This window comes from Methanosarcina thermophila TM-1 (assembly GCF_000969885.1).
Lineage (GTDB): Archaea > Halobacteriota > Methanosarcinia > Methanosarcinales > Methanosarcinaceae > Methanosarcina > Methanosarcina thermophila.
Window position 1 is genome coordinate 3,056,588 of the sequence record NZ_CP009501.1, and the last position, 57,671, is coordinate 3,114,258.

Annotated in this window: 49 protein-coding genes and 3 tRNA genes (2 of these 52 running past the window's edge); 18 read left to right on the forward strand and 34 right to left on the reverse strand. The window is 41.2% G+C overall.

Annotated features, from left to right (window positions below; all coding sequences use genetic code 11):
* From MSTHT_RS13305 to MSTHT_RS13325, 5 genes are all read right to left on the reverse strand, one after another.
* On the reverse strand, positions 1–17 hold the 5' end (the start) of the coding sequence (locus tag MSTHT_RS13305; protein WP_048168198.1) for a nucleotidyltransferase family protein. The gene continues 1,162 nt to the left of window position 1, outside the view; 17 of the gene's 1,179 nt are visible here — the first part of the coding sequence; its start codon is at positions 15–17; the stop codon falls past the left edge of the window.
* A gap of 135 nt (positions 18–152) precedes the next feature.
* On the reverse strand, positions 153–569 hold the full coding sequence (locus MSTHT_RS13310; RefSeq protein WP_048168199.1) for an OB-fold nucleic acid binding domain-containing protein: 417 nt from the start codon (positions 567–569) through the stop codon (positions 153–155).
* 30 nt (positions 570–599) lie between these two features.
* Positions 600–1,070 carry an FKBP-type peptidyl-prolyl cis-trans isomerase gene (locus tag MSTHT_RS13315; RefSeq protein WP_048168200.1) on the reverse strand — a complete coding sequence of 157 codons (471 nt, stop codon included), beginning with the start codon at positions 1,068–1,070 and terminating at the stop codon, positions 600–602.
* Positions 1,071–1,194: 124 nt separating this feature from the next.
* A complete protein-coding gene (locus tag MSTHT_RS13320; protein WP_048168610.1) occupies positions 1,195–1,674 on the reverse strand; it encodes an FKBP-type peptidyl-prolyl cis-trans isomerase in 480 nt (159 codons plus the stop codon).
* Between the two features lie 119 nt (positions 1,675–1,793).
* The gene (locus MSTHT_RS13325) at positions 1,794–2,453 is read right to left on the reverse strand and encodes an SdpI family protein (RefSeq protein ID WP_048168201.1); all 660 of its coding nucleotides are present in this window, start codon (positions 2,451–2,453) and stop codon (positions 1,794–1,796) included.
* A gap of 387 nt (positions 2,454–2,840) precedes the next feature.
* Between MSTHT_RS13325 and MSTHT_RS13330 the strand changes: the two genes are divergently transcribed.
* Positions 2,841–3,365, forward strand: a complete 525-nt coding sequence (locus tag MSTHT_RS13330; protein ID WP_048168202.1) for a hypothetical protein — start codon at positions 2,841–2,843, stop codon at positions 3,363–3,365.
* A 313-nt stretch (positions 3,366–3,678) separates the two neighbouring features.
* Here MSTHT_RS13330 and MSTHT_RS13335 read toward each other — a convergent pair whose 3' ends face one another.
* Together MSTHT_RS13335 and MSTHT_RS13340 are read right to left on the reverse strand one after the other, a co-directional pair.
* Entirely contained in the window at positions 3,679–5,043 is a 1,365-nt protein-coding gene (locus MSTHT_RS13335) for an NAD-dependent succinate-semialdehyde dehydrogenase (protein ID WP_048168203.1), read from the reverse strand.
* Between the two features lie 323 nt (positions 5,044–5,366).
* Positions 5,367–5,438, reverse strand: a tRNA-Ala gene (locus MSTHT_RS13340).
* A gap of 223 nt (positions 5,439–5,661) precedes the next feature.
* Between MSTHT_RS13340 and MSTHT_RS13345 the strand changes: the two genes are divergently transcribed.
* A tRNA-Ile gene (locus MSTHT_RS13345) sits at positions 5,662–5,738 on the forward strand.
* Between the two features lie 61 nt (positions 5,739–5,799).
* Positions 5,800–5,876 (forward strand) — tRNA-Ile (locus tag MSTHT_RS13350).
* A gap of 945 nt (positions 5,877–6,821) precedes the next feature.
* On the opposite strand, the gene MSTHT_RS13360 is transcribed toward MSTHT_RS13350, so the two are convergent.
* Complete coding sequence (locus tag MSTHT_RS13360; RefSeq protein WP_048168205.1) at positions 6,822–7,223, reverse strand: transcriptional regulator; 402 nt, start codon at positions 7,221–7,223, stop codon at positions 6,822–6,824.
* Between the two features lie 512 nt (positions 7,224–7,735).
* Between MSTHT_RS13360 and hdrA the strand changes: the two genes are divergently transcribed.
* From hdrA to hdrB, 3 genes are read left to right on the forward strand one after another with little or no spacing between them, the layout of a single operon-like run.
* Positions 7,736–10,147, forward strand: coding sequence for a ferredoxin:CoB-CoM heterodisulfide reductase subunit HdrA (gene hdrA, locus MSTHT_RS13365; protein WP_048168206.1), 2,412 nt, complete (start codon positions 7,736–7,738; stop codon positions 10,145–10,147).
* Positions 10,144–10,854, forward strand: a complete 711-nt coding sequence (hdrC, locus tag MSTHT_RS13370; RefSeq protein ID WP_048168207.1) for a ferredoxin:CoB-CoM heterodisulfide reductase subunit HdrC — start codon at positions 10,144–10,146, stop codon at positions 10,852–10,854. Before hdrA ends, hdrC begins: the two co-directional genes overlap by 4 nt.
* Positions 10,808–11,752, forward strand: a complete 945-nt coding sequence (hdrB, locus tag MSTHT_RS13375) for a ferredoxin:CoB-CoM heterodisulfide reductase subunit HdrB (protein ID WP_048168208.1) — start codon at positions 10,808–10,810, stop codon at positions 11,750–11,752. The genes hdrC and hdrB overlap by 47 nt, the downstream gene beginning before the upstream one ends.
* 216 nt (positions 11,753–11,968) lie before the next feature.
* Here hdrB and MSTHT_RS13380 read toward each other — a convergent pair whose 3' ends face one another.
* A complete protein-coding gene (locus tag MSTHT_RS13380; protein ID WP_052721898.1) occupies positions 11,969–13,543 on the reverse strand; it encodes a hypothetical protein in 1,575 nt (524 codons plus the stop codon).
* Positions 13,544–13,966: 423 nt separating this feature from the next.
* On the opposite strand from MSTHT_RS13380, the gene hacA reads away from it, so the two are divergent.
* Positions 13,967–15,199, forward strand: a complete 1,233-nt coding sequence (hacA, locus tag MSTHT_RS13385) for a homoaconitase large subunit (protein ID WP_374756223.1) — start codon at positions 13,967–13,969, stop codon at positions 15,197–15,199.
* Positions 15,200–15,493: 294 nt separating this feature from the next.
* Here hacA and MSTHT_RS14855 read toward each other — a convergent pair whose 3' ends face one another.
* The 14 genes from MSTHT_RS14855 to cobA all read right to left on the reverse strand — a co-directional run bounded on the left by MSTHT_RS14855 (position 15,494) and on the right by cobA (position 32,500).
* On the reverse strand, positions 15,494–15,673 hold the full coding sequence (locus tag MSTHT_RS14855; protein WP_181952237.1) for a hypothetical protein: 180 nt from the start codon (positions 15,671–15,673) through the stop codon (positions 15,494–15,496).
* Positions 15,674–15,858: 185 nt separating this feature from the next.
* The gene (locus tag MSTHT_RS15260; protein WP_231588111.1) at positions 15,859–16,005 is read right to left on the reverse strand and encodes a hypothetical protein; all 147 of its coding nucleotides are present in this window, start codon (positions 16,003–16,005) and stop codon (positions 15,859–15,861) included.
* 76 nt (positions 16,006–16,081) lie between these two features.
* Positions 16,082–16,456 carry a hypothetical protein gene (locus MSTHT_RS15265; protein ID WP_052721899.1) on the reverse strand — a complete coding sequence of 125 codons (375 nt, stop codon included), beginning with the start codon at positions 16,454–16,456 and terminating at the stop codon, positions 16,082–16,084.
* 524 nt (positions 16,457–16,980) lie between these two features.
* A complete protein-coding gene (locus MSTHT_RS13395) occupies positions 16,981–17,832 on the reverse strand; it encodes a 2-oxoacid:ferredoxin oxidoreductase subunit beta (protein ID WP_048168210.1) in 852 nt (283 codons plus the stop codon).
* The gene (locus MSTHT_RS13400) at positions 17,819–19,558 is read right to left on the reverse strand and encodes a 2-oxoacid:acceptor oxidoreductase subunit alpha (protein ID WP_048168211.1); all 1,740 of its coding nucleotides are present in this window, start codon (positions 19,556–19,558) and stop codon (positions 17,819–17,821) included. The genes MSTHT_RS13395 and MSTHT_RS13400 overlap by 14 nt, the downstream gene beginning before the upstream one ends.
* 712 nt (positions 19,559–20,270) lie before the next feature.
* Positions 20,271–21,527 carry a hydroxymethylglutaryl-CoA reductase (NADPH) gene (gene hmgA, locus MSTHT_RS13405; RefSeq protein ID WP_048168212.1) on the reverse strand — a complete coding sequence of 419 codons (1,257 nt, stop codon included), beginning with the start codon at positions 21,525–21,527 and terminating at the stop codon, positions 20,271–20,273.
* A gap of 884 nt (positions 21,528–22,411) precedes the next feature.
* Complete coding sequence (locus MSTHT_RS13410; RefSeq protein WP_048168213.1) at positions 22,412–22,780, reverse strand: DsrE family protein; 369 nt, start codon at positions 22,778–22,780, stop codon at positions 22,412–22,414.
* A gap of 811 nt (positions 22,781–23,591) precedes the next feature.
* Entirely contained in the window at positions 23,592–26,201 is a 2,610-nt protein-coding gene (locus tag MSTHT_RS13415) for a valine--tRNA ligase (protein WP_048168214.1), read from the reverse strand.
* A gap of 614 nt (positions 26,202–26,815) precedes the next feature.
* Entirely contained in the window at positions 26,816–27,526 is a 711-nt protein-coding gene (locus tag MSTHT_RS13420) for an HAD family hydrolase (RefSeq protein WP_048168215.1), read from the reverse strand.
* Positions 27,527–27,612: 86 nt separating this feature from the next.
* The gene (locus MSTHT_RS13425; protein ID WP_048168216.1) at positions 27,613–28,560 is read right to left on the reverse strand and encodes a phosphotransferase; all 948 of its coding nucleotides are present in this window, start codon (positions 28,558–28,560) and stop codon (positions 27,613–27,615) included.
* A 189-nt stretch (positions 28,561–28,749) separates the two neighbouring features.
* On the reverse strand, positions 28,750–29,409 hold the full coding sequence (locus MSTHT_RS13430; RefSeq protein ID WP_048168612.1) for a molybdopterin-dependent oxidoreductase: 660 nt from the start codon (positions 29,407–29,409) through the stop codon (positions 28,750–28,752).
* A gap of 283 nt (positions 29,410–29,692) precedes the next feature.
* Positions 29,693–30,892 carry a 12,18-didecarboxysiroheme deacetylase gene (gene ahbC / locus MSTHT_RS13435; RefSeq protein WP_048168217.1) on the reverse strand — a complete coding sequence of 400 codons (1,200 nt, stop codon included), beginning with the start codon at positions 30,890–30,892 and terminating at the stop codon, positions 29,693–29,695.
* A 1-nt stretch (position 30,893) separates the two neighbouring features.
* Positions 30,894–31,712: a uroporphyrinogen-III synthase gene (locus MSTHT_RS13440; protein WP_048168218.1), complete on the reverse strand. Its 819-nt coding sequence runs from the start codon at positions 31,710–31,712 to the stop codon at positions 30,894–30,896.
* Positions 31,713–31,732: 20 nt separating this feature from the next.
* Entirely contained in the window at positions 31,733–32,500 is a 768-nt protein-coding gene (cobA, locus tag MSTHT_RS13445; RefSeq protein WP_048168219.1) for a uroporphyrinogen-III C-methyltransferase, read from the reverse strand.
* A gap of 537 nt (positions 32,501–33,037) precedes the next feature.
* On the opposite strand from cobA, the gene MSTHT_RS13450 reads away from it, so the two are divergent.
* Both MSTHT_RS13450 and rnz read left to right on the forward strand, forming a co-directional pair.
* Positions 33,038–34,915, forward strand: coding sequence for an alpha-amylase family glycosyl hydrolase (locus MSTHT_RS13450; protein WP_048168220.1), 1,878 nt, complete (start codon positions 33,038–33,040; stop codon positions 34,913–34,915).
* A gap of 225 nt (positions 34,916–35,140) precedes the next feature.
* On the forward strand, positions 35,141–36,058 hold the full coding sequence (gene rnz / locus MSTHT_RS13455; protein WP_048168221.1) for a ribonuclease Z: 918 nt from the start codon (positions 35,141–35,143) through the stop codon (positions 36,056–36,058).
* A 115-nt stretch (positions 36,059–36,173) separates the two neighbouring features.
* On the opposite strand, the gene MSTHT_RS13460 is transcribed toward rnz, so the two are convergent.
* Together MSTHT_RS13460 and MSTHT_RS13465 are read right to left on the reverse strand one after the other, a co-directional pair.
* The gene (locus MSTHT_RS13460; protein WP_048168222.1) at positions 36,174–36,434 is read right to left on the reverse strand and encodes a hypothetical protein; all 261 of its coding nucleotides are present in this window, start codon (positions 36,432–36,434) and stop codon (positions 36,174–36,176) included.
* Between the two features lie 196 nt (positions 36,435–36,630).
* Positions 36,631–37,749, reverse strand: coding sequence for an AAA family ATPase (locus MSTHT_RS13465; RefSeq protein WP_048168223.1), 1,119 nt, complete (start codon positions 37,747–37,749; stop codon positions 36,631–36,633).
* A 636-nt stretch (positions 37,750–38,385) separates the two neighbouring features.
* Here MSTHT_RS13465 and MSTHT_RS13470 point away from each other — a divergent pair.
* Together MSTHT_RS13470 and MSTHT_RS13475 are read left to right on the forward strand one after the other, a co-directional pair.
* On the forward strand, positions 38,386–38,574 hold the full coding sequence (locus tag MSTHT_RS13470; RefSeq protein WP_148704365.1) for a hypothetical protein: 189 nt from the start codon (positions 38,386–38,388) through the stop codon (positions 38,572–38,574).
* A 331-nt stretch (positions 38,575–38,905) separates the two neighbouring features.
* Positions 38,906–39,391 (forward strand): hypothetical protein, encoded by a 486-nt coding sequence (locus MSTHT_RS13475; RefSeq protein ID WP_231588112.1) that lies wholly within the window; start codon positions 38,906–38,908, stop codon positions 39,389–39,391.
* A gap of 183 nt (positions 39,392–39,574) precedes the next feature.
* Here MSTHT_RS13475 and glmU (MSTHT_RS13480) read toward each other — a convergent pair whose 3' ends face one another.
* The 4 genes from glmU (MSTHT_RS13480) to glmU (MSTHT_RS13495) form a co-directional block, all read right to left on the reverse strand.
* Entirely contained in the window at positions 39,575–40,768 is a 1,194-nt protein-coding gene (gene glmU / locus MSTHT_RS13480) for a bifunctional sugar-1-phosphate nucleotidylyltransferase/acetyltransferase (RefSeq protein ID WP_048168226.1), read from the reverse strand.
* Positions 40,765–42,069, reverse strand: coding sequence for a phosphoglucosamine mutase (gene glmM, locus MSTHT_RS13485; RefSeq protein ID WP_048168227.1), 1,305 nt, complete (start codon positions 42,067–42,069; stop codon positions 40,765–40,767). The genes glmU (MSTHT_RS13480) and glmM overlap by 4 nt, the downstream gene beginning before the upstream one ends.
* 89 nt (positions 42,070–42,158) lie before the next feature.
* Positions 42,159–44,012 carry a glutamine--fructose-6-phosphate transaminase (isomerizing) gene (gene glmS, locus MSTHT_RS13490; RefSeq protein WP_048168228.1) on the reverse strand — a complete coding sequence of 618 codons (1,854 nt, stop codon included), beginning with the start codon at positions 44,010–44,012 and terminating at the stop codon, positions 42,159–42,161.
* Positions 44,013–44,030: 18 nt separating this feature from the next.
* Positions 44,031–45,248: a bifunctional sugar-1-phosphate nucleotidylyltransferase/acetyltransferase gene (gene glmU, locus MSTHT_RS13495; RefSeq protein ID WP_048168229.1), complete on the reverse strand. Its 1,218-nt coding sequence runs from the start codon at positions 45,246–45,248 to the stop codon at positions 44,031–44,033.
* An 819-nt stretch (positions 45,249–46,067) separates the two neighbouring features.
* On the opposite strand from glmU (MSTHT_RS13495), the gene MSTHT_RS15400 reads away from it, so the two are divergent.
* The 4 genes from MSTHT_RS15400 (at position 46,068) to MSTHT_RS13510 (ending at position 49,043) form a co-directional block, all read left to right on the forward strand.
* Positions 46,068–46,202, forward strand: coding sequence for a hypothetical protein (locus MSTHT_RS15400; RefSeq protein WP_259274578.1), 135 nt, complete (start codon positions 46,068–46,070; stop codon positions 46,200–46,202).
* A 412-nt stretch (positions 46,203–46,614) separates the two neighbouring features.
* Positions 46,615–47,898, forward strand: a complete 1,284-nt coding sequence (locus MSTHT_RS13500; protein ID WP_048168230.1) for a replication protein A — start codon at positions 46,615–46,617, stop codon at positions 47,896–47,898.
* Positions 47,899–48,465 (forward strand): RPA family protein, encoded by a 567-nt coding sequence (locus MSTHT_RS13505; RefSeq protein ID WP_048168231.1) that lies wholly within the window; start codon positions 47,899–47,901, stop codon positions 48,463–48,465. It begins immediately after the preceding gene.
* A 356-nt stretch (positions 48,466–48,821) separates the two neighbouring features.
* A complete protein-coding gene (locus MSTHT_RS13510; protein ID WP_048168232.1) occupies positions 48,822–49,043 on the forward strand; it encodes a hypothetical protein in 222 nt (73 codons plus the stop codon).
* 146 nt (positions 49,044–49,189) lie between these two features.
* Here the strand turns inward: MSTHT_RS13510 and MSTHT_RS13515 are convergent, their stop codons facing one another.
* Positions 49,190–49,750, reverse strand: coding sequence for a metallophosphoesterase (locus tag MSTHT_RS13515; RefSeq protein WP_048168233.1), 561 nt, complete (start codon positions 49,748–49,750; stop codon positions 49,190–49,192).
* A gap of 534 nt (positions 49,751–50,284) precedes the next feature.
* Between MSTHT_RS13515 and MSTHT_RS13520 the strand changes: the two genes are divergently transcribed.
* A complete protein-coding gene (locus MSTHT_RS13520) occupies positions 50,285–50,539 on the forward strand; it encodes a hypothetical protein (protein WP_048168234.1) in 255 nt (84 codons plus the stop codon).
* Between the two features lie 129 nt (positions 50,540–50,668).
* Here the strand turns inward: MSTHT_RS13520 and MSTHT_RS13525 are convergent, their stop codons facing one another.
* From MSTHT_RS13525 to MSTHT_RS13535, 3 genes are all read right to left on the reverse strand, one after another.
* The gene (locus MSTHT_RS13525; protein ID WP_181952238.1) at positions 50,669–51,457 is read right to left on the reverse strand and encodes a DUF7839 domain-containing protein; all 789 of its coding nucleotides are present in this window, start codon (positions 51,455–51,457) and stop codon (positions 50,669–50,671) included.
* Complete coding sequence (locus tag MSTHT_RS13530; protein ID WP_048168236.1) at positions 51,457–51,978, reverse strand: ArsR family transcriptional regulator; 522 nt, start codon at positions 51,976–51,978, stop codon at positions 51,457–51,459. The genes MSTHT_RS13525 and MSTHT_RS13530 overlap by 1 nt, the downstream gene beginning before the upstream one ends.
* Positions 51,979–52,041: 63 nt before the next feature.
* Complete coding sequence (locus MSTHT_RS13535) at positions 52,042–53,079, reverse strand: deoxyhypusine synthase (RefSeq protein WP_048168237.1); 1,038 nt, start codon at positions 53,077–53,079, stop codon at positions 52,042–52,044.
* A 957-nt stretch (positions 53,080–54,036) separates the two neighbouring features.
* On the opposite strand from MSTHT_RS13535, the gene MSTHT_RS13545 reads away from it, so the two are divergent.
* Together MSTHT_RS13545 and MSTHT_RS13550 are read left to right on the forward strand one after the other, a co-directional pair.
* Positions 54,037–54,699 (forward strand): hypothetical protein, encoded by a 663-nt coding sequence (locus MSTHT_RS13545; protein ID WP_231588113.1) that lies wholly within the window; start codon positions 54,037–54,039, stop codon positions 54,697–54,699.
* An 80-nt stretch (positions 54,700–54,779) separates the two neighbouring features.
* Complete coding sequence (locus tag MSTHT_RS13550; protein ID WP_048168239.1) at positions 54,780–55,625, forward strand: carbon-nitrogen family hydrolase; 846 nt, start codon at positions 54,780–54,782, stop codon at positions 55,623–55,625.
* Positions 55,626–55,925: 300 nt separating this feature from the next.
* Here the strand turns inward: MSTHT_RS13550 and leuS are convergent, their stop codons facing one another.
* A protein-coding gene (leuS, locus tag MSTHT_RS13555) for a leucine--tRNA ligase (protein ID WP_048168614.1) crosses the window boundary here: on the reverse strand, positions 55,926–57,671 show its 3' portion. Its footprint extends 1,158 nt past the window's final position; the window shows 1,746 of its 2,904 coding nt (coding positions 1,159–2,904); its start codon lies off the right edge, out of view; the stop codon is at positions 55,926–55,928.

A 57,671-nucleotide genomic window follows, 5' to 3' on the forward strand; every position in this document is an offset into this window, starting at 1 on the left:
ATGATACACGCTTTCATATTTTTCCCATATGTTCCTGTATGAATATATTATTTACAATAGACTGTTATCTTTATCTGAAAAGTTATTGATAATGATTACTCAAGATAATACTATTTAAAGAAAAAGGTAATCACATCGAAGAAGGGTGGTAATCATTTCGTAGAATAATCATCACTCAAAAGAATATCTTCTTTTCTTTCCACCGTGATTTCTCTTTTCCCTTTATATTCTGAGACTGTACCCGTTAAACCTATAAAATCTCCTTCCTGGATTGACATATTTAGGGCGTCTGCACCTGCGGTCTTCGGGATAAAAACGCTCAGGACTTCGGAGTCGCAGTCTACCTGTAAAAGCAGGTGTCCGCCTGTATAAGTAAAACGTTTGCTCAGAACTTCGGCTTCAAGGAATACCTTGTCTCCTACACCAGATTCCCTGCTGTACTGCTTGATTTCTTTCCCTGATTCCTGTCCAGACGCTGTAATTTCCGGTCCGAAGCAGAGATAAGCTGTCATAAGAGAAGTCAGTGTCATAAATAAAAGCAGTACCATAACTTTTTCTTCTTTTTCCATACTTTATCCCTGCATCTCCGGGCTCTGGAATTATTTTACAATCGAGACAAGTTTTATCTTAAGGATCAGGGTTTTGCCTGCAAGTTCATGGTTAAAATCCAGGGTGGCAGCAGTTTCCGTGGAGTTGAGCACTCTGACTTCTCTGCCGCCAGGTGTTGTGATTTTCTCTCCCGGCTTAGGAGGGGTCTGGAGTTCAAGCCTTACCAGAGGTATCGTCTGGACAAGATAATCCTTATATTCTCCATAGGCATCTTCAGGCGGGATTATAAGGGTTTTTTCTTCCCCCTCTTTCATTCCAAGTACACCCTGATCGATACCTTTTATTACCTGGCGTGCATCCACCCGGAAAAACAAAGGTCTATAATCCTTTTTTTCGTCATATATGCCTGCTTCGAGGGCTTTTTCCTTAGAAGTGGTATCGAATACCGTTCCATCTTCGAGTTTTCCAGTGTAGTCAATAAGAATATAGTCTCCTTTTTTTACAGTGCGAGAATTTTCCATTTTCCCTTTCTCCTATGCATTCTCCTTCCGGTATTCTGCCGTTTCAAAATCTGCCAGGATACCGAAAGGATGCACATTTTGAAAAAATGTTACAATTCTCAATTTGACTTTCAGGAACTTAAATTTATTCTATTGAGACGAGTTTTATATCAAAAATCAGGGTTTTGCCTGCAAGCGGGTGGTTGAAATCTACAACAAAGCTGTTATTGCTGACTTCTGTGACTGTGCCAGTCAGACCACTGTCCGTAGCCAGCCGCATTCCGATCTCAGGAGTAAAATCCACAGTATCAACAGACAACTCTCTTGCAAACTCCTCTCTGTATTCCCCATATGCTTCTTCAGGCGGGATTGTAATAGTCTTTTCTTCTCCCTTTTTCATCCCGATAACCCCCTCATCAAACCCCTTTATCATCTGGCCTGCGCCGACCGTGAATGTGAGGGGTTTATACTCTCTCATCTGGTTGTATATCCCTGCATCTATAGCTGCTTCCTTTATGGAAGTATCGAAAATTGTGCCATCTTCAAGTCTTCCAACATAATCAACCGAGATGGTGTCCCCCTTCTCAATTGTTTTGCTGGTCTCTTTTGGTATATCTTCAGCCATAAGAATCAATAAAACAAACGAAAACATACTAGATAAACGTGCTGATAAAATAAAAGTCAAAAATTGATTAAAAAAGAATTCCAGGAGTGGTAAACACAATAATCCTGAAGTTCTCTTTCTCAGGTTTTAATCGGAGATCTCGTCTCTTTCAGTTCTTTTTGATATTCAAGGTATGAATAAACAGCCGTGAACCCCGCATTAAAGAGTGCAGGCACGAGAATGAAAAAGAATGCAAGCTCATGGAAAAAAATTCCCAGCACAGCAACTGCTCCTGCAATCCTGAACAGCTTTCCTCCAATCCGGTTAGTCTTCCTCCAGACCCTGTCGCTGCTGAGAGTCCAGGGAGTCCTTATGCCGATGAACCAGTTTCTCTCCGCATTTTCCATAAGGATTCCTATGTAGTAAAACAGAAGCCCTATTCCAATGGGAATTACTTCATTCGGGCTAATCTGGATGCCTGTATTCCAGAGCAGCATCTGTAGATGGACGGCAAGCATAAAGAGAACCAAAATAATTATAAATTCGTCATAATACTTTCTGAATTTAGTTATATTCTCTCTCATCGGATCGATTCTGGGAATTGCCAGGAACAATACTGCAAGCCCTGTGATCAATAAAGGCATGAAGAAAACTCCCCAGAATCTTGACATATATCCATCGACCTCTCCCTTGAAGTTCCAGTGGGTTGCCATCGGGTCAGACACATGCGGATAAAAATAAATTGAAACTATATAAGAAAGGAGGATAAGTCCTGAGACTATAGCTGTGGCTTTACGCATAGAAGCTATTAAGATTTTTAAATTATTTAAAAAATTGGGAACTTGAGTATGCTGCAGACATCTGGAAATACGCTGTCGGAAATATAAATGAATGTTATTGAATATTTGAGAACCTAAAATATTTTGAGGTTTTACTGTTGCGTAAGAGATCTTAAATCCGGTAGCATAAAATTTCACAGTTGTCTGTCATTTAAAAATTTATGCTTAATTGTTCTTTAAATCGCTTTAGATTTCTGAATTATAAAAATTTATACGAATTTACTTTTGCTGTACTATAATAAGAGATGTCTATTTTCTGACTACTTTTTGTTTTTATTCCCCATAAACGAAGAGTTAAAATACTACGACATATACAGTATAAACAAAATTACTATGTGGCGGGAAGTTATGGCAACAAGTCGGGAGAGGCAGAAGGCAAATCTGGCAAGAATGAAAAGAATAATGGAAGAAATTGAAAGTACAACAGATGATTATGATCTGATTGTGGAATTACAGGAACTTTTAAGAAAACCTTATCCTCTGTCTTTGAAATGGCATATGATTGTTTTTAAAAGCGAGATTGAGAGAAGTTTGTGGTATCTCGAAGACATAAGAAAAGAAGAAATTAAATTAGAAAAAAGAAAGAGGAGGCGGGGGAAAGAGATAGATGAAAAATCAAACCGGTTTAACTGTAAATTTTCTGAGAAATTGAGTTCTATTGGGCTTGATTCCCAGATGGTATACGATGCGAAATCAAATAAGTATAAATTGTCAAAATCCGTGGTTTCCAGAACCTCGCGAGCAAACGTTTTTGCAATCCCAAAGTCCATGATAGGAGAATATAAACTCCAGTGGAGCGACGAAGTGAAACAAATCTGGGGAGAAGATACTATCGGGAAAAGGGAACTGCTTGAAAGGGGCATTTGCAATTGAGTTTACAGTAGTTTTATGTTTTGTATATATTGGATTTACTTCTGAAAAAACCTAAATAGTCTTCTACTTCCTTCTTTTATTACTCTTTCAAATAAAAAATTAATATATTGATCAAAACACGTAAAAATTTACACATATTAAAATACACATATTAAAATAAAATATCTATATTAAAATAAAAGTCTGTTTTATATTAAGAATCACTGAAAAATATTTCGCTGGTTAGCAGTTACCATTTAGCTTGCAGCATTCTGTTTTTGTTTTTATTTCTTTTCTTTGCTAATGGATAAAATGAAGCTGTCGGAAAATGGCGTCACTTATTGACCACCATAGCCTTTATATTAGTGAACTGTTTGAGCCCATAATGAGAGAGTTCTCTACCAACACCAGATTTTTTAATCCCGCCAAAAGGAAGCCTTGGATCAGATCTCACCATTCCGTTAACTGCTGCAAATCCAGCTTTTATTCTTCTTGCCAGTTTTTCAGCTCTATCGAGGTCTCTTGACCATACTTGAGCTCCAAGCCCTAATTCGGTGGAGTTTGCAACTTTTACTGCTTCCTCCTCATCCTTCACAGTAATTATCGGTGCAATAGGTCCGAAGACCTCCACATTGCACACATCCATATCAGGACTGGCTGCATGTATAATGGTTGGTTTAAAGAAAAAGCCTTTTTCACAATCTTCTCCACAAATAAAGGGTTTTGCTCCTTTTTTTACCGCATCCTCAATAAACGCTTCGAGTTCTTCAAGAAGTTCCCTCTTTGCAACAGGACCGATGTCAGTCTCTTCATCCATGGGGTCTCCAACTTTCAATTTATTTACTTCCTGTTCAAATGCCTTCGTAAAATCGTCAGCGATACTTTCCAGTACAATAAACCTCTTGGCAGCATTACAGCCCTGTCCTGTATTACGAAATCTAGACTTTGCAGCAACCTGAGCAGTTTTTTCAATATCAGCATCCTCAAGTACTATAAATGGGTCTGAACCTCCAAGTTCCATCACAATTGGCTTGATGAACCTTCCAGCCAGTTCTCCAATTCTAGAACCAGTATTTATACCGCCAGTAAGTGAAATCCCATCTACCATATCCTCTTTAATAATATCCATTGCAGTTTTGGAGTCGATCAACAGGGTCTTAAAGACATACTCAGGAAATCCAGCCTTTAAGAAAACTTTTTCGACCTCTATAGCAGATCTTGGCACGTTTGAAGCATGTTTAAGCACACAGACATTCCCTGCGCACATTGCGGAGATTGCAAATTTGAATACCTGCCAGAACGGAAAATTCCAGGGCATTATTCCGAAAATCACTCCCAGAGGCTCAAAAGTTACATAACTCTTTTCAACCCCTGTATCAACGAGTTCGTCTTTCAAAAATTCTACAGCATTTTCAGCATAATAATCACAGACCTGGGCACATTTCTGAACTTCGGCTCTCGACTGCTTTATTGGCTTCCCCATTTCCTTTGTAATAATCTCGGCATAAAAATCAAAATTTTTCCTGAGCACTTCTGCAGCCTTTGCAAGATACTTTGTCCTCTCTTCAACAGACAGGGAACTCCACTCTAGGAAAGATTCCCGTGATTTTTTAATATGGGCTTCACATTCCTCAAATGAAAATGTATCATATTCCCAATTTACTTCTTCAGTATATGGATTGATTGATTTTAGTACCACAGCATACCCCCGCAAATATTAGATTCTGGTTAAAATTTAACAGACGAAATTTTGTAAATTTTATATCTCTCAAGGCTTTACTCCCAAGAAGCCATGAGATATATAAAATCTATTGTATAAAAAATATATATGGTGCGCGCGCACTGAGCAAAAAAGACATTTTGAGGGGAAACTTCTGATACGCTCTATTTGCAAAGTATGAATAGATCCAGAAGGCAATTTTGGAAAGAGTAGAAAAGGGTATGAAAAAGTAGAATAGAGTAGAAAAGAGTAGAAAAAGGTAGAAAAGAGTAGTATTGATCAGGAGTATTAAAAATATTAAGTGGACCGGTCGGGATTTGAACCCGAGGCCTCTACCATGCCAAGGTAGCGATCTTCCCCTGATCTACCGGCCCATGTAAGACTTGCTTAATCAGCAACCCTCATACACTCGGTATCTTATATAAACCTGTCGCTAATTAAGCTCGGCGTATTGTAAATAAACTTTTGGAGTTTAGAAATTTAAAATCTCCAAGCAAAAGCTATAAGTAGTAAATTGAGTATTAGAAGTGTTGTCGGATTGGGATGCTTTCCCGAAAAAGCTTTCAACTTCGATAATTCTAAAAAACCTGCCATTTGGGGCCCGTAGCTTAGCCTGGCGGAGCGCACGGCTGATAACCGTGAGGTCCTGCGTTCGAATCGCAGCGGGCCCACCAAATTCAATATCCTTTTTCAGGAAAATTTCAGGTTTTTACAATAGTATTCGTTCTCCATTTGGGGCCCGTAGCTTAGCCTGGCGGAGCGCACGGCTGATAACCGTGAGGTCCTGCGTTCGAATCGCAGCGGGCCCACCAGATTTTTTGAATATCCATCTTTTTTTGAATCTTTATCCATCTTTTTATTCGTTTTTGGCATCTTTATCCTGTTTCTAAAAAGAGCCTCAGATTGAGTATAAATGAGTTTAAAGACGCCGCAAGCAACAATAAAATTCCAAAGGTTTGTTTAATAAATCTGGAGTGCAACAGAAAAGTTTGATCAGGGAAAAGTTTGATCAGGGAAAAGTTTGATCAGGGAAAAGTTTGATCCAGGGAAAGTTTGAGTGGGTAATTCCCTTGAAGAATTTCAGACAATGTGTTTCAGGCGCTCAATTTTTCTGAGCACGACTTTTAATATTCACTTATTCTAAAAGGGTCGAATGATGCTGTTTATTCGTTTCGGCAAAACTCGATATTTTTTATTTTCTGAAACTATATATTTTAAGAGTTTTGTAATGTTCCTTATCCACTAAGGGTTCTCTACACTCTCAGCTTTGAGACTCTAACATCAAAAAAGAAAGCTTATGCTTTCAGGAAGGCTTGAGGTAGTTTAAATGCTTTTTACTTCACTAATTTTCCTAAATTTATTATACTGTAAAAAAGAAGTTATAGCATACTCTTTAAGAAAAAGCTCATCAAGTTTTCAAGATGCCCTCTTTATCTCTATTAAGATGTTTCTTCCCGGTATACTTTGTATTCTTAATCCTCTATTCGAGAAATTTTACCCCCTCTATCCTTCTCGAGTTCATACCTGGATGAAAAAATTAATACCATATGGAGGGAAAAAAGATTTTATAAGAAAGGATAATGAGCAATATAGTTCTAGGTGAGTGCGGGAGGTCTATAAACGGTTTAATACCTACGTAGGCTATAAGAGGTCGTTTCCGGGTTATAAAACCCAGACTCAAATATCATAATTAGTTTTTGAAGGTTTACAGAAAACATCTGTTAAAACATCTATTATATCTCAATTTTCAGTTGATCTCAGGAAAGACTCTTAAGGCGCTCTATATTCTGAAGTACTGCCTTACTTTCAGCCATTATGTTTTCTTCTATTGCGTTGATAATCGTTTCCATCTGGACCGTTAGTTTATACAACTTGATAGGTCTGCCTTTGCCCTGGTTCTTCTTTTCTTCCCGCATATCTACCCAGTCATTTTCACGAAGATAGCGCATTGCAATGCTAACTTCTGGCTGCCTCAAACCTGATACCATCTCGATACACTGGGAAGAAATCTCCTCCCCTTTGGAAAGGCATGCGAGGGTTAGAGCTACTGGTCTGCTGACATTAAGCTTTCTTAAAAGCTCTACCATCTCATATTCAACCTCTCCCATCTTAAATTCATTGTCCTCTGATGTAAACTCATTATCTGCCACAATTATCATCTACCATTTATACCGGAAGAGAAGCTTGTAAGCGCTTCAAATACCTTTCTTGTCCGGTATTATCAGTAATAGAAACATATTATTTTAGATATGTTATTTTTACTATCTTTTATTGCCCTTATTAAATATATTTCTATTTATATGAGTTTCGGATCTGCGGAGTATCTAATAAAATCTGTTTTTCTCATTTGATTTAAATAATAATACTTTCTCCTTATATATAATTATATGCGTATAAAAACTTCCTGACAATAATACATTCTATTCTTTTATGCACAGAAAGTCCCAATTTACAGAATTGTAATATTTTATAGTAAGTGTCAACTTCGTAACATTCTTATTTTGCTGAGTGAATGAATTATATAATTAATTTAATAAATGGAAGGTCAAAGACCGTTTTTTCTCAGAATTTATCCCATTTTTGCAGACAAAACTCATGTTTTCACCTTATTGTGACATTGATATGGTTATTCTGGCAAATCTTAAATACCGATTCCTAAAAGTTTAGTGTAATGAACCCTTGTCTGGATAAAACTGCTGTATTTATCTGCCATTGCAGTGGGAATATTTCCGAACATATCGAAATTGATTCTATTAAGAAGACCCTTAAGGCAGAAGGGATTCCGGTCTTCGATTACGAGTATCTCTGTTCGAGAGAAGGACAGACCCTTATCAAAAATAAAATTTCTGAAGGGAAACTTGACCGGGTAGTAATTGGTTCGTGTACTCCTTCAAAACACGGTACACTGTTTAAAAAGTGCATTCAGGAGGCAGGTTTGAATCGTGCAATGCTCGAGATTGCAAACCTCAGGGAGCACTGTGCCTGGGTACATCCAGATAAAGCCGAGGCCACTGAAAAAGCTCTCTCACTTATTCGCGGGAAACTCAAACGCCTGGAAAAACTTGAGCCTCTTGAAGAAATAAAAGTAGATATCGTCCCGCAGGCTCTTGTCATCGGCGGAGGGATTGCAGGGATAACCGCAGCACTGAACCTCGCAGACAATGGAATTTCCACCTACCTTGTTGAGAAAGATTCCAGTATCGGTGGGAATATGGCAAAAATAGGCAAGGTCTTTTCTCCTGACAAGCTTGCAGAAGAGTGCGCAATGTGCTCCTTAAGCCCGTTGATGAATGAGGTAGTGGCTAATCCAAAAATAACTCTCCTGACCTTGACTGAAGTAGAACACTTACATGGAAGTGCTGGCAACTTTACAGTCAGGTTAAGGAAAAAACCCAGATATGTTCATGACAACTGTACGGGATGTGGACGGTGCAGTCGGGTGTGTCCTGTTCTGGTTGAAAATGAGTTCAACTGCGGGCATATGGACAAAAAAGCAATTTCCCTGCGTTTCTCACAATCCGTCCCAAAGACTTACTGCATAGACCCGGATCACTGTCTGCAGTTAAGTGGCAAAACGTGTGGAAAATGTGAGGAAGCCTGCAAATCCGGAGCAATTGACTTTTCGCAAAAGGAGGAGATTATTGAGCTCAATGTTGGTGCAATTATTGTTGCTACAGGATTTGAAGAGTATGACGCATCCCAGAAACCCCAGTACGGATATGGGATATTCAAAAACGTAATTACCCAGATGGAACTTGCCAGAATGCTTGGGATCAATGGTCCTACAAAAGGGGCACTGCTCAGACCTTCGGATTTCAGCTTTTACCCTGATACTGTCAGCTCAACAGGTATCTGTGGGAACGAAAGTTCATCTGAGAATTCTTCTGATGAGAATTCAGGAACTCCGAAAAGAATAGTTATGATCCAGTGCGTGGGCTCACGGGACGAAAAAGAAGGTGGCAACCGCTACTGCTCCAAATACTGCTGCATGGCAGCTCTGAAGCACTCCAACCTTATAATGAAAAAATACCCGGGTACTGAGATCACAATTTGCTATATTGATTTGAGGGCGCTTGGCTTTTACGAGAACTACTATAGGGCAGTTCAGGACATGGGTGTCAGATTTGTAAGGGGAAGACCAGCTGAAATTGTGGAAAAGCAGGATAAGAGCCTTGTAGTTAAACTTGAAGATACCTTATCCCAGCAAATAAAAGAACTCCCTGCCGACCTCGTTGTACTATCTGCAGCTATGGTTCCTTCTAAAAGAACCAGAAAAATTGCCAGTGTACTGAATATCAGCCAGGATGAAAGCGGTTTTATCAAGGAAAGGCATTCAAAACTGAGACCTGTAGACAGCTCACTTGATGGGATTTTTGTCTGCGGCACTGCTCAGAGCCCCAAGGATATTACAGATACGATTTCCCAGGCAGGGCTTGCGGCGGCAAGGGGAAGGGCATTTATTGCAGACAGTCCAAAAACTTTGATCAATGAAATTCCGATTATCAACCCGCTTCTATGTACTCAGTGTAAGGAATGCCTCAGATGCCCGTTCGAGGCTTTCTACATAAATGAGAGTGGAAAGGTTACTGTAGACCCGCTTTCCTGTACGGGATGCGGTTACTGTACAGGGCTCTGTCCGAGTGGAGCTATCCAGATTGCAGGTTTTACAAAAAGCCAGCTAAAAGCCGAAATTGAGGGTGTAATAAGTCAAGGAGACCTGCTAGGCTTTGTAAACAGCGGGATTGCATCCTTGACCTGTGACAATATCGGAAATAGTGCCCTGAACTATCCTTCAAATGTCAAGTTAATTAAGGTACCAACAAACCTTGTAGTTGACAAAGAACTGTTGCTTCATGCTTTCAAATGCGGGGCATCGGCTGTCCTGTTTATTGAGGATCCTCCAGACAGCCCGAGAGCCGAGATTATATATCCTTTAACTGTCCGCCATTTCGAGAAAATGAAAGAAGAAATTGGAGATTCAGGAAAGCGGATCTATTTCAAGAAAGCTTATGTTCCAGATACAAAGGGGTTAGCAGGCACTTTTACCAGCCTTGCCAGGGAAGGGGAGGAGATGATACAATGATTCAATATGTAAACGAGTATGATACACCGGAATGTAATACTCTTGCAGAAACCGCAAAGAAGAGCATCCGGACACCTGCCTCTCTGGGGCTTGACCGCTGTATACAATGCGGAGCCTGCACGGCTTCCTGTCCTGCAGCTCGCTTTACCGACTACAGTCCGCGTCAGATTGTGAAAAAGGTGCTGGAAAATGATCGGAGTGTGCTTGAGTCCGAAATGATCTGGTCCTGCTTCTATTGCTATTCCTGCAACCTGCGCTGTCCCAGAAATAACAGCCCTGTAACAATTGTGCAGGTGCTGAGGCAGATAGCTGTTAACAATGGTATAGGAGTTGAAAAGCTTGTTTATTTCCTTGAGATAGGAGAATATCTTGCAGAAAATGGAGCCAGCAAAGTACCAGGAGCCGGAATTAAGAATATGGAAAGAGACCTTGGGGAGCGCTGGATAAGGATTAAGAAAAATCTTGAATCAACCCGCGTTGAACTTGGGCTCAGTTCCAGGGATGTAAGGAATACCCATGGAGAAGTTCAGGCTATTCTTGAAGCTACAGGCTATTTTGAAAGGGAAAAATGGGTCAAAGCAAAAATACAGGAAAAAGGTTCGCATCAGCTCCTGAAGAATAAATGTATCAAAAATGAAAATAAAAGCGGAGACTTCGGCTTTGAAAGCGATAGAGAGTATCCCGGACAGCCAGCTTTTACTATTTAAAAGCTGCATGGTCGGGCAGGAGTATCCAGGAGTGGAGACCTCAACCCGTTATGTGTTTGACAGGATTGGAGTAGATTACTGTATTAACGATGAGCAGTCCTGCTGCACAGGAATAGGACATTATACTGACATCTTTGAGGGACTGACAACAATAGCTATTGCAGCCCGAAACTTCGCAGTCGCAAGAAGATGCGGCTATCCCAATATAACTTGCCTCTGTTCAACCTGTTATGCCATAAACAAGGAGGCGTGTGAAGTTCTTAATACCAACACCGAAGTGCGGGAAAGAATTAACGCTATCTTCAGGGAACAGGGTCTTGAAAATCTTGTTTACGAAAAAGACGACATGAACCCGAGGACTAACTTCTACCATGCAGTAGAGATTCTCTTAAGCAAAGTCAACGAGATCAAGAAGCAGAAGAAATTCGATTTCTCAGGGACCAAAGCTGCAGCCCACCATGCTTGCCACTATTATAAAGTTAAGTATCTCGATGTCCTCGGAAATCCTGAAAATCCCCAGTTAATAGATACCATAGCTGCAGTCTGTGGAGCCGATCCTGTGCGCTGGTACGAAGACCGCACTCTTACTTGCGGGATGGGCTTTTCCCAACTCCACCTCAACAAAGACACCTCGCTTCAGGTGACAAAGACAAAACTCGATAGCCTACAGAAAGCAGGTGTGGAACTTATGATCCACATGTGCCCGAACTGCCATATCCAGTATGACCGCTACCAGCCTGTTATTGAGGAAGAGTTTGACGTAAAGTATGATATGGTTCACATGAATATTGCCCAGTTCGTAGCACTTTCTATGGGTGCTGACCCCTACAAAGTGTGCGGCTTCCAGACTCATTCCGTGCCTCTTGAGGAATTCCTGGAAATACACGGGATAATCTGAAAAATCCAGGTTTTGATGTTAAATCTATATTACTTTCTTACTTTTTTAGGGTCTTCTGGATTTAAATAAAAATAAAAAATAAAAGTTCCGTTTTTCTAGTTAGCCAATTTTACAATTTTTAAGTGCTTCTCCCTGGGATTTTCCTTCTATCTAAGGTTTTACCCTTTCTCATGGCCTCGCTCTGTCTCCAAAGTTCTGCCTTAATCCGAATTTCCTTTAACTTTCAATAGACTCTATAGCTTTTTGAGCTTTTTCTATTAATATGGTAGCTTGATTGCTGTTCAGCTCGCAGCGTCTGCTCATTTCATTAATTAACTCGATTAGCTTTTCGAGTTTACAGACAGCTTTTTCTTCTTCTCCATTTACTATGTGGCAGGATATTTCTTCTACTCTATTATTGAGAGAGCTAGTATTGTTGTCTGTAATTTTCAGGCTGTTTATGCATCTCTGGAGTTCATGAACTTCAGTTCCCTCATTTTTTTCTTCACATGTTTTATTTTCATATGTTTCATTTTCCTTTCCGTCAGTCTCATTTTTCTCTCCACTTAACTTAATCAGCCAGGCATCGGTCCTCGACCTGTCAAAATAGTATGTTTCTCCTGCCAATATGTATCCTTTATCACTGGTTTCCTGAACTGAAGTAACCCGTTCCTGAGTATTTTCATCGTTATCAGTCGGGCTCTCAATTGTCATATTCCATTCTTCATTCCCATTGGAGTCGGTTTTAATCAGCAAGGCAGCGGAGGGTTCAAAATAACCACGTTCTGAAAGCACGCCATCACATATTATTTCACCACCTAATACATATCCCCCATCACTTGTTGACTTGACAGAAAGCACCTGGATTTTATTTCCCCCTCCAAAGGTTCTTTTCCATTCTTGATTCCCATCAGAATCTATCTTCATCAATACTGCATTTTCGTTACCATTGGCATCAACTGCGGTTCCTGCCAGTATACACCCTCCATCTGCAGTACTACTTAAGGCTATATATCTATGGTAATAAGGTGCTATATCTATCCGTTCAAATGTTTTATTCCATTCTTCATTTATATCTGAATCTGTTTTGATCAGCAAGAATTTTGTATCACTAGAGCCTGTCTCATCTTGATAACTCCTCGCGCCTGCAAGAATAAAGCCGCCATCCTCAGTTTTTTGGATATTGTAGATTGAATCCGATGAATATCCCAGTGTCTTGTTCCATTCTTCAATTCCTCTTGAGTCCGTTTTTATTAAATAGTTAGGGATATACTTATCGCCGAGATCGATATGTCCAATTATTATATATCCACCATCATCGGTTTTTTGGATCGCCTCTGCATTGCCACCCTCTCCATCACCAAAGGTTCTTTCCCATTCTTCTTTTCCATTGGAATCAGCTTTTGCCAGCCAGGGATAGGAGGAGGAGTTATACCAATCTAATTCGTCATGAGTTACGATATTTCCGGCAAGCACATATCCTCCATCTATGGTTTGCTGAAGACAATTTTCGGTATAAAGGTGCGTCGATCCATTGAAAAAGTCTTTGGACCACTCCACTTTTCCTTTGGAGTCAAATTTTGTCAGCCGTGCACTCTCGTCTCCATATTCAACCCAACTTTCCCCTGCCAGAATGTATCCACCATCTCTGGTTTCCTGGACAGCGTATGCAAGCTCATGATATCCGCCTTCGTAACCTTCATATGTCCAGTTCCACTCTTCCTCAGGCGCTACAGAAGCTGATAAAGCAGTACCTGTACACAAAATCAAGAATATAAAGTAACAGAAAGTTAAGCAACATTTAAATTTCATTTAAAGCCCTCCTATATTTAATTTAACAGTTTACATCCTTCTTATGTGTTATATAACATGTATATAAATGTAAATTATGCGAAAGTAGATTGTATAATATTAACTGAAAACTAAAGAATTGATTTATAAAGATCAATTCTAGAAAAAAATTAAAAAATAATTTTAGATCTAATTTTTAAATCAAAATGTGTAATATTATAAAGAAGGAAAAAGAAATCCATTTTATTTCTTCATGTTTTTGATTCACTATCTTCTTAAGTTTAATAATTCTCCGTGCTTTCTTGATTAAAGACTGTTAATGAAGTTTTCAGCTTTAAAGCCATTAAGTATATATATTTAATTATAAAGAATTCAGAAATCTGAATTTTTCCTCATATCATATTGTCATTTGATCATCAGACAGGAGACTTACTTTTGGGAACAATTAGTGAGAAAATCTTCTCCCGGGCAGCGGGAACAGAGGCAAAGGCAAATGATTTTGTCCTGGCAGATATCGATTATGCGATGGCGCATGACGGCACCTCGATACTTGCAGTTAATGCTTTCAAGGAAATGGGGATGAAAGAGGTCTGGGACTCCTCAAGGATAGTAATTCCTTTCGACCACATTGCGCCTGCAAATAATGAAACGTCAGCGACACTACAAAAAGAGATCAGAGAATGGGTAAAGGAGCAGGGCATCCCGAACTTTTATGAGATTGGGGAAGGAATCTGCCATCAGGTACTTCCTGAAAACGGATTCGCACTGCCAGGAAAACTGGTTGTGGGAGCCGATTCGCATTCCTGCACCTATGGGGCTTTCGGGGCTTTTGCAACAGGCGTGGGAGCTACGGATATGGCTGAGATTTTCGCCACAGGCAAACTCTGGTTTAAAGTGCCTGAGAGCCTCAGGTTCACGGTTGAAGGAAGGCTTGGAGAAGGTGTTTATGCGAAAGACCTGACTCTTTATCTGATAGGGAAAACCGGAATTGACGGTGCCACGTATAAGGCTGTAGAGTTTTACGGATCATCTATTTCCGAACTATCGGTTTCAGGCAGGATGACGCTCTGCAACATGGCAATTGAAATGGGAGCAAAAACCGGGATTGTTCCGCCGGACGAGAAAATCTTCAATTTCCTGAATAATCGGGCAGTTGCTCCCTATGAGCCGGTTTATGCCGACCATGACGCAGTCTATGCAGAAGAATTAACTTACTCTGCTGATGATATCGAGCCTCAGGTCGCCTGCCCGCACCAGGTAGACAATGTAAAGCCTGTGGGAGAGGTCGAAGGTATCCATGTAGACCAGGTATTTATAGGGACATGCACAAACGGGAGGCTTGAGGATCTTGAGATTGCAGCCTCAATCCTTAAGGGGAAAAAGGTTGCGGTCAGGACCGTAGTAATTCCTGCATCCCGCACAACTCTCCTTGCGGCAATTGAAAACGGGACAATGGAAACTCTGCTCAAAGCAGGCGTCACTCTTGCGACACCAGGCTGCGGGCCCTGTCTTGGTGCTCATCAGGGAGTGCTCGGGGAAGGCGAGGTCTGTATTTCAACTGCAAACCGGAATTTCAAAGGCAGGATGGGAAAAGGCGGTTTTATCTACCTTGCGTCTCCTGCAACCGCAGCAGCTTCGGCACTATCAGGTGAAATCACAGACCCAAGAAAAATTTAAATCTTAGAAGTGAAAACCAGATTTTTATCTGTTTTTTACTTTTTGTCATTTTATATTTTCTATTTTTGTCATTTTATATTTTCTATTTTTTATCATTTTATATTTTTTATCATCTTACGTTTTCTGTTTTTTTGTTATCTCACGTTTTCTATTTTTTATCTGCATTTTATTTTTTCTGTCAAGCATTGTAAAAATTTTGTTTATATCCAGCGGACATTTATACCTTGAGTTGCATATATTTGAACAGGAGGGACAACTATTACTGAAGAACTCAGTCACGAAAATCTTTCGAGTTTAATTGACCACTGGATCGAACATAACGAAAGCCACATACAGAGCCTCAAGGAATGGGCTCAGAAAGCCAAAAAAGATGGTTTTCTCGATGCTTCTAATGATATCCTCGAAGCTGCCAATAAAATCGAGGAAGCTAACAAGCATCTCAACAAGGCAAAAGAAGGGCTTTTCCATCTTCATTGAAAGATGTAAGAGCTAAAGCTTAAGAACTGATTTTTTAATTATGTGACGGGCTTCTCCCGCCACCATCTTTCATTTTTTTGCGTGCTGACAGATTTTCAGACTCTGCCCAGGCAAGGAATTCTTTCTTCTTTTTATCTGAATACTGCCTGTATGTTTTAATACCTTCAAGAGAAGAATATCTTTTAATCCATTGAGGTGTGCTTCAGGCTCATAACCGTGTCGATCTGGGCAGGTATAGTGCTTGACACAGGTATGACTTCACCTGTCTCTGGTTTAATCTCAAGCCTGAATTCACTGTTAACCACATCCCCTGCTTCCGTGCTCTGCAATGTTGAATTGGCTGGTGCAGTAATGTTGATCTCTACTTTTTCATATTGCTCCAGCAGATCATCTCCATCATTCTCCCTATAAACTCTTGGTCCAGTTTGTACTTGCTACATAAGTGACACGGTCTAAATAGGATATTATCATCAGTCCTTGACTGCTATCTACTCCTACATTTACCGGTGGCTGGTCTTTTGCGAGTTGAAGCGTAAGGATAATATTGTTTACTTTACTGTCGCTTGCTTTTGCTATCACGCTCCCCGCAAGTTCAATGGATGGACCTGATCGTTCTACAACCTCATTAGATGTAACTCTTTCAAAAGTAGAGTGTTCTGCCCCGATAATCACATAAGAGAACGCTGCTGCAATCACTAAAAAAGCAGTCATTACTATTGCAGATTCAAGTGCAGTGAAGGCTATTTCCCCTTTCTTAAAAATACTGGAAATTCCTTTCATTCCATCTTACTCCTTTTTTCCTCTGAATGAAAGCATTATAAAACGTGAAGGTTATGACACCATGATTCTCCTCTATTGCCTCCAGATAGAAATTTGCTACAGGAAATAATGCGCAGAGGCTAATTTGCATGGTATCTATCGGGTTTTGTATTGGTTACTCACTTTGCGTGGGCTTCATCAGCCCCTCACATAATAATAATTTTTAGAAAGAAAACATCTTTAAATTTATTAACTTTTCCTGCTAAACCTTTAGCTTATTGCATTAACATTTTAAAAACTTATAAATGCTCTATAAGTAAAATAACAAACAGAAAATTTTAAAACCTATATCGTTATTTTTGGAAGAATTAAATGTATTTTTACCGAATAAGCCTTGTAATGAGCCCCATTCTGAAATGAAAGAATTAGATAGCGGTTCTGTTTATACTGGCAGCTCTGAACTTAACGTCTTCTGCGTAAAGCTGGAATCCCAGCAGTGTTATAAATAATAATAGAAAATAAATAAAAATAGAAAAGAAAAAAATTTAATAAAATCTCTCAATCTCGCGCTTTGCTTCTTCAAGGGAAAATTTCTGTCTTACAAGGGGCTTTTCCTGAATTGCCGGCACTCTATCCTCAAAGACGTCTCTCTTGCATTTGTAAAAAATCCCATTAGGTATCTTATCTCCCCACTCCAGAGCCTTTTCGAATGCTTTAATACGGTCCGAAGGGTCATAGTCGTCTCCTAGCCTGTAAATTCTATCCCGGTACCACTTGAAGGTATTTATCTTGTTAAAGGTAACACAGGGTTGAAGAATGTCAAGAAGAGCAAAGCCCCTGTGTGTTATTGCAGCTTTCATAAGTTCTTTAAGAAATTCCTGATCTCCTGCAAAACCCCTGGCTACAAAACTGCAGTTTTGAGAAATTGCTATGGCTAGCGGATTCATCGGCTCTTGGAGTACGCCGTAAGGCTGAATTGTTGTGTATGTTCCCTCGGCTGTAGTGGGAGATGCCTGCCCCTTGGTCAGTCCATATACCTGGTTATTATGCACGAACAGCGAAATATTCGGGTTCCGTCGAATTGCATGAAGAAAATGGTTTCCTCCCTCCCCATAACAATCGCCATCTCCAGCAACTGCAATCACGTGAAGGGAATGGTTGGCAAGTTTTGCAGCAGTAGCTACAGGCAGGGTTCTTCCATGCAGCCCGTTGAATGTATGACATTTAATATAATGGGGCAGTTTTCCAGCCTGCCCTATCCCCGAAACGACAAGGACCTGACAGGGCTCAATTCCAAGTTCTACAAGTGCATGTTTGATAGTCGAAAGAATTTGAAAATTCCCACATCCGGGGCACCAGGCTGGAACCTGACCTTCATAATCTTCAAAGGTAGGCATGCAACTCCTCCTTCAGGTTTTCAATTGTAAAAGGTCTCCCGTCGTATTTACTGATCTGATGGGAGAATTCAAATCCGGTTTCTGCCCTTATAAGTTTTGCAAACTGCCCGGTGGCGTTGTTTTCTATGCAAATTGTAAGGTCTGCGTTCTTAAGAAGTTCAATATAATCGAACCTATCCAGCTTGGGAAGAGGGAAGATCTGGCTGAAGTGCAGCATTGCAGCTTTCTTTTCCTTGGGAATGGTATCAACTACCTCTTTTATCACTCCGTAGGTAGATCCGTGTCCTACAAGCACTATTTTTGGGGAGGGATCTCCATATAAAAGAGGAGCTTCGATTTCATCTTTTATAAGCGGCAGTTTATTCAGAAGCCTTTTCTGAACCATTTTAATGCGGGTCTCGGAATCCTCTATAATGTGTCCTTCCTCATCATGCTCATCACTATCTGCCACGACAAGGTGCTTTCCTGCTTCTCCGGGAACCGCAAGCAGGGAAATTCCTGTACTGGAATACTTGTAGCGTTCATACTTCTTAACGCCTTTAAGATCCTCTTCCCTCATCCGGTAATCGTTATAGATCAGCTTTTCTGAATCTAGGCTATCAAAGGTCCATTCGGATTCTGCAAGATACTGATCAGACTGGATGAACACAGGGATCTGGTACTTTTCAGCAAGTTCAAAAGCCCTATTAGTCAGGTAAAGAGCCTGTTTAGGAGTTCCTGGTTCAAAAATCACTCTTGGAAATTCCCCATGACCTGCGTGAAGAACAAAAAGCAAATCTCCCTGCTCGGTGCGTGTGGGAAGACCCGTAGCCGGTCCAGGGCGCTGCATTTCCGCAATCACAAGAGGAGTTTCGGTCATTCCTGCAAGGGCAAGACCCTCTACCATGAGAGCGAATCCTCCTCCGGACGTCCCGGTCATAGCCCTTACACCTGCAAAAGAAGCCCCTATTGCCATATTAATAGCTGCAATTTCGTCTTCAGCCTGCTCAACAACAAGATTATACTCCTCTGCTCTGGAAGCCAGGTACTCCATAATTCCTGTTGAAGGTGACATAGGATACGCTGAGTAGAACTTGCATCCTGACATAATTGCTCCAATTGCGATTGCCTGCAGTCCGGTTATAAGCATGAGCCTTTTGTTTTCAGGCTCACGGATTCCGAAAGCTTCACATCTGGGGCAGTTTGTAAGAGCATATTTGTATCCTGCCTCTGCGCAGGCTATATTATTCTGGACTACTTCTTCTCCTTTTCTGCTGAAAGTTTCTCTCAGGATCTGTTTAAGTGCCTCCAGCCCCAGATCAAGCAGCCCAAGAACTGCCCCGGTTGCTACGGTATTTGCCATAACACTTTGTTTTCCGACATCCAGTGCTATCTTTCGGAAAGGAATATCTATGAATTCCGGCTCTTCAAACTTCTTTTTAGCAATTTCGGAGTCATAGAGAATAAATCCTCCGTCTTTCACACTCTTTCTGTGAATCTCAATAGTGTTCAGGTCAAGAGCGAGAAGAATGTCAAGTATCTCTCTGGAAGCTGATATTTCATGGTCGGAAAATCGGATCTGGTAAAAATTATGCCCCCCTCGTATCCTGGACATGTAGTCCTGGTGTGAAAACACATGGTATCCTATTCGCGAGAAGACCTTTGCAAGAGCTCCTCCTATTGTCTGTAGCCCCTGTCCGGCTTCTCCTCCTATCCGAAGCGTATATTCCAGAAACTTAACCCCCAATCTGTTTCTTAATTTTTGATTTATCTCAGTTTTTCTGGCTTGCTCAGTTTAACGTCACTTTTGCCTTGTAAGTTTTAATTGTGTGAGTCCTGATCTCATGCCTTAGCTGTGCGAATTTAATTATACGAACATTGTTGTATGAGCAACAGCAAAATAGAGATTTTTATCGGCTAATTTTTTCCTTTCTCTGCTGTCACTTACCTTATTAGCCTTCCCCTCTTTTGAGCTCCTCGAGAAAAATATTATTATTAAACCTTAAATAATCTTGCTTCTTCTCGTTGTTTGGAAAACTCGTGAGGGAAATACATTATAAAGTTGGGTTAAAAATATTATTAAAACAAGGGCAACTCCGAGTATCAATATCTCCTCCTGCAGCGCATATTATTAAAAACAAAGCAGTGAAGTTATTGCACAGACCAGGAGATCTACAAGATTGCTCATGCCGCCTCCAAATTAAATTCAAAAAACCGTATTTTAATAAACATTTCTAATTTCTTTAACAGTTATATAAAAAATCTTAAAATATAACTTTCCCTCATCAGGCGAAATCCAGCTTTTACTAACAAACTCTCAGATCGTAATTTCCCAAGAAGATCTGCACAAGCCCTCTTTGAAAGGGCTTGTTAGCGCCGTTGATCACACTGTTATGTCGTTTTCGCTCAAGCCTTTTTTCAAAAGGCTTGTGATCAAACTTTTTTCTAAAAAGTTTGCGTTAGAACTTTCCACGGCCGAGCTGGGCGTGAGCACGTGCAAGATGTCCTGCAGCCTGGGCTCCAATAAGAGAAATTTCTCCTGCAAGCACGGCGGCAGCTACGATTTCAGCAAACTTTTTGGAGTTTATCCCGGGAACATCCCCTGCACCTGAAACACCGAGAAGGTTCAGGCAATCTCTCTGGGTTCCAAGCCCGGTGCCTCCCCCAACAGTCCCCACAAGCAGGGCAGGCAGAGTAACAGTACAGTGAATCTCTTCATATTTTGTAAGCTCCATGCTCGTAATGGCAGTGCTCCCTTCAACAACATGAGCTGCATCCTGTCCGCAGGCCAGGTAAATCGCAGCAATGATATTTGCAGCATGGGCATTGAAGCCAAGTGCTCCTGCTCTTGCTGAGCCAAGAAGGTTTTTGCTGTAGTTTACCTCAAACATGGATTCAGGCGTACATTTGAGAACTTCTTTGACAATCTCTTTTGGAATTGTGACCTCGGCTACAACCGTTTTTCCTCTTCCAAGAATTGCGCTTATTGAAGCGGGTTTTTTGTCAGTACACATATTTCCTGAGAGGGTAACCGGATGTGCGCCGAATTCATCTTCTATCAGGTGCATGATTGCATCCGTAGCTATAGTCACCATGTTCATACCCATGGCATCTTTTGTATCGTACGAGAATCTGAGATATACGTATGTGCCTGTTATGAAAGGTTTTACAGAGATCAGTTTTCCAAAACGGGTTGTTTTTTCGGCAACTTCTTTCATCTGTTCAAAAATCTCAGGGCATTTTACCCATTCATAAAATTTCTTGGCTCTTTCAAGGCTATCAAGCTTAAAAACAGGAGCTCTTGTCATTTCATCTTCAAAAATCCTGACGTTTGCCCCTCCTGATTTTGTGATGACCGAGCATCCGCGGTTTACGCTGGCGACAAGGGCTCCTTCGGTTGTAGCAAGCGGGATATAATATTCGGAGTTAGCATATTCACCATTTACTTTCAGAAGCCCAGCAACTCCTAGTGGAATCTGAACTGCCCCTATCATGTTTTCTATATTCTTTTTCGATATAGCCTCTACATCAAGGGAAAAATTCTGTATATGTTCGAACTCTAGCTTCGCAAACTCCTGTATTGCAAGCCGTCTAATTTTTACTGCCGTTAACGGGTCTGCGACCTCCTCAATCTTACGAAGCGCCACATCTCCATCCAGAACCTTTTGTAAGAGAATTTTCTCTTCCTCGCTCAGTTCATAATCCTGCAAAAACACAAAACCACCTGCTTAACCTATTTTCTTCCCTAACTTTAAAATTAATTAACTGAATAGCTAAAACATTCATATTAATTTAGTATTCTGAAATCACATATTTTATGTTAAAACTATTTTCTCCTGATTATGTGCACATTAATTATAATTCGCAAACGTTACCAGTTTGATCATAGATGCTGCCCTGTTTAATCACAAACACTCGCTGGTTTGAGCCGCGTTTTTATATTTTTATTCTAATTATGTGCATATTGACATATAACTCATTCCTTAATGTGATTTTTTCTGCTATGACCAACCTGTTTAACTAATCTATACCAAAGATTAAAGGTTCTGTCGATACAGGTTAAAATTAAAAAATAGTATGAAACTTCTCTCAAAACTCGAGATATAACAAAAATTTTTATTGCCAGTTACAGCCCATTGAACCGCAACCGTTGCGCCGGTTTATCATCAAGAGTTGCACTGCTTGACTACGCCGTTGCTCGGGGTTTTCGCTCAAGCCTTTTTTCAAAAGGCTTGTGATCAAACTTTTTTCTAAAAAGTTTTCAGTTAAGCACTTTTTACGCTCTTTTTTGAAAAAAATTTGTATTTCAAATTCAAGAAACAGTTAGGATTTAAAATGGCTGAAATGTATTGAGGTAGAAATATTGAAGTAGAAATGTATTGAGGTGTAGCTTAAAGATCTACAGGCAGGTCACAGGCAGGTCATTATTGGCAGGTGTTCCCTGGCTCAAGCGCCTGTTTGGCAGGGTATAATCAGCTAGGCAGGGTACAGCTAGATTGAAGAAAACCTTACTTAAGAAAGAGCTAGAGTAAAACATATCCAATTACTTAAAGTCTTTATTTCTTAAATGCCTAGTTTAATCTTTAGAAGTTTCTCAGGCTCAGAAACTGATAATCAGCTGGTTTTCTTCGGTATATGTCAACAGGAGCTCAGCTACATCTTTTGAGCAGATGAACTCGATTCCAGGAATTAACTCTTCTTTCTTAAGCCCGATCATGTCCGAGGCAAGCTGGCAGCATCGGAACTCTACTCCCATGTCAATGCATTCCTGAACAGAAACATCATATTTGGGTGATCCTCTTGTTTTGTCTTTCTTTGCAAGCAACACTCCCATAGGTCCCCATAGGATAACAAGTACGTCAAGCCCCTTACTCCGATAATACTTCGCAAATTTAAGAGTTTCCTGTGGGCTGGTGCTCTCGTAAACCATGTTTTTGAGCAGCAGTAGTACCTTTTCGACTTTTGTCATAAGAACTCCAGATCTGAATAATACATTTCTGAAACAGATTACCTAGATGTATATAAAGTTTCACATTGAAAAAGCGAGTCAATATTTTTTCACATTATTTAAATAATTTTGTTTATCTATAAGGCATTCTGTGAAGTCTGGATACTTACATCTGGTCAACTGATTCAATCGCAATGTAAAATTAGACAATTGTTTTATCACCTCACAGTTATCCTGAACTTTTTGACGCCAAAAATTTTTTAAAGTTGGAGGCTAATTCTAAATGATTCGTATTGGAAATTTCTACTTTGCAAGAGTCCTCAATCTAAGCTGGGCAATTTATATATTTTCCTTCTTATTGTATTTTCCTTCGTATTGTAAACTGAAAATCTATTTTTGCCGTCATTGAAATATAAAAATTCCGGTATAATGAGAAACTATTTCAGGAAAATAGGTTTTACAGTTCGCAGATTAAAGTCGGAACTTGAGTTTACATATAAACATTAACGTGAATTTATATAAGAGCGTAAAACTCCTGAGTCTTTATCTCAGGGGTTAAACAGGTCTTGAATAAATGCACTGTAACAGGTTCGTTTTCATGTAAAGCCGATACAAACGAATGGACAACTCAGTAGGATAGGAACTGCCCGATTCGAGCCTATTTGATATGCCAAAAGGTCATCTGTGAACCAGGAAGCTGCTAAATAAGTTTAGCAGTAGTTCACGAGTCTAATCTTAAGATGTCCCGTTTTGAGATGTTCGTAAAAACCGCAAAAATAAGCTTAATTTGAGCAATAAAGGATATTTTTTATGAAAAAAGGTAAGCAGAAGCTTACCTTACAATCACAATAACCGCACCTCTGACTTCAAGCACATCGACCTCTCTGCCGCCAGAGATCACTTCTTTCCTTATCTCCACGGCTTCGGGTTCAAGTTCGATCGACTCGTCATTTACAATAACAGTTATTTTTCCGGATACCTTCTGGGCTTCAACAGCAGCAGGGTCTTCTGCCTTGAGAGCTTTCACGACAGCGCCTGCATCTTTTCTGAATCTCGGGCCCAGGATACCCATATTTGGTTTTACTTCCACTGGTACATATTCAAAGGAAGGAGCACCTTCCATCAACTCAACTTCCGAGTTCGTTGCACCTGCGATATCTCCTGTATCTATATCGACATTATAAATCTCAAGCTTTTTCAGAGGAGCATTAAGTGCCATTCCAAGCTCGGACTTGTACCTGCGGACCTCACCAGTTATATCCTTGATAAGCTCTCCAGCGGCTTCGGCTTCTTCGTTTATGAAGCTCTCATTGACTGCAGGCCAGGCCTGTGTATGGACACTTTCATCGCTAAACCTGGAATAAAGTTCCTCCGCAAAGAAGGGTATAAATGGTGCCAGCAGAAGCGAAAGAGTCTTAATTGTCTGGTAGAGCACATACTGCGCTGCTCTCCTGCCTTCAGGCTCACCGCCGTAAAGTCTGCCTTTTACGAGTTCCAGATAGTTATCGGCAAGGACTTCCCAGGCAAAACCTCTTATAGCCTTAAATGTGGAATCAAACTGGTATGCATCAAGCTCTTTTGTCGCAGTGTCCACAAGCTTGTTCAGCTTACTCAGAAGCCACCTGTCGATTGTACGGAGGGAATCTGTTGGGAATTTCTCGGCATCTTCAGGTCCAAAGTCCTTCAGATGAGACATTGAGAATCTGTAGATACTCCACATCTTCTGAAGGAAGCGAGAAGCTGAGACCACATCCTTCCAGCGGAACATTATATCCGAGCCTGTTGAGCCGCCAACAGCACCCCACTGCCTGAAAGCATCGGCACTGTATTGTGAGACAACCTCTTCTGGGGAAATTATGTTTCCAAGGGACTTGCTCATTTTATGACCATCAGGCCCGAGCACCATGCCATTGATAACTATAGAATCCCAGGGCTTTTTCCCTTCAAGGGCAAGGCTCCGCAGGATCGTGTAAAAAGCCCAGGTTCTAATAATATCATGACCCTGGGGACGAATCTGTGCAGGCAGACGGAGTTCATGTTCGCTTTCCCAGCCCGTGACATGTAATGCCGTAATAGAGGAGTCCATCCAGGTGTCCAGCACATCGGTTTCAGGTTCAAATTCGGTTGAACCGCAGGCGCAGGCTTTCTTCGGGGCTGCTTCATTCGGGTCAATCGGGAGCCAGCTCTCTTCTGCAACCATTACTTCCCCACATGATTTACAGTACCAGATTGGGATTGGGGTTGCAAAGACTCTCTGCCTGGATATACACCAATCCCATTCCATAGTGCCTGTCCAGTTCTGGAGTCTGACTTTCATATACTCAGGATACCATTTGATCTCATCTGCAGCTTTCAGGATGCCGTCATTGTCAATCTTTACGAACCACTGGGGCTCTGAAAGAATCTCGATGGGGGTGTCGCAGCGCCAGCAGAGCCCAACATTCTGCTCCAGAGGTTTCTGGTCATAAAGGAAACCTGCAGCTCTCAGGTCAGCAATGACAGCTTCCCTGCATTCTTCAATGCTCATACCTTCATACTTGCCTGCTGCTTTTGTCATCCTGCCCTGCTTGTCGATTGCTTTTATAAGGGGCAGCTGGTATTTAACCCACCAGCGAACATCCTGTTTGTCTCCGAAAGTACAGATCATTACGGCACCTGTACCGAATTCAGGCTCAACATCCTCATCGGCAATTATGGTCACTTTCTGCCCAAAGATAGGTACTGTAATTTCCTGACCGACGTACTGTTTGTAACGTTCATCTTCGGGATTTACTGCAACTGCAACACAGGCTGCCATAAGTTCGGGTCTCGTGGTTGCAATGTCTACCTTGTCAAAATGGACAAAATTAAGCTTTGTTTGCCTTGATTCGTACTCAACTTCTGCAAAAGCAATGGCAGTTTCACAGCGGGGGCACCAGTTGACAGGGTGTTCTTCGTGATATATGTATCCATCATTGTACATCCTGACAAAAGATTTCTGTGTTTTTACAAAGTATGATGGATCCATGGTAACGAATTCGTTGCTCCAGTCGACGGAAAAGCCAAGGCGTAGCATTGTTTTTCGCATCTTTTCGATATTTTCTGCGGTCAGTTCCCTGCACATCCTGCGGAACTCGGCACGTGGAACCTCATTTTTCGTTATACCGTGAATCTCTTCTACCTTGACTTCAGTTGGAAGACCATGGCAGTCCCAGCCCTGGGGGAACATCACATTGTACCCGCGCATACGTTTGTATCGGGCAATAAAGTCAATATAGCACCAGTTAAGCGCATTTCCGATATGAAAATTGCCTGTAGGATAGGGAGGTGGGGTGTCAATAATATACTGGGGGCGGGGGTCCTCTTCCCAGTTGAAATGGTACATGGAGAGGTTCCATTTCTCCATCCACTTTTCCTCAACCTCTTTTGCATTGTATTCTTTCGGGATTTCTGATTCTGTCATAAAGACACTCCATGAGTGGGGAATAGTGTAAGAATTTCTTGGGTTTTAGAGTGCTTGCGATTATTTAAATATATCTAGGTTTGTGCGAAGTGAAAATTTCTTACTATCCGGTAACAATTCGATATTTTCTGAAATATATATATTTGAGTTACCCTGATTGCATTTTTTCTATGAGAAATCAGTTTACAGAAAAAACATTTGTGACCAGTTTGATAACAATCTCACAGTTTTCAGCATATAGTAACCCTGTTAGAATATAGCAGTTTTCATGAAAATGTGAGAATTTAGAGTGGAAAATTAAAGGATAGAAATAACTACAATAAAATGTGTGAAGAGAATCTAGCCTGAATTCAGCTTAGATTCAACTTTGATCCGGTTTAATGAGGGATTTTTTTCTTCGTATAGGCTGGTTCTTTCTTCTTTCTACCATGTGTGCCTGTTATGCATATTTCCATGCCTTGTGGATCTGTATTGCATTAATTCCCAGGCTCTGAGGCGGATATATCGTTTTCTGGTGGTTTTTAAAAAGCAGAAAAACCCCATAAAAAGAAAAGGATTAAGCAAGCTTTTAAAATCTCACTATTTTCACGAAAACTGTTTACTTTTTTATACAGTTAGTCCTTCAAACCGAAATGCTCCCAGGCTTCACTAATACGCATGGCTCGCATTCCCAATTTCCTTGCAGGCAATATATCGTTTTCGTAAGAATCTCCAATAGACACGACACACGTGGGTTCGAGTTCAAGGTCCATCCTTTTAAGCGCAGTCATAAAAAGCCTGAGATCAGGTTTCTTGTATCCCACATCCGATGAGAAGATTACGAAATCGAAATAATCGTAAAGCCCGAGAAATCGAAGTTCCAGTTCGGAGAAAACTCTTTGCCCATTTGAGACTATGCATTTGGGGATATTTATACAATGTTCAATCAGCTTAATGCTCTGGGGGAAAGGGCGGAGTTTTTTCATTGAGGCTGCTCTAAAAACCCTTGAAGTTTCTATTCCGAGGCTTTTTTCATCAATTCTCCAGATCGCATTTTCCTTGCAGATCTCGGCAAATATTTCTTCTACTCTGACTTCAGGATATATTTCCCTCGAATCCTCCATTTTTTCCCTGATTTTAAACATATAAGTGTCCCGCAATTTTTCTGGCTTTATTTTCACTCCCTGATAGGCAAGCCACTTGGTTACAATCTCATACGTTTCCAACCTGTGCTCATCAGTTTCGATATCTATGAGGGTCTGGTAGCAGTCAAAAATAACTCCTTTTGTCTGACAGCTTTCAAATGCCTCCTCTCCCTTCTCGGAAGAATGGCTCAGAGATGTGATTTTACCTTCGCTTTCTTCAGTTTCATAATTTCCCGGTATACTCTTTCCCCCATATCTCTTTCACTTAAGCTTTATTTAATTGCGTTTTACATGTAATTAATTGCTTTTAAACACTCATGTGCTTCTTTAATTAAATAGTTTTTATAGTCGCCCTGATGGAGCCTTGCCGAACGGAGATGTCCTATACTCATGAAAAAAGGCAAAACTCTGGTAATATATTTAAAATGCTTTTCATCTATGCTATACTCCCAGAGAAAATTTCCTATATACGGTTCGGCTTTCCACCCACCTCCTTTATGCAGTTCAAACTCATTTTTAAGTTCTGCGGTAAGAATACCGAGATCTCTTACAGGATGTGCCTGGAACCAGGAGCTCTCAAAATCGAGGGCATAAGGCTTGCCTTTGTGAAAAATATAATTTGAGGGAGTAGCATCCCTATGAACCATACAGCCATGCTCCCTGTTAAGTAGGGAACTGTACCACCATTTTCCAAGCAGTTTGTTAAAACTCTCTCTGGTATCATAATCCAGTTTCAGGTAATCCAGTACCTCATGAAAATTTCTGAATTCGTTTTCCTTATTGTAGGAAGCCTTTGTGTTCTCATGGAGCTGCCTGAGCATGTGTGCAACTGCAGCAAGCTTCTCATAAAGTTTTTCTTCATGGTTGAAATACCAGGCAAGAGATTTCCCAGGTATGTGTTCGGTTACAAGAACGCAATTGAACTTTTTATTGACTGCAAGAGGCTTTGCAACGTTTATTACCGATGCAGCTTTTTTAAGATTCTGGTATTCGTTCATCATGCCATTATGGGGGTTATAATCTTTCAGCCGGCCGGTAGGTTCGGCAAAAAATTTTGCCATTACACTGAGATTTTCTCCAATGAACTCATATCTGCAGACGGTATGGGAAGAGTTGTACTTAAAAACGTTAACAGAACATTTTTTATTTTTGAGTCTATGCCCAATAACCTCTTCAACAAGCCAGTCCCTGAAAGGATCCCCTGGGTTTAAAACATTAACATGGCGAGAAGCCACTTTAAATTACCCCCACTTTCCAGAAGTATTCCCACAGTTGTAACTTTTTTCCCTGCAGTATGTTCTCATCCCAAAGTTAATTTTTGTGATAAAACGGCTGCCAATTTTTTGTTTTGGTCTCATAACTGGCAACATACTATAAGTTTGGATATATTATATTTTTATTGGTGTTTGATTGATGAGGTTTATTTATCTCTCAAGTTCAGGTCCACCGACGTCAGCCGTGTTATTATATCCCCTTTCCTCCCAGTATCCCCTGTAAGGCGAGTCACTCAACTCAATTCTTATTATCCATTTTGCCCATTTATATCCATATTTATCTTCGGCTACAAGCTGAAGAGGAAAACCCCTGTCCGGAGGCAGGGTTACATCGTTGAGCCTATATGCAAGGATTATATCATTTTCTAGCAGGTAATCTCTGTCAAGTGAAGTAGAATAGCCATCCGCGCAGTAAAAAATCGCGGTAGTTGCGTTCTCCATAGCCCCTGCCTCTTCAAAAAGGTCAGCTATCCTTACTCCTGTCCACTTTGCAGTAAAGCTCCAGCCTTCCACACAGTTCAGCTCCACAACTTTCGAAACCTGAGGCATTGCAGTTATTTCTTCATAAGTAAGATTTAGAGGCTTTTCCACCAGCCCGTTGACCTGCAGTCTGTAGCTCTCCCTGTCAATATATTGAGTCCCTTTAATGGCATTATTTCGTTGCTGTGCTATTGGAGTCAGTGATTTTCCTTCATATGAGAGGTTTTCAGTTTCATTATCATAGGTTTCCGGTTCTTCTCTTTCCGAGATGCAACCAGAGGTAGTTAAAAGAATTATTAAAACGGTAATGAATAAAGAAATTAATTTCATGTATTTGTTTTGCCCCCCCTCAGCCCTTTTCTCATTATAAAGCCATTTTATTGTCTTTTTATATGCTATTTTATTGTCTTCTTGCATGTTATTTTATTATATTCTAATTATTCTCGCTCAAAAATATGCACACAGCCTGAATAATGTTCTAAGAAGATAATGCAGGAATATTCTCAGGATAAGAAAAAACAGGTGGAGTAAAAATTAACAAAGGGGTAGATAAAGGGCAAATAAAGAAACAAATTGTAGATAAAATTAAAAGTATTGTAAAACCTGATGAATTTCAGGCTTCATAATACCCTATTTCTTCTTTTGTCAGGTAACAAGCAGGATCGTCTGCCCAGACATTGCCGTATACGGCTTCAGCCCGCACCCTGAAATTCCCATTGCAAACCTCTAACCATTTACACCGGGCACAGCGGTCGGCGTGAGCTTTTATCAGGGGTTTCCGGTTTTTGAGCCCTGCCATGAGTTCATCACTCAGATCATTCCAGATTTCACTGAATGGGCGTTCTCGCACGTTCCCAAAGGAGTAATGTCTCCAGAACTGGTCAGCATGCACCGAACCATCCCAAGAGACACATCCTATACCTATTCCTGAAGAATTGCCCTGGTTCATTGAGAGAAGTTCAAATACCTCAGCCGCTCTTTCCGGGTTTTCTTTAAGGAGTTTCATATAAAGGTAGGGACCATCACAATGATTGTCAACGGTCAGGACTTCGGCAGGAAAACCTTTTTCGTGCAGGCTTCTTGTCCTCTCGAGTATGAGGTCTACAGCCTTCCTGGACTCTTCAAGGGAGAGATCTTCACTTATCATTTCCGAACCCCTGCCCGCATAAACCAGATGGTAAAAACATATTCTCGGAATTTTTTCTTTCTCAAGCAGGTCAAAGATTGCGGGAATATCTGCAACATTTTGTTTGTTAATTGTAAAACGCAAGCCCACTTTTATGCCTTCTTCTTGGCAATTATGAAGCCCTCTAAGAGCTGCGTCGAATGCTCCTTTCACTCCCCTGAATTTATCATTCGTTTCTCTTATGCCATCCAGGGAAACTCCCACGTAAGATAGCCCGACGCTCTTCAGTTTTTTTGCCATATCCCGGTTTATCAGTGTCCCGTTTGTAGAAATTACTGCCCTCATCCCTTTTTCACGGGCATAGGCTGCAAGTTCGGGCAGATCTTTTCTCAGGGTAGGTTCTCCCCCTGAAAAGAGGATTACCGGACTTCCAAATTGTGCAAGGTCATCGATAAGAGCTTTGCCTTCCTCGGTCGAAAGCTCATTTTGGAACTCGACGTCTTTTGCCTGGGCATAACAATGGACGCATTTCAGGTTGCAGCGGCGGGTCATATTCCAGACCACAACTGGCTTTTTATCTTTTGAAAACTGTAGCAGGTGTGAGGGAAGCTTTTTTGATTCCCTTTCATAGCGAAGGGCATCAGAAGGTTCTACAGTCCCGCAGTAAAGTTTTGATATACCTATCATGTCAATCCTTCAAATTCTTGAGCTGGTTCTTTATAGCCTTTAGCAGGGCTTCAAAGGTGTATTCGTCAGGGATTACATTTGTATTAATCCCATATTTCTTCAGGGTTTTTCCTGTAGGCACGCCAATCGCTCCCACCACGGCTCTATTGAGAGTTTCTTTAATAGTTTCCTCGGATCCCAGCTCTTTAGCATGTTTCATAAAGCCTTTAACCATCATGGAGCTTGTAAAAGCAAAAGCGTCCACTTCCCCTGCAAGTGTGCGCTCAATCAGCTCTTTCTGAGCCTTTCCTTCAGGGATACTGAGAGTGTACACGTGGGTCTCATAAACCGTAGCTCCACACTTTTCGAGCCCTTCTATTAAGACTTTAGCCCCAAAAGCACTCCTGGCAAGATCTACTGTTTTTCCTTTTATCTCAGGGCAGAGAGCTTCTACAATCCCTTCTGAGCTATAATCGGCTGGCAGGAAAGAATTGTCAACCCCTATTTTTGCAAGTTCCTTTTCTGTGTTGGGTCCGATTGCGATTATTCTGGATTTTTTAAGTGCATTGATAAATTTTTCTTTTTCTGCTTCGGAGAGCTTATCCAGGGTAAAGGTTACCCCGTTTGCACTGGTAAAAACCACGTAGTCAGACTTACCGGAAAGGACTCTCCGTACAAAAGGCTCAAATCCTTCATCTTTTATGCCTTCAAGCTTTATCATAGGGGCATATAGCGGATTAAAGCCGTAATTCCTGGCAAGAGCCTCGGATTTTTCCCTGTAGCTTTCCGGCCTCATGATTGCAAGGACCGGTATTTTCGTCTTCTCCTGTTCTCCTGTCATATCGTAATCCCTTCGTACTCTTAAAACTCCGTCCCTGTACGCTGTTCCCCAAGGATTGCATGAAGCCTTACCACATCTCCTATGACCGTGATGGCAGGAGCCTTTACTTCACGTTCCTTCGCAAGTTCTGCGATATTTGCAAGAGTTCCAACAGTAACTCTCTGGTCGGGTCTGGTTCCTTTCTCTATGACCGCAACGGGTGTATTAGGATCCTTACCGTGCTTCATTAGCTCATTAGCGTTACGCTCGAGCATTTTCACGCCCATAAGGATTACAATTGTTCCTCCGAATTTTGCCAGGGTTTCCCAGTCAAGACAGCTCTCAGGCTTTGTTGGATCCTCATGCCCGGTTATGAAAGTGACCATTGATGTGCTTTCTCTATGTGTTACCGGAATCCCAGCATAAGCAGGCACTGCAATTGCAGAGGTTATTCCTGGCACGACCTCAAACTCAATGCCTTCAGATACAAGTACCTCGGCTTCTTCTCCCCCTCTCCCAAAGACATAAGGATCGCCTCCTTTAAGCCTGACCACCATTTTTCCTTCTTTAGCCTTTTTCACAAGCAATTCATTAATCTCAGCCTGGGTCATGGTGTGGTTGCCGGCATATTTTCCGACATCAATCTTTTCCGCACTTGCCGGCATCGAATCCAGAATAGCTTTTCCGGGAAGCTGGTCGTAAATAATTACTTCAGCACTGTCTATCAGACGGCGGGCTTTCAGGGTAAGAAGCTCGGGGTCTCCTGGACCCGAACCTACGAGGTAAACTTTTCCGTATTTTCCTGACATATGGCGACGGTTCCTTTATCATTTTTGAATAGAAATGCGTAATCTGGAGAAGGTTAACGAGTTTTTAGAATATATAATATCCTGAAAATTGAGGCAGTGATTTCCTAAAAAGCCAGGAAAATTAATTTATTTTATTTTCATCCTAAGCATAGAAATATTCAGCTTTCCTTAACTTGAGAGCTCCAATCATCCTTATTTTCGCGAAAAAGATGCTAGAATTCGGAAAGTGAGGATTCAGAATCATTTTTTAGAATCTGAATTTCCAAAACTATATTGATCCTTGAATTTAATTTTACATTAAACATTCATTCACTTCTATATTAACAGTGATTCATTTTTATTAGCAGTGGTTTAGCTTTGTACTGAAAGAAAATTTAATTCCATATTCAATATCTGTTTAATTATATTAAATATTCATTCTACATTAAACGGTTGTTATTTTTACTTCTTGAGGTTAGCCCTTCAAATTGAGTTTCAGGTGATAATAATACGCTTACTTTCAATAATTTTCCAGACCAGTGCGGAGTGTGAGTAACCTTGCAGAGTAGATTTGATTTTCTGCCGCTTCATAAGCTTGGAGCCAGGGAGGATAAACAGAATCCCGGGGTTATTAACTTCGGGCTCCTGTTGCCAGGAGTGTCAGCAGATAAAGGCAATAAGTTATGGGTGAGGGTGATTCATGAGAAAGACCAGTTCCTTCAGGATATATTACCTTTGAATTTTGAAATGGAACATTCCGAAGATTCAGAGTATGGAGATTACTGGTCTGTAACAGTAAATATCGTACCTCAAGATAAGCCAAAACCGCACTCTGCATGGGGAACTCCAGGCAAATATGTCTATCGATACTGCCTTGAGAATCCGGATAAACAGAATCCTGTTGACTGGATTATAGACCCTTTTGCCAGAGAGTTTGGAGTCGGCAAGTTGTCTGCGTTTACGCTCGGATACGAAAATTACGAATGGAGCGAGCATGAACTGGTATGGAAGACTCCCTCAATTAATGATATTATTCTGTATGAACTGATGATCAATGAATTTGCAAATGACCTGCAGGGAGCAATTGAACAGCTGGATTATCTGGCAGATCTTGGGATAAACTGCATAGAACTTATGCCTCTTTCCAATGTTGAAAAAAGGGTAGACTGGGGATTTATGCCAATAGGGTACTTTGGTGTGGATGAGCGCTTCGGAAACAGGAAGGATATGCAAAAATTAATCGATGCGGCTCACCAGAAAGGGATAGCAGTTATAGTTGACTCTGTATATGCTCACACAAGTCAGCTTTTCCCTTATTTCTATGTTTATAACGAACTCGGATGGAGCATAGATGAAAATCCCTTTATGGGTCCTTTTGCTGAAAACGCATTTGGAACGAGTACGGATTTCAACCATAAATTTACCAGAGACTTCTTTTTGACAGTAAACTATCACTGGCTCGACGCTTACCACATAGATGGTTTCAGGTATGATTATGTGCCAGGTTACTGGCTTGAGAATTCGGAAAACGGTTATACGAAACTGGTACGAGAGACTTACCTGATGGTCAAAGAAAAAAGAGGCTCTTCCGACCACTGGCAGCGATTTTTTAATAATGGCTCCATAAACCTTATTCAGTGCGCTGAACAACTGCAAAAACCAGTAGAAATTCTGAGAAAGACTTTCAGTAACTGTACCTGGCAAAACGGAACTTTGAATGCAGCCAGGGAAGCAGCCAGAAATCCCGATCAATTGACCAGTCTGGGCTTTCTTTTTGGGCTATCTGGTTATCCGGCTGAGGTTCAGAACAACGGCGATAATATTATGAAAACTGCCCTTCAGTATCTGGAAAATCACGATCATTCCCGTTTTATCTGCAACTTTGGAACAATTGACAGTGATAATGAACTTTTGAAAGAAGGCGACCGTGCGCTCTGGTATAAAGTTCAGCCCTATTTAATAGGTCTATTTACAGCAAAAGGAATTCCAATGCTATGGCAGGGACAGGAGTTCGGAGAAAACTATTTCCTTCCTCAGGAAGGCTGGGGAAGAGTACTTTTATACAGACCTGTACGCTGGGAATACTTCTATACTCATGAGGGCAGGTCTCTGATTCAACTCGTCAGAAAACTAATCAAGCTTCGTAGAAATAACTCTCAGTTTTCCAGGGGAGAACATTATTTCTACAATGATTTAACTCGCTATCAATGCCGGAATATTATGCTGTTTTCCAGGAGTCTTGAAGGAGTTTTTAGCCTCATAGCTCTAAATTTTGGAGATCAGGATCAGGAAGTGCTTTTTAAATTTCCGTTTAGTGGCAATTACGTGGAAGAACTTCACGGACTGGAAAATTTAAAGGGGGTCACTGCTGACGAAGGAATCCAGCTTAGAATTCCAAGTAATTACGGGAGAATCTGGACTGTGAAAGTTGGCTGACAGAGAAATCCGGTTTAGAATTCCAGGTAATTACGGGAGAATCTGGACTGTGAAAGTTGGATAAGTATTCCAGGAATATCGGGATTTCTGATAAGCGCTCTAGAAATGCTAATTAGCGAATGCCCTGAAATAGGATTTTAGCTTAAAAAGTTGACTTTGTTGAGGATTTTCTGATACTTTTAGTGGTAATCCATAAATACTCCCTGAGTGTTTAGTGGATTCGATATGCTTCGCATAATTTTTCTTGGTACTGGAGGCTCTCTGCCTACACGCAACAGGAATCCGTCTGCAATAATGATCAATAGGGAAGGAGAGCTCATCCTGTTTGATTGTGGAGAAGGCACTCAGCAGCAAATGATGCGGGCAAAGACAGGAATGATGAACCTATCCTCGATTTTTGTCACCCACTTCCATGCAGATCATTTCCTGGGTATTCCCGGGCTGATTCAGACCATGTCTTTCATGGGAAGGAAAGAGCCCCTTCTGATCTATGGACCTGAAGGAACCAGAGAATTTACCGAGCTTTTTAAAGCTCTTGGATATTTCAATCTTAAATATGAAGTCCAGGGTATCCCATTGGAACCCGGGGATACTGTGGAAAAAGAAGGATACATGATCCGTGCCTTAAAAACCGAGCACAGTGTCTCAAGCCTCGGATATGCCCTTATAGAAAACCCCCGCCCCGGGCGTTTCAATAGAGAAAAGGCAATTGAACTGGGAATTCCTCCGGGTCCTCTTTTCGCAAAGTTGCAAAAAGGAAATCCAGTAGAAATCGATGGAAAGCTTGTAAAACCCGAAGATGTAATGGGAGCCCCAAGGCCCGGAAGGACTATTGTATACAGCGGAGATACCAGACCCTGTGAGTCCATTCTTGAAGCCAGCAGGGATGCAGATGTGCTGATCCACGACAGCAGTTTCGCGGACGAGATGGCAGATTGGGCTGAAGAATCCAAACATTCGACAGCAGGGGAAGTCGCAGCTCTCGCAAAGGAAGCCGGGGTCAGAAAGCTCATCCTTACCCATATAAGTTCCCGGTATACTGATGATTCTGAACCTCTCCTTAACGATTCGAAAAAAGTGTTTGAAAACGTGATTATAGCCGAAGATCTGATGGAAATCGAGGTTCCCTACCGGTCTGAATAAAAAAATTGAGGTGATCTTTAAAGAAAGATTAGAAGTTGAGTTTTTATATCCGAACAGGTTAGCGTAAAGGGAGCTGTAATAGATCTATTTTACACCACAACAGATTCAGGATAACTCAGATGAGAGTCCAATCCAGTTTTCTGTCTTCAGCATCATAAAGTGTGACTTCCATGGTTTTGCCTTCGATATCATAAACCGGCTTGACGCCTATATAAAGAGTATCGCCGTAATTGATATCAAGATCACCATTAACTCTGCTGAAATATACCCTGCCTTTTGTGCCCTTCTCTTCTACTGTTACACCTTTCCACATCAAATTTTTAATTACGTTTACAACTCTGCACTCAAACCTGTCGGCTTCACGTATTTCATTCATAGGGATCCCCTTTTATTTTTATTTCATTTTTGTTTGAGACTTATTTAAATCATTCTGCTAGAAAATGACTATTTTTATACATAAAATTATTCCTGCTCTTTATGGCAGGAGAAATGTATGTAAAAATGTTGCATGAGTAAGTAAAAAATATATTGAAGCAGGCAAAAGAAAAATTTCAAAAAATAAAAGGATTATTTTAAATATAAAGTTCAGAGGGTCCCTCTGGGAGGTCTCTCCTCCTGAGTTTTGCAAGCGCGTTTTCAAAATCTTTGCCTGTTACTATCTCCCGGTCTTCTATTATTGCTTGATGAAGAGCGGGTTTTAAAACTTTTTCCACAATATCTCTACCTGAAAGCCCATTTGCTTTCTTTGCAAGAGCCCGGAAGTCACAGTCTTCCACTTGCAGGGGGAAGGTTTTTACATTCGATTCAAATATCCTGAGGATCTCTTCTTCTTTGGGAAGTACGAATTCAATCTCTTCTTCAAATCGGCTTCTTATAGCAGAATCAAGGGTATAAATCCTGTTTGTGGAGCAGATGGTACATACTCCGTCGCGCTCCACTATACCATCCATTTCGGTCAGTAAAGCGTTTACAATTTCACTTACGTCTCCTCTCAACTCCTGGAATTTCCGATCCAGAGCTATGGCATCAAGCTCATCTATAAAGATTATACATGGAGCCATCTCTTCTGCTCTGTCATAAAGCTGGTGGATCTGGCGGGCTCCATCTCCCACATATTCTCCTATTAGCTGTGTAGCCTTGACCGGAATGATAGGTACATTGGTCTTGTTAGCAAGAGCCTTTGCAAGCATGGTTTTTCCAGTGCCTGAAGGCCCGAAAAAAAGGATATTTCTTGGCGCCCATTTCCCAAAGCGTTCGGGCTCTTCAAGGAAGCGTTCAATTAGCCTGCACTTTTGCTTTGCAAACTCCTGCCCGATTACATCTTCAAATTTTACGCTGCTCTTTATTTCTACCGAGGACATAAGCCCGTTTTCTTCTTCAGTAACAATAATTGAGGTTGAACTTCCTATTACGGACTCTGCAGGTTCCACATCTATAATGCGGTAAGCAAAGTCCGGAAACATTCGCCTGTCAAAGAGATAATCTCCTTTGCGGGCAACATATCCGTTCCACTGTTCTCTGGCATAAAATTCAAAAACATCCCGATTTTCAATAACTGGATATTCGTCCATCATGCCACTCAACGGATAACCTTCGGGCTTCAGGATAAGAAGCTCGGAGGTAGATTTTCCAAACTCGGTATTGTTTTCATGAGCCTTTTTCGCGTTCACTCTTTGTGAGACTGGTCGCACTTTGTTATCAACTCGAATACTTTTGTATAACTCTATAGTAATGTAATCTGAAGAGCTAATAAAATTTACCCCATAAACCAGGCAGAATATTCGACTGCGAATGACTTACCTCCCATGTGAAGCTGGGAAGCGGACTTCTAAAGACTTATGGTAAACTGCTCCCATATATTTATCTACATTTTCTCAAAAATCCAGATAATTATTATATACCGGTCTTCAATGTCACAATATATAAGTCCTTCAGGATATTTCATGAGTGTAAAATATTTATATGAGTAAACATAACTGATCTATTATCTCAAAGATACTTAAACCACAGGTTATGTAAGGTAACAGCTTTCCAGGGTTCTAATGTTAGAATCTTAGACTGTGGAGCTTTGCAGTGCACACAAAGGTCTGGTCTAAAAGAGAAAGCTAATATATTAGATGAATAATATAAAACTCTTAATTATTGAATCAGATGTTATTTTCAAAGAAATTTGAAAATTTATCAATAATATTGAGTAAATTGCCTGACTAATATATGTATAATTAAAATTATACAATTTAACATTGTACAGTATTATGCAGGTAATATCGAAGATTAACGACTTAAGAATTTCAGTGCCTAACAGGTAATTTTAGAGTATGATTTTTATGTTTACTATGGAGAATACGGAAGGTTTTGATCAGAAAACTCTTGATAAGATGAATGCTGAAGTCAAGAAAAGGATGAGCAAGCACGATCCTAAATCGAAAGACTATAAAAAATTATACGAACAGGTTGAAGACCAGGTCTTCGACAAATATTGTTCCGAGGTATTCAGACCCTCTCTTAAACTTTGATAATTTATCGATATGGATTTACTATCAGTAAATGCGGCGTCGGTAAATTATATTTATTTTTTATTTTATTTTTTCTTATATCTTAGTTGAGTTCTCAATCGAGTACATTCTTGATTTTCTTTATTTTGATTCTCTTTTTTTGACTCTCTTATTTTTGTTTATATTATGTTTTTTGTTATCCCTGTTTCTGATTTTGGTTTACTTCCTTTTTAATTATTTTATCCTTTTTCAGGCTTAATTTGCTTCAATAACTTATTTATATTCATCCCTCTTATTTTCAATTATGTTTTCTCCCAGTAAAACCAGAGCTCTGAGTTTTTTTCTTTTAATTATGCTATTGTTTGTACCGATAACAAGTGCAGCCTCTAATGCAGTAAACATTAAAGAAGCTGAACTTTACAAAGCGCCTGAGAACTCCAGTATTGAAAATGATCTCTTTGCAGAACTGAGCGCAAAAGCCGAGCTTTATAATGAAAATTTCGATAAAGTTCCCTCAGTCCTTAAAAGGCTTGTAGCCAGTGAGGAAATTGCCGGAAAAATTAAGCTTGAAAACGGCGAGATGCTTTATGTGACTTTACTGATGCGAGGAGGAAAGATAGGAGAGTTTTACAAATATGACACTCCTACTGATCCCAACTCAAAGATGGGACCTACCATAACAATAGAAACTGATGAGAAAACTATAAGGCAGATCCTTGATTCGGGCAAACCCCTGAAAGAAGCAGTAAAATGCATGAATGACGATTCCTTAAAGGTGGAAACCGAAGGACTCTTCCGGAGCACAATGCTCTGGTCCTTAAAGAAACTTTACGCATAAAAGCATCTTCATTCCGAGCTCGTTAGAAAAAGTTAATTTAAATGCCCCTTTCCTTTCCGGGAAAAGGGCTCCAGCTTATTTTCAGAATCTCTTATTTTATTTTTCAGAATCTCTTATTTGATCTCAGAAAATCATGGACTCTTTTTTAGAGTTGATCGGATTTTCGAGAACCCGAGTACTGGATTAATGTTTTACAATCTCTCCGGGATACGTAAATCTCCCTTTTTCCATTACCACGCCGGTATTTATACTTGTATTAATACCAGTATGCACGTCGTCTCCCATAATCACTCCGAGTTTTCTTCTGCCCGAGTCAAGAATTCTGCCTTTTATCATTACTTTTATATTTTTCCCATCATGCCGGAGATTTGCAACTTTCGTACCCGCTCCAAAATTGCAACGGCGTCCGATAATACTGTCTCCAACATAACTCAGATGACCTACATTGGTATTTTCCATGATAATCGTGTTTTTTATTTCGACCGCATTCCCTACCCTTACATGGTTCCCTATTGAAGTGTATGGGCGGATATAACAATTGGGACCTATATCGCAGTTCTCCCCTATTATTACCGGACCTTCGATGTAAGAACCGCTCCTGATAAGAGTACCTTTTCCTATTACAACCTCCCCTTTTATTGTCGCATTCGGTTCCACGGTACCCTCATACCTCTTCCTGAGATCTTTCAGTAGATGTTCGTTTGCTTTAAGGAGATCCCAGGGATACCCTATATCTATCCACCTGCCGCTGAGAGAGCTGTAGCCTACAGTCGCTCCTGTATCGATAAGCATCTGGAGTGAGTCCGTAATCTCGAATTCATTTCTTACGGATGGCTGTGTCCTGTCAATGAAATCAAAAATGGATTCCCTGAAAAGGTATATTCCGGCGTTTGCAAGGTTAGTGGGTGGGGTTTTAGGTTTTTCTATTACCCTTACAACCCTATCATTCTCAGTTTCAAGCACTCCGAAATCCGAAGGGTTTTCTACCTCTTTTACGCAAATGACCGCTTCCTCTGTCCTTGAAACCAGAGCTCTTAAATCTTCCTGTCCTATGAGCATATCTCCGTTGAGTACAAGGAAAGCTCCGTCAACATAGCCTTTTGCACAGCCTATCGCGTTTGCAGTCCCTAGCTGCTCTTTCTGCCGTACGTACTCTATGCTAACTCCCCATTTGCTCCCATCCCCGAAGTACTCTTTTATCTGCTCCTCCAGATAACCCGTAATGAAAACAAAGCCGTCGATACCTGCTTCTATGGCTGAATTAAGTATGTGCTCAAGGATGGGCTTATTTGCGACCTTGAGCATGACCTTGGGGCAGTCGGAAGTCAGAGGTTCCATTCTTGTGCCTTTTCCTGCCACAAGGACAACTGCTTTCATTTAAGCGCCTCCTTTGCTATCTTTTCAGCCATTTCGAAAATCTCATCAACATTCTCACGGGCTTCAGCCGTAATCCTCACTTTTGCTTCCGTGCCCGAGGGGCGCACAAGTACCCAGCCATTGTCCATTTCCACGCGAATGCCATCAATATCAAGGACTTTTCCTAAAGGCTCAAGTTTAGCCTTCACTTTTTCCATAAACTCTGCTTTCTTTTCATTTGCGCAGGGTAGAGTTCCTCTTTTTGTGGCATACTTTGGAAGTTCTTCTCGAAGTTCGCTTAATTTCTTTTCCTTTACAATCTCGACAAGCTTTGCGGCTGCGTAAATCCCGTCAGGGCAGTAGGAAATCTTCGGGAAAATCCAGCTTCCTGACGGCTCGCCTCCGTAAATCGCACCGTACTGTTTTATTCCTTCAGCGACGTAGACGTCTCCCACTCTTGTCCTTACAATTTCAGAACCTTTAAGGAAATCGTCAACCATCAATGAAGTGTCTACAGGCACGACAACCGTTCCCTTGTTGCCGTTGCATTCATAGTGTCCAAAAATTGCAAGTAGCTCATCGCCTGAGACAAAATTGCCTTTCTCATCCACTGCCATCATCCGGTCTGCATCCCCATCATGCGCTATCCCGAGATCGGCTCCGAAATCAACAACAGCTTTTTTTAGCATGGAAAGGTTTTCATCATTCGGCTCTGGGTTTCTCGCAGGGAAGTGACCATCAGGCTGGGCATTCAGGGTTATTACTTCACAGCCCAGTTCCTGGAGGAGATAGGGGCTAATTGTCCCTCCTGCTCCGCATCCGCAGTCCAGTACTACTTTCAGGCTGGAACTCCCTACAAGTTTCTTAATCATATTCATATGGGCACGGACGGCATTTCCATCTTCTTCAAATCTGCCTATACGGTTCCATGGAACTCTGGAAAAATTCGCATCCTCAATGGCTCTCTCAATTTCGTCCTGCTGCGACGAGTCAAAAGCCATGCCGTCAGGGTTCCAGAGTTTGATTCCTACGTACTCAGAAGGGTTGTGGGAGGCTGTAACCATTACACCGCATTCGTATTCTCTGGCTGCATATGCCAGGGTAGGGGTAGTAACAAGGCCGATCTCTGTAACAGCACAGCCTGCTGCAGTCATTCCTGCAATCAGGGAGTGCTCGATCATCTGGGCCGAAACTCTGGGATCCCTTCCGATAACTGCAGTCTTTTTTCGGCTTCCCAATACAAGCCCTACATTTAGTGCAAGTTCGGGCGTGATTTCTTTGTTTGCTATCCCTCTTATTCCTGAAGATCCGAAGAGTTTCATATGTCCCGCTCCGAAGTTTTCTGAAGTGTAAAGTGTATTCTCTTTAGGTTCTTTTGATTTTTTTTAATTTTAAGTTTTCAGTCTTTCCGTTATTCCACAGTGACACTCTTTGCAAGATTGCGTGGTTTGTCAATCGAGCAGCCCCGGGCAAGCGCAGTATAATAAGCAAGCAGCTGGAGGACTACAACACTGAGCAGCGGGGAAAGCAGTTCGCTACTTTGAGGAATCGTAAGGACAACATCTGCATATTTTCCAATCTCGGTGTCTTTATTCCCAGCAATTGCGATAACTGTAGCATCTCTGGCTTTTACTTCTTTTATATTGCTCAGTACCTTATCATATGTCTGCCCTTTTGTCGCAATAGTAACCACAGGAGTACCCTTTTCAAGCAGTGCAATCGGGCCGTGTTTGAGCTCACCTGCAGCAAAACCCTCAGCATGCAAATATGAAATTTCTTTTAACTTAAGCGCACCTTCAAGGGCAATCGGATAGTTCAGGTGCCTGCCGAGGAAGAAATAACTCTTTGCGTGAGCAAAAGCCTCTGCACATTCCTTTACTGTCTCCTTCTGGTTAAGGATCTGCTGGATCTGTCCAGGTATTTTCCTTAGATCCGTAATGAATCCTTTAACATAATTGTGACTTAATTTACCTCTTGATAAGGCGAACTTTACGGCAAGCAGATAAAGCAGCGTAAGCTGAGTACTGAAAGTTTTGGTTGCAGCAACCCCTATCTCAGGTCCTGCTCTAGTATAGAGCACACTGTCAACTTCTCTTGTAATGGTGCTCCCTACGACATTTGTAATCGCAAGAGTAGGACAGTTATAGGACGCTACCTCTCTCACGGCTGCGAGAGTATCCGCAGTCTCTCCTGACTGGGTAATTGCAATGGCAAGCATCCCGTCATCCATGACCGGGTTTCTGTACCTGTATTCCGAGCAGATATCTATATCGCAATGGATGCCTGCTAGCTGCTCAAATAGATATTTTCCAAGCAACCCTGCATGCCATGAGGTCCCACATGCCAGAATCTGAATCCTTGAAAGCCTTCTTATCTCGTCCTCAGTCATATTAAGTTCTTTGAGATATATGGTTCCCTCAAGCTCTGAGACCTTACCTGCAAGTGTGTTATGAATCGCACTCACCTGCTCGTGAATTTCCTTCAACATGAAATGTTCGTAGCCGGCTTTTTCAGCAGCTTCAAAATCCCACTCGATCTTTTCTATTTTCTTTTCGCGGACTCTTCCTTCTCTGTCAAAGACCTCTACACTGGTAGGAGTCAGAACTGCAGTTTCAAAATCATCTACAAAAATAACATCCCTTGTGTAATTTAAAAAAGCGGTTACATCCGATGCGGCAAAGTTCTCACCTTCGCCAAGTCCTATAACAAGCGGGCTGTCTTTCCGCGCAAGCACTAGTTTTCCCTGCTCGTCAGCACAGATAATTGCAAGAGCATAAGAACCTTCAATCTCCTTTAGCGCTTCCCTGAGTCCTGTGAGAAGATCACACTTTGCTTCTTTCCCATCGGGTTTTCCGTACAGGTGTTTGTGCAGGAGGTGTGCGACCACTTCTGTATCGGTTTCAGACTTAAACTCGTATCCTTCTGCAATCAGCTGCTCTTTCAGTGTCATATAGTTCTCTATAATCCCGTTATGCACGACTGAGATCTTATACGGGTTTCCGGAATTGTGTGGATGAGCGTTTATAGTGCTGGGTCTTCCGTGGGTTGCCCAGCGGGTATGCCCTATTCCAATATTGCCACCTATGCCTTTAGGAATTGTGGTTTCAAGGTTTGCGATTTTACCTACTGATTTGTATGTATCTACTCCGCTGCCCAGAACAGAAATCCCGGCAGAGTCATATCCGCGGTACTCAAGTTTTTTGAGAGATTCTACTATAATAGATGCAGCAGATTTTTCTCCTGCATAACCTACGATTCCACACATTTTTTCACCTCTCTGGGATTAAAGAACCACCGAGTGATGGGGCAGATCCCTGTATATAGTGTTTCCAGACTCTACCTGGCAGTCGACGGCTACAGTTACTCCGGCCTTCACAAGTACACTGTTTCCAATCCGGTTGTCGTCTCCAAAGATAGTACCGAGTTTGGGAGCTCGATGAACAGTTCCATTCATAATGATCGACAGACCTTCTTTCTCCTCAACAAAGAATCCTGAACCAATTGTGTTATTGCTTCCAATTATGGAATTTGAGATTTGTCCGTGGGAATATATCCTGCAGTCGTTCATTATTATACTATTCTGAATTTCAGTGAATGACCTGATAGATACATTGTCTCCTATCGTTGTGGAGGGTAGAATGACCACATTGGGACCTATGTCACAATTCTCTCCTATGACAGCAGGTCCTAAAATGTAAGTTCCGGAACGAATCCTGGTATTCTTTCCTATGGTTACATTTCCTCTTATGACAGCTCCCTCTTCTACTTCTCCTTCAATTCTCTGGCTTCTGGCGGAATCTAGGACTATTGCATTTGCTTTCAATAAATCCCAGGAATGGACAGCATCAAGCCACTTTGACTCGGTAGGAACTGAAGTAACAATTTTTCCTTCATCAATCATGAGCTGGAGGGTATCTGTTATCGCATATTCCCCATTTTCGGATATCGGGGTTTTTTCGATGGTTTCAAAGACCTGCGGTGTAAAAACATAAATTCCGGTATTTACAATACGGCTCAGATCCCCGGGTCTTTTTTCCAGAATTCTTGTAACTCTTTTCTTATCCGTAAGAACTACTCCATAGCCTGCAGTGTCTTCCATCCTTACGGTCAGAAGGCTTGCATCTCCCTCATAATTGTTGAGAAGGTCTGCTATTGTTTTCGGTTCCACCAGGTTGTCTCCGTTAAGCACGAGAAATTCCGAGTCCTCGGGGCCGATCATGCTTTTTGCTTGCTCGATTGCATGTGCAGTACCGAGCTGAGCTTTTTGTTCGATGTATTTTATTTTCACTCCAAAGTTCAGTCCATCCTCAAAATAGTCCATTATGCGTTCTTTCTTATATCCAACAACCAATATAATATCAGTAATTCTGTTCTTTTCAAGCGAATCTATTACATGCTCTAGAATAGGTCTGTTGGCAATGGGAAGCATTACTTTTGAGCGAGTAAGAGTAAGAGGCCTGCAACGCAACCCTTCTCCAGCTGCAAGAATAATAGCTTTCATAGATCTTAAAAACCTTCTTTAGAATTTATACATTACCTTTGAAAATTTTACGCAAAAACCTATGTCTAAATATATGTAAAATGTTATACCAGTATAAAGGATAGCTAACAATAAAAAAGTAATCCTCTATAATTAATAGTTAATCCTCCTTATAGAATAAAGCATTCTTGAGGACGTAAACCTTAAAATCTCTTCCAAATTTCTCTTGATTTTAGTTTTTATAGAGTATTTGAGCTTTTTGAATGTATAGAAAAATATTTATTTCATAACTCAGATAAATACTTCCTACTTTTTATGTCTTGTATTTTTTAAAGCTTAAAATTGAGGCAATTTTTGAGAAATATCTAGATAAATTCCACTATATGATGTTATACATTTAACAATTAATTATTAAGATTCAGGGGAACAGTGGTGAAATTCTCGGAATCGTTCTGGGCACTCTGGAGTTTTCTATAATGCTACAGGATATATAAATTTAGGTATAATGGTGTATAAATGACGTATACATAAACATTTTAAAATGTAAATTGTATTTCAGCAATAACTGTACTTTGAGAATAAAATGTTAGTTCAGGTAAAGATTGTCAGACGCTGATAATTTCGGGCACCTGCTTGCTCACATATTTTGCTTCTCAACGGCTTTAATCCACTCTGAAAGAGAACTTTTACAGCCAGCCACAAAATTCATGTTCACACTCTTAATTTCTCCTGTCAAATCCTGAAAGAATACAAAGATCCACTATAATGTAGGGTTGTCATGCTGTATTTCGATATCTCTCTTTCAACCTTCAGGCTTTCTGGGATCTTGGAATCCGCTCCATGAGCCCTGCCATAACAACTGCGGCAGTCATTGACAATATGATAAGGATGCTTCACTTTTTCTCAATGTGTGAAGTAAGTGGAAGAGGCAATATCATGGAAGTGAAGGTTACAAATATGAAGATTACAGAATGAGCAAGGAATTAATTTTCTGGAATTATTGGGGAAGGAGATATTGGAAAACGTGCTTTCGATCTTCTTCACAAATAAGTTTAAGTACAGCCTGAGGATATATTCTATCAAAAAAAACTTAAAATGAAATATTGAAGTGAATTCAAAGTTGAACCCAGGCGGGCAGCAAGTATTACTGCTGGCGGGGATTAAAAATGATCTTAAAAAAGTAATTATTTCCCCGCATATGAATATCCTCAGGTACCAATTCCCCGGGTTTCGCAGAGTTTTTAAAACATGCTTTCCCATAAATTGGTCACTGCTTGTGGTGAATACTTTCACTCCGCTTTCCTTAACTTTATATTCTGTGGCGTTGTAATTTAAAACGCCTCTCTATAAAATAAAGATAAACAAGAGGCTTGTTGAGGTAGAAAGAATGAAACAAACAGCCGAATCCATTCGAGACCGATTTTTGAAGCTTGGCATCGATATAAATGTAGAAGATATCGAAAGCAGACTTGATGAACTGATTACGAAATTTAAAGTTCCTTCTAACGAAGCGCAGCGCAGCGTGACCAATTACTTTTTGAAGAAATATTCTATTCCTAAGAATGAATTTTATATGAGGCAAGCTGAGCCTCAGCTTACGAAGATTGCAGATATCTCGGAAAACGGGCAGTGGGCAAACCTTAAGGCAAAGGTTGTCCAGCTCTGGGAAAACACTCATGAGTCCATCTCTCAGGTAGGGCTTCTGGGGGATGAGACGGGCATCATAAAGTTTACCGCATGGAAGAATGCTGAACTGCCCAGGCTTGAGCAGGGAGAAAGTTACCTCCTCCGGAGTGTTGTTGTAGGAGAGTACAACGGCAGGTTCCAGGTTCAGCTCAACAAGAACAGCTCAGTGGAAAAGCTTGATGAGCCCATCGGAATTGGGGGCGGAGATTTTACACCAGCTGCAAGAGAATCTGAATTCAGAAATATCTCTGACCTTGTGGGAGGCCAGTGGGCTACAGTCAAAGGAAAAGTGGTTCAGCTCTGGGAAAACTCTCACGAATCCATCGGGCAGGCAGGGCTTATAGGAGACCACACAGGGGTCGTCAAATTCACTAACTGGGCAAGCTCCGAACTTCCTGACATGGAAGAAGGCAAGAGCTACATGTTAAAAAATGTAGTTGTTAATGAATGGGGCGGCAAAGTTCAGATCCAGCTTAACCGGTCAAGTTCCATAGAAGAGCTTGATGAGGATATTGAAGTCGGGTCCGCAACCACCACATACTTTGGAGCAATGGTGGACATCCAGGCAGGCTCAGGCCTCATAAAACGCTGCCCTGAGTGTAAAAGGGCTCTGGTTAAAGGTGCCTGTGCGGAACACGGTAAAGTAAAAGGAGAATACGACCTGAGGATAAAAGCGGTTCTTGATTCCGGAACTTCCACCCAGGATGCCCTTATTAACAGGGAACTTACTGAAGAGCTTGCAGGGATTTCCCTTGATGATGCAATTGCAATGGCTGCAGATGCCCTTGATCCGGGAGTTGTGCTGGATAAATTGAAACATGAGCTAGTAGGCAGATATTATACCATCACCGGACACAAACTTGACCGTTATATCCTTGTCGATTCGATTACCCCCAAGACTTCTCTGGATAGAGAGATGCTTGATGAAATGCTTGATGAAATGCTTGCCCCTAATGAAACACTTAGCAAGTCGGAGGTGCAGTAAATGCCAGGCTTTTTCAGAGAGGCTGCCCGCAGAGTTTTTGCCCAGGAACTGAAGGATTCTAACCTGACCTCAAGGGATGAGAATGATCAGTATGCTCCGCAGTATATCCTTACTCCCACAGGGGCTAAGGTAAACCGAATTTTCCTTGTTGGCACACTTATCGAAAAGGAAGATATCGGCACTGATTCCGAATACTGGAGGGGAAGGATTTCAGATCCTACTGGCTCCTTTTTGGTCTATGCAGGACAGTACCAGCCTGAAGCAGCCCAATTCCTTTCGGAATGCGAACCACCAGCTTTTGTGGCAGTCGTGGGCAAGACAAGCACCTACATAACAGATGACGGAAACATCCTGACTTCCATCCGACCTGAATCGATCCAGCAGGTAGATGAACTTACCCGAGACCTCTGGGTGCTCGATACCGCAAAGCAAACTCTTGAGAGAATAAAGGCAGTTGAGGCAGAGGAAGACCCAGACGCAAAACTTGCAAAAGAACACTACTTGACCAATACGGATTCCTACCGTGCAATGGTCAGAAAAGCCCTTGAATCCCTCAAAGAAAAGTAATGAAATCATAAATGAATAAAACAGCCTTATGGTAAAATAGGGGCAAAAGCCTCTCAATTCTTTTTTATTTAGAAAATTAATCTTTATCTTATCAGGTCTTTATTTCTTTTTTCTGCTTCCTCTTTCCCTGTCACCCATTCTCTGGAGTTTTTACTTCTTTCTATCTTTTTCCTGAAATTCTTTTACTTAATACTTAAACCCCGGTCGTATTAAGCAAACCTTTTTTATTCGCATCGGCCTTAAAGCCAGAAGAGGCAAAATATACATAAATGAACGAGACATGGTATAAAATAAGCAATGTGTGTTTGAATTAAACCTAACGACAAAATAATTAAACTGATATGTGAGATGATGCTGTGAAAACCTATCTTCTGGTCTGGTTCAGCAGTGAAGGGGCTCGTCCATCAGAGATTAACCATCGATTGATGTCCCTGGGTTTCGAGCCCATGCAGGGTAGCTACGATTTCGTATACAACTGGAACAGCAATGTCAGTGTTGAGAAAATTCTCGAATTTGGGGATAAAGTTTATCTGAGCCTTCAGGGTACAGGCGTTATGTTCAAACTGGAAACAATGTAAACCTGGATTGCGAAATTAGTTCCTGTAACCCCGCTTAGCAGGGCATGTGCCTGATTCCAAGAGCAAATAAATCACTGTCAGGGCTATTACACAGGGTAGCCCAGATTGTAATTTCTTTCAGATCTATCTCCTGTAGTTTCAGATGTTCAAGCTTTTTTTTCGTTAAGGTCTTTTTCCTGCGTGCGCTTTTTAAGCGCATCCCGGAACTTTATATATTCACAGGTATTTCCTTCAAGCGTAACTATCCTGCCGTTAATATTTCCTTTCTCGATTACGAGTTCCACGACACTTGGATTTGACATTCTGGGTTTTGTAGGCGAGCCGGGACAGATGAGCATGACATCTCTTTTCTCTATCAGGGGCCTGTGCAGGTGCCCGAAAATCAGGATATCTACTTCCATTTCTTTAGCAAGGTAACCCTGTGCAGTTGTGTTGGTAACCGAAAGCCCACCTTCATGTACAACTCCTATTTTTACCCCTTCCACTTCGAATTTCAGCCTTTCGGGAAGGAGCTTTTTGAGTTCGGGAGCATCATCATTGCCAAAAACCGCCTTTAATTTCCCGCTAGCATTGAAAGCCTGATAAGCCTCTACAGTACTGAAGTCCCCTGCATGTACTATAAGATCACACTCCTCAAGGAGCGTTTGCAGTTGCTGGGGAATTTCTCCGGTTTTCATATGAGTATCGGAAAGCGCAATCAGCTTCATGGGATATCTCCTGATTATATAAAACATGCCATTTAAAGATAAATGTATGCGAAACTTTTTCACAAGCCTTTTGAAAAAAATGGCTGAGTGCAAGCCTTTTCAAAAAACTGCTTGAGCGCAAGCCTTTTCAAAAAAGGCTTGAGCGAAAACCCCGAGCAATGGCGTAATAAACAGGCGCAACGGTTTCGGTCAAGTTCTTTCGTAAAAGGCTTGTAGTGCAGCTTAAAATTTTTCAAGAGAGCTTTAATTGAAACCCGATATTTCAAGAAAATCGAGTATGTGTTTCCATCTTTGAAGCAAAACAGCAGGGATAAAAATTATTTTTGCTCAGGAGTTTAATTCGTGCTTAGGAGCGATAAAATATAATTTCAAATTTTATGTTTGAGAATTGATCTATATTTTTTCCCTAAATAATCTTTTTTAGCAATAAGAACCCCCGATATTATATTTGAGTTCTTCCTAATATATTAAAAGTTATTTGCGATCAAAAGTCGTAAAGAAGAGGATTGAATCAAAAATAAAAGGAGCCCAAACATGAAAAAACTTACCAGGAAAGCATGGTTTCATAAAAGGAGGATTGGTTGGGGCGTTAGCCCAGCTAGCTTAGAAGGCTGGTTAGTAACTATTGCATTTATAATTATTGTTCCTCTTGTAGGTATGCATTATCCTGAAGAAAGCATAGCTAGATATGCTATTCTTACAGCAATGGTGTTTATTTTTATTGCGATTATTCTTTTAACTGGTGAGGCACCAGGCTCTGAAATGTGGGATAAGTTAAAAAATAAATGATAAACAAGGAAAGTAACGCGTTATTTAGAGAGGCTCTGAGAAAACTATCCCGGGATGGCAGTATTTAGAAAAATTAGAATTTTTGATTCAGACCCGTAGGTCTGGAATCGATTTCAAAATTATCAGGAGTTATTCGAGGGTCAGGTCTACAAGTTCGTACTCAAGGTTTTCGGTCTCCAGCCTGTTAAGAAGGGAAGAAACCTGCTCATCCACTGAAACCACAAGGGATGACAGCCCATGATACGCAGCTTCAATGACTGATTCATTAGTTCCAAACATAACATTTGGGGTTATGCCAATCTTGCGCAGGGCGATAAGTGCTTCCACACCTATAGCTGCTATATAGGGTTTTGAGTTTGCCATAATCTTCAGGCGTTCAATGTCCACCTTTCTTGACCCTCCACGCTCAATCCTGGGAACCTTGCAGATTGTAATTGTCGCATTTTCCAGGTCGATCAGGCCCTTTAAGTTTGTTACTCCTACATCTTCTCCTGCAGCCGCATCGGAGATAACATTGCCTGATGCACCCGTTTTTTCCGTGCTGCTAACGTACAGGAGCCCCTTTTCCATTTTCAGGTACACCTGCTGCCCTTCCTTTACATCCTCTTTTGCAATGGCTGTCCAGGTTGAAACATGGCTGATTATATCCTCCATGACAAAGCGAGCGTACCGCTTCATTTCGGTGGCATTCTCAAGAACCCACTCTACGCCTTCTTTTGTAATCCTGTACCGGACTCGGCCCTCAGTAACTATAAGCCCATCGTTTACAAGTTCTTTAATATATTCAGAAACTGCCTGGGGAGTTATTCCAATCTTTGCAGCGATTTCTTTCTGTCTTACATTCGGCTGGTGGGCTGCAATTTCAATAAGGACCTGGAACTTGGTTACTCCGCTTTTAGTCTTGAGGATTTTAATCATCAGTCGTAGTTCTCCTCTACATCTTCAATTAATTTTAATCTCTGTCCCATTACCGAAAGCCTTTCAGATCTGCGAGCAACTGCACAGATATAGAATGGGTTTTTATTAAGAGTCCGCGTGAGGTTGCTCATGGAGGTATTGCCTTCTTCAACAAGCCTTTCCAGTTCTTCGATTGCGTCTTTGACTTCCTCATACGGCTTAAAAGTAAGCATGATGATATCGCTCAGATCTTCAAACGAACACTGGAAGTTAACCTGAACTTTGGAATAGGAGCTGTGGTATTCTTTGGAGGGTTTTTGTCCTGCCTCCGGAACTCTCCACTGGCTCTCAAGAAGTCCGGCTTTTTTCAGAATGTGAAGGCTTTTTGACGAGTCTGCACCTATGAACTCATCAATCTCAGCTTTTGTCATCCATTTGTTTGAAAGTGCATCGAATATTTTTTTATGAGTTCTTGACCCAAAAGTCCTGAGCAATGGTACTAAATAGGAAGGATCGTTAATTATCCGAGTTCTTTTACCCATTTACTCCTCTCCTTCTCGTCTTACGTTATAAGCTTTCAAATATAATAAACATTTGTAATTTGATTATTTTTTATAATCAATATCAAGCCCTTCAGGCCCTTCCCAGTTAAAACTCGGGGCATTCCGCTTCAGTCCACGGCATTTTTCATGCAGTGCATGGGCAACAATAGGAAGAGCGATAGTAGCATCTACGAAAACCTGCACTTTTTTTGCCTGGGCTGCGATTTTTCCCCAGGAAACGGCTTCATCAAAAGTACAGCCTGAAAGTCCTCCCCAATGTGGAGCGTCAGTAGTGTATTGAAGCGCATAATCATGCCCTCCGATATTCATCCCCAGGATAGAAGCTATTACCTCTGTCTGCTGGATGAAATTCTTCGGGACTCCGCCTCCAACATAGACAACGCCAGTCTTTCCTGACTTTTCTACAATCTGCGTAATTTCGTCAACGTCTTTTATCTGGTCTATATTAAGTTTCAAGCCTCTCCTTCTTGCAATCGTGAGTCCGATCCCTATTGAACTGTCCGAAAGTGCAGGAACGAAGATAGGGACATTATGCCTGTATGCACTTACAACTATGGAATCTTCTGCAGCTCCGCGCCTTACCAATTCCTTTCCGAGAAGGTGCATGAACTCCCTTGATGAACAGGAAATTTCCCCAATTTTTTCTGCAAAATCCGCAATTAGGTTATCTGCAGCCCTGAACTCCTCCTCCACCGCGAAAATATCGTAAATTCTGTCCACGCCGTGCTCAAAGAGCTTCTTGTCGTCAGTCAGATGTGAACCTATATAATGCTTCTTGCCAAGTGCTTCGTGTGAGTCATGGAACAGGTTCGCCCCTGTACTTACAAGGCAGTCTATCATTCTCTCCCGGATCATATAAGAAATAACCCTTCGCATGCCAGCAGGGACCATCGCCCCTGACAGACCCATAAGCACGGTCAAATTCTCTTCTTTTAACATATTGTACCAGGCTTGAACGGATTCTGCCAGCTTCCTTCCCTGGAAACCTGTTTTGAGCATTCCGTCCATCAATTCGCTTATAGATCTGTCCTTTACATCTATCGGAACGGTTGGGTTATCTGTGAATACATTAAGACGCATACCATTCTCCTGATAAGCAAATAGTCATAGTTTTGCATGTAATTCCCAATACCTGAGGGCATTGGGCAACAGGCAATAAGAAATACAAGTAGAGGTAGATAATTATATATTTTTTATTAAATATCAATATATGCAGATTCTTTCACTGGGTGAGACCCAACAATTATGAATTTCTTAAAGAGCGCTAATTTGCCAGGTCTGAGCCAGAGCAAAGAGTCTGAAATTGAAGCATGATAAACAGTTTTGATATTCTCTGAGTAGTGTCCGTAAATAGGTTCGGAAGCAATTAAAGGTATGTATTGGTGTTCATATAGCAAAAACTGCTGCAGTGATTACGGGTCATCCAGTCTCCATGTTCCTCTACTGAACTGGGAATTAACTTCGTAATCATCTTTGCATCCTTATGATAATACTCAGTTTGAACTTAAACCAGATAGCAATTATCATTTTTAAGCGTTGCCCTTTAATCCCTCTGGAAAACGCTTAATTCCTGCTTATTTAATTAATAAAGAATATAAAATGATTTGGTTGGTTATACTACCTCATACATTTTCTTTCCAGAGAATTGCTCGCCATATAGTGCCGGAATTTACTGTTTACATTATCTTTCGTTTATTCTCCTCAGATTAATCTCCCACATTCCATCCATATACTCAAGTAAATCTCTTTTATTTATATCTATCAGTTTCTTCCCAATTCTATGACTTCACCTCACAGGCTCTCTCATAAGCTTTATATTATGCAGGATAATTACATCGTGTATTATCCTCTGCAATTTTCTTGCTTAATCGCCTCTCAGCCAGGAAAGATTAGATCTTTTTCAAAGATTCAGGAAAAAGGACTTATCCTTTTGGCTGCCCCTAAAGGCAGAAGGATTTACTTTTCTGAATCTTTGAAAGTTAATTCACGGCAATACAGCAATAACAGTAATAACAGCAATAACAGCAATAAAATGTGATGTCGGTACAGATGGAAGAAAAGCTCAATTCCAAACTCCTTGAACTACTTGAAGGCAGACAACTCTCGATCAGCGGGCTTTCCAGAGAACTGAAAGCCAGAGGAATAGAAGAGCATCGCCTTGTTCTTACAGGCTATCTCAGGGCACTCAGGGATCTTAATATTCTTGAAGAAACCGAAGTCCCTCCTTCGAAAATCTATGCCTTGCCTGAGAAGACTGCAGGGTCTTTATCGGAAAAAATCAGGGAGTCCAGGTCTCAGGAACTTCAAGACCCCGAGGAGATTTATTCTATTATCAGGGACCAGCTTCTTAAAATCAACCTGGATTCAAGGATTCCTGTAGGAGTATATGTGATTTCAAAACTGTTTGAAAGACCCTGTTTTCGCAGGGAATTGAAGCTTATTGGGATTACTCAAAAACACCTTGAACAGTACCTGGAAAAGCCTGGATTGGTGTGTGAAGTTCAGGATGCTCATCTAAAGAAAGCAAGGGCTGATATTACAAAGATTGAAATACCTCCCGATGACCCTGCGTATGAAATACATGAAAACAGGGAAGAAATTGTAAGGTTTGCGAACGAAGTGTTTGCAGGGTTGATTAGAAACAGGATCGATCTCGAGGGTCTGGTAGCGAAAAGTAAGCAAACTACCCTGCTTCCTTGAAGAGATTTTAATCGCTTAAATTGAAACTTTACATAACAGAGTTTATATTGTTGCTGCTATTGCTGGCTGGTGGTTCGGATATGAAAGTTGCTTGTGTCCAGATGGATGTGCTGCACTGCAGGAAGCAGAAAAACCTTGAAAAAGCCCTTTATATGGCTCATGAAGCCGTAAGAAGAGGGGCTGAACTTATTGTTTTTCCCGAACTCTTTTCAACAGGCTTTTGCTATGAGCATTTTGATCATGCAGCAGAAATTATGCCTTCTCCTGTTCTTGAAAACCTGGCGTGTTTTTCCGAAGTTAATGACTGCATTATCATGGGTTCAATAATTGAAAAGGTTGTCTCGGAAGAGGTTTCTGGCAGCAGGGAACTTGCGGATTCTGAAAAGCCCGCTCCTTCGAGCTCAGATAATTCAATGCTTTACTATAATCTCGGTTTTTGCTTTGAATCAGGAATTTTAGCCGGTACTTACCGGAAAACTCATCCTTTTAAGGGTGAAAACCAGTATTTCTCCAGGGGAAGCTCAATCGAACCTATTGCTTTAAAAAAAAGGGACCTGAAAATCGGTTTCCAGATCTGCTACGAGCTTCGTTTCCCTGAAGTTGCAAGAAAGCTTGCTCTTGCTGGTTCTGACCTTCTTGTTACGACCGCAGCTTTCCCAAATCCCAGATCTGAGCACTGGAGAGTTCTTGCAAAAGCAAGAGCAATCGAAAACCAGATCCCGCATATTGCCTGCAACCGCATTGGTTCGGCTCCCGACTGCACCTATTTCGGAAACTCAATGATAATTGACGCCTGGGGTGAAGTAAAAGCCGATGCAGGCGATCAGGAATGTGTAATTGTCTATGACCTTGACTTGTCCTCAAAAGAAGAGATCCGAAAGTTTATTCCTGTATTTGAGGATAGGAGAGCAGAGCTTTATATCTGACTTCACTAATAAAATTTTGCAATTTCCGATTAAAAATATCTTCTCAATTGTTTATTATGATGGAAATTTTTACAAACCTGAGGCTTTAGACCTATACAAAAGTTAGGTAAATACCTCGGTATATGGTGAAAGAACGCAGATAGAGCTTTGTTACTTTTTATTAACTCAGTGCGCGACTCTGAGTGTCAGAAATAGATACGTAAGAGCCATAATATAATAAAATAGTGTAAAAAGATAATGTGCTACTAGAAGCACAAAAAGTTGGAGTTGAAAAGAATATAAGAAGCCTGAAAGCTTCTTTTACTCCTCTCTCTTTGCCTGCTCGATGTAAATTGCGGGCCTTAGCGGCTCGGCAAACCTTGACTTCTTTTCAGGGTCAAAGGCAGGTGAGTCGGCACTGTGGACTTCAACAGGGCAACCGATCTCTTTTTCCAGGAAGGAAGCCGATTCTTTCAGGAGAGCCTGCTCATCAAGCTCCGAACCTGCAAAGACTTCATACCGATCTGCGCCTCCACTTTTGAATTCAGAGACAAGCTTCTGTACGAACTTTGGGATCTCTTTTCCGAAGCGTTTGAGATCAGGATTTGACATCAGGGTTTTTATAAGGTTGCCTACCTCAAGAGAATCTTCACGCTGCATATCGCAGGCACACCTGACGGCTTTGGCTTTCCAGGCAGGGGCTGTATAGAGATGAACCATCTGCGGGGTCATCTTCGTTACCCTTATAATCTCCTCAATGTCTTCCAGGGTTCCCTTTATCACTTCTTCGGCAAGCTCTGCACTGTCATCTATCAGGTCTTCGTTATAGAGCGGGTACTGAGCAAGGGAAATCGGGTCTTTGTGCCCCATTGCTTCCCAGATTTCCTCACAGAGGTGGGGGGTAAAGGGAGCCATAAGCCTGACCCAGTTGTCCAGCACATAATAGAGCAGGTTTTCTCCGCCTCTCCTCTGGTACCATTTGACATCATTTATCAGCAGGAAGAAAGAGTTCTGGATTGCTTCCCTTGTCTGAATAGAGTCAAGGGCAGAATTCGTGTTCCGGATATATTTCTGTATCCTGGAAAGGATCCAGCGGTCGATCTGTTTCAGCTCAGTGTTCAGGTCTGCACGTTTTCTGCTCTCTATAACATCCTTAGCGAAGGAATAGAACCTGTCCACCTGCCTTCTGGCAGATTCAACTCCTGTCCTCTGCCAATCTGCATCCTGTGTCTGCTCGGCTGTGGAAAGAATATACATCCTTGTTATGTCCGCACCGTAATGGCTGACCGCATTTTCCATAGTCAGGATAGGACCTTTGGATTTGCTCATTTTCTGTCCTTCAAGGGAGACAAAGCCATTTACTGCAATCGCTTTTGGCCACTTATCCTCTTCAAAGAGAGCTACATGGTGGAAGAGGAAAAAGAGCAGGTGGTTGGGTACAAGGTCTTTTCCCGAAGAGCGCAGATCAACCGGATACCAGTAATTGAAATGCCTGCGGATTTCTTTAAGCAGCTCAGGACTGAGCCCAGTATCCGCGCTGACAGCTGCCAGGTCGCCCTTTCCAAGCAGGACATAGTCGAAGAATGAAAGGGTAAGGTTTTCGAGCTTCAGATCACCGCTTTCGATAAACCTGGCAATGATATAATAGCTCATGTAAATTGTCGAATCTCCAAGGGACTCAATCAACCATTCTTTATCAAAGGGAAGACGGGTTCCAAGCCCTTTCCTGCGGGCACAGGCTTTATCCTTGAGCCAGTCAATCTTGTTTTCAAACTCAACCCTGTACTCCTCAGGAATGATCCGCATCCTGCTGAGGCATTCGTAAACCTTTGCTTTCCATTCTGGATTCGAATAATTAAGGAACCACTGACCTTTCACCATATTTACTACACAGGGTGTACCGCAGCGGCAGACTACAGGTTCGCTGAATTCGTAAAAAGTCTCCCCTGCGTTTGAGCTGATGAAGTCCCTGGTAAGGATATCCTTTATTTTGGAAACAGCCTGACCTTCGTATTTTCCTGTAATCTCCTTAAGAACACCGCCGTGGAATTCCCTTCTATATATGAT

Coding starts and splice junctions, on each gene's coding strand:
- MSTHT_RS15400 (WP_259274578.1), top strand. CDS start 46,068: ATGAGCCCTGCCATAACAACTGCGGCAGTCATTGACAATATGATAAGG.
- MSTHT_RS13520 (WP_048168234.1), top strand. CDS start 50,285: ATGAAAAAACTTACCAGGAAAGCATGGTTTCATAAAAGGAGGATTGGT.
- ahbC (WP_048168217.1), bottom strand. CDS start 30,892: ATGATAGGTATATCAAAACTTTACTGCGGGACTGTAGAACCTTCTGAT.
- MSTHT_RS13515 (WP_048168233.1), bottom strand. CDS start 49,750: ATGAAGCTGATTGCGCTTTCCGATACTCATATGAAAACCGGAGAAATT.
- MSTHT_RS13545 (WP_231588113.1), top strand. CDS start 54,037: ATGTCGGTACAGATGGAAGAAAAGCTCAATTCCAAACTCCTTGAACTA.
- MSTHT_RS13430 (WP_048168612.1), bottom strand. CDS start 29,409: ATGAAATTAATTTCTTTATTCATTACCGTTTTAATAATTCTTTTAACT.
- MSTHT_RS13500 (WP_048168230.1), top strand. CDS start 46,615: ATGAAACAAACAGCCGAATCCATTCGAGACCGATTTTTGAAGCTTGGC.
- MSTHT_RS13330 (WP_048168202.1), top strand. CDS start 2,841: ATGGCAACAAGTCGGGAGAGGCAGAAGGCAAATCTGGCAAGAATGAAA.
- glmS (WP_048168228.1), bottom strand. CDS start 44,012: ATGTGTGGAATCGTAGGTTATGCAGGAGAAAAATCTGCTGCATCTATT.
- MSTHT_RS15265 (WP_052721899.1), bottom strand. CDS start 16,456: ATGAAAGGAATTTCCAGTATTTTTAAGAAAGGGGAAATAGCCTTCACT.
- MSTHT_RS13325 (WP_048168201.1), bottom strand. CDS start 2,453: ATGCGTAAAGCCACAGCTATAGTCTCAGGACTTATCCTCCTTTCTTAT.
- MSTHT_RS13380 (WP_052721898.1), bottom strand. CDS start 13,543: ATGAAATTTAAATGTTGCTTAACTTTCTGTTACTTTATATTCTTGATT.
- MSTHT_RS14855 (WP_181952237.1), bottom strand. CDS start 15,673: ATGAAGATGGAAAAGCCCTTCTTTTGCCTTGTTGAGATGCTTGTTAGC.
- MSTHT_RS13550 (WP_048168239.1), top strand. CDS start 54,780: ATGAAAGTTGCTTGTGTCCAGATGGATGTGCTGCACTGCAGGAAGCAG.
- rnz (WP_048168221.1), top strand. CDS start 35,141: ATGCTTCGCATAATTTTTCTTGGTACTGGAGGCTCTCTGCCTACACGC.
- MSTHT_RS13475 (WP_231588112.1), top strand. CDS start 38,906: ATGCTATTGTTTGTACCGATAACAAGTGCAGCCTCTAATGCAGTAAAC.
- MSTHT_RS13415 (WP_048168214.1), bottom strand. CDS start 26,201: ATGACAGAATCAGAAATCCCGAAAGAATACAATGCAAAAGAGGTTGAG.
- glmM (WP_048168227.1), bottom strand. CDS start 42,069: ATGAAACTCTTCGGATCTTCAGGAATAAGAGGGATAGCAAACAAAGAA.
- cobA (WP_048168219.1), bottom strand. CDS start 32,500: ATGTCAGGAAAATACGGAAAAGTTTACCTCGTAGGTTCGGGTCCAGGA.
- MSTHT_RS13525 (WP_181952238.1), bottom strand. CDS start 51,457: ATGATTAAAATCCTCAAGACTAAAAGCGGAGTAACCAAGTTCCAGGTC.
- glmU (WP_048168226.1), bottom strand. CDS start 40,768: ATGAAAGCAGTTGTCCTTGTGGCAGGAAAAGGCACAAGAATGGAACCT.
- hdrA (WP_048168206.1), top strand. CDS start 7,736: ATGAACCCTTGTCTGGATAAAACTGCTGTATTTATCTGCCATTGCAGT.
- MSTHT_RS13395 (WP_048168210.1), bottom strand. CDS start 17,832: ATGCCTACCTTTGAAGATTATGAAGGTCAGGTTCCAGCCTGGTGCCCC.
- MSTHT_RS13470 (WP_148704365.1), top strand. CDS start 38,386: ATGTTTACTATGGAGAATACGGAAGGTTTTGATCAGAAAACTCTTGAT.
- MSTHT_RS13310 (WP_048168199.1), bottom strand. CDS start 569: ATGGAAAAAGAAGAAAAAGTTATGGTACTGCTTTTATTTATGACACTG.
- MSTHT_RS13360 (WP_048168205.1), bottom strand. CDS start 7,223: ATGATAATTGTGGCAGATAATGAGTTTACATCAGAGGACAATGAATTT.
- MSTHT_RS13530 (WP_048168236.1), bottom strand. CDS start 51,978: ATGGGTAAAAGAACTCGGATAATTAACGATCCTTCCTATTTAGTACCA.
- MSTHT_RS13535 (WP_048168237.1), bottom strand. CDS start 53,079: ATGCGTCTTAATGTATTCACAGATAACCCAACCGTTCCGATAGATGTA.
- MSTHT_RS13410 (WP_048168213.1), bottom strand. CDS start 22,780: ATGACAAAAGTCGAAAAGGTACTACTGCTGCTCAAAAACATGGTTTAC.
- hdrC (WP_048168207.1), top strand. CDS start 10,144: ATGATTCAATATGTAAACGAGTATGATACACCGGAATGTAATACTCTT.
- MSTHT_RS13460 (WP_048168222.1), bottom strand. CDS start 36,434: ATGAATGAAATACGTGAAGCCGACAGGTTTGAGTGCAGAGTTGTAAAC.
- MSTHT_RS13320 (WP_048168610.1), bottom strand. CDS start 1,674: ATGGCTGAAGATATACCAAAAGAGACCAGCAAAACAATTGAGAAGGGG.
- glmU (WP_048168229.1), bottom strand. CDS start 45,248: ATGAAAGCTATTATTCTTGCAGCTGGAGAAGGGTTGCGTTGCAGGCCT.
- MSTHT_RS13315 (WP_048168200.1), bottom strand. CDS start 1,070: ATGGAAAATTCTCGCACTGTAAAAAAAGGAGACTATATTCTTATTGAC.
- MSTHT_RS13505 (WP_048168231.1), top strand. CDS start 47,899: ATGCCAGGCTTTTTCAGAGAGGCTGCCCGCAGAGTTTTTGCCCAGGAA.
- MSTHT_RS13440 (WP_048168218.1), bottom strand. CDS start 31,712: ATGACAGGAGAACAGGAGAAGACGAAAATACCGGTCCTTGCAATCATG.